The 55,751-nt window shown below is 71.6% G+C and carries 52 protein-coding genes (1 of these 52 running past the window's edge); 33 read left to right on the top strand and 19 right to left on the bottom strand.

The window, feature by feature from the left end:
* The 3 genes in view from EOINJALH_RS26150 to EOINJALH_RS26140 are tightly spaced (at most 25 nt apart) and all read left to right on the top strand, a layout consistent with a single transcriptional unit that may run on beyond the window.
* On the top strand, positions 1 to 352 hold the 3' end of the coding sequence (locus tag EOINJALH_RS26150) for a branched-chain amino acid ABC transporter ATP-binding protein/permease (protein WP_088285723.1). 2,162 nt of this gene lie to the left of the window's left edge; the window shows 352 of its 2,514 coding nt (coding positions 2,163-2,514); the start codon falls outside the window, past its left edge; it ends in the stop codon at positions 350 to 352.
* A 25-nt stretch (positions 353 to 377) separates the two neighbouring features.
* Complete coding sequence (locus tag EOINJALH_RS26145) at positions 378 to 1,331, top strand: 3-hydroxyacyl-CoA dehydrogenase (protein ID WP_088285721.1); 954 nt, start codon at positions 378 to 380, stop codon at positions 1,329 to 1,331.
* Positions 1,332 to 1,348: 17 nt separating this feature from the next.
* Entirely contained in the window at positions 1,349 to 2,296 is a 948-nt protein-coding gene (locus EOINJALH_RS26140; RefSeq protein WP_088285719.1) for a 3-keto-5-aminohexanoate cleavage protein, read from the top strand.
* Between the two features lie 169 nt (positions 2,297 to 2,465).
* Here EOINJALH_RS26140 and EOINJALH_RS26135 read toward each other — a convergent pair whose 3' ends face one another.
* From EOINJALH_RS26135 to EOINJALH_RS26120, 4 genes are all read right to left on the bottom strand, one after another.
* Positions 2,466 to 4,613 carry a methyl-accepting chemotaxis protein gene (locus tag EOINJALH_RS26135; protein ID WP_234414055.1) on the bottom strand — a complete coding sequence of 716 codons (2,148 nt, stop codon included), beginning with the start codon at positions 4,611 to 4,613 and terminating at the stop codon, positions 2,466 to 2,468.
* A gap of 79 nt (positions 4,614 to 4,692) precedes the next feature.
* Positions 4,693 to 6,267 carry a methyl-accepting chemotaxis protein gene (locus EOINJALH_RS33390; protein WP_310732343.1) on the bottom strand — a complete coding sequence of 525 codons (1,575 nt, stop codon included), beginning with the start codon at positions 6,265 to 6,267 and terminating at the stop codon, positions 4,693 to 4,695.
* Between the two features lie 222 nt (positions 6,268 to 6,489).
* Entirely contained in the window at positions 6,490 to 7,080 is a 591-nt protein-coding gene (locus EOINJALH_RS26125) for a c-type cytochrome (protein WP_234414054.1), read from the bottom strand.
* Positions 7,070 to 8,293, bottom strand: coding sequence for a sorbosone dehydrogenase family protein (locus EOINJALH_RS26120; RefSeq protein WP_088285717.1), 1,224 nt, complete (start codon positions 8,291 to 8,293; stop codon positions 7,070 to 7,072). The genes EOINJALH_RS26125 and EOINJALH_RS26120 overlap by 11 nt, the downstream gene beginning before the upstream one ends.
* 223 nt (positions 8,294 to 8,516) lie before the next feature.
* On the opposite strand from EOINJALH_RS26120, the gene EOINJALH_RS26115 reads away from it, so the two are divergent.
* Together EOINJALH_RS26115 and EOINJALH_RS26110 are read left to right on the top strand one after the other, a co-directional pair.
* Entirely contained in the window at positions 8,517 to 9,662 is a 1,146-nt protein-coding gene (locus tag EOINJALH_RS26115) for a zinc-binding dehydrogenase (protein ID WP_088285769.1), read from the top strand.
* 211 nt (positions 9,663 to 9,873) lie between these two features.
* Entirely contained in the window at positions 9,874 to 11,835 is a 1,962-nt protein-coding gene (locus tag EOINJALH_RS26110; RefSeq protein WP_234414053.1) for an AAA family ATPase, read from the top strand.
* Positions 11,836 to 11,859: 24 nt separating this feature from the next.
* Here the strand turns inward: EOINJALH_RS26110 and EOINJALH_RS26105 are convergent, their stop codons facing one another.
* Both EOINJALH_RS26105 and EOINJALH_RS26100 read right to left on the bottom strand, forming a co-directional pair.
* The gene (locus EOINJALH_RS26105) at positions 11,860 to 13,215 is read right to left on the bottom strand and encodes an FAD-dependent oxidoreductase (protein WP_088285715.1); all 1,356 of its coding nucleotides are present in this window, start codon (positions 13,213 to 13,215) and stop codon (positions 11,860 to 11,862) included.
* 32 nt (positions 13,216 to 13,247) lie between these two features.
* The gene (locus EOINJALH_RS26100) at positions 13,248 to 13,400 is read right to left on the bottom strand and encodes a DUF3096 domain-containing protein (RefSeq protein ID WP_088285713.1); all 153 of its coding nucleotides are present in this window, start codon (positions 13,398 to 13,400) and stop codon (positions 13,248 to 13,250) included.
* 354 nt (positions 13,401 to 13,754) lie between these two features.
* On the opposite strand from EOINJALH_RS26100, the gene EOINJALH_RS33040 reads away from it, so the two are divergent.
* Positions 13,755 to 14,600, top strand: coding sequence for a PEP-CTERM sorting domain-containing protein (locus EOINJALH_RS33040; protein ID WP_088285765.1), 846 nt, complete (start codon positions 13,755 to 13,757; stop codon positions 14,598 to 14,600).
* 66 nt (positions 14,601 to 14,666) lie between these two features.
* Here EOINJALH_RS33040 and EOINJALH_RS32425 read toward each other — a convergent pair whose 3' ends face one another.
* On the bottom strand, positions 14,667 to 16,517 hold the full coding sequence (locus tag EOINJALH_RS32425; RefSeq protein WP_199873481.1) for a PKD domain-containing protein: 1,851 nt from the start codon (positions 16,515 to 16,517) through the stop codon (positions 14,667 to 14,669).
* Between the two features lie 199 nt (positions 16,518 to 16,716).
* Here EOINJALH_RS32425 and EOINJALH_RS26085 point away from each other — a divergent pair, with 199 nt between their 5' ends.
* On the top strand, positions 16,717 to 17,697 hold the full coding sequence (locus tag EOINJALH_RS26085) for an aldo/keto reductase (protein ID WP_088285711.1): 981 nt from the start codon (positions 16,717 to 16,719) through the stop codon (positions 17,695 to 17,697).
* An 11-nt stretch (positions 17,698 to 17,708) separates the two neighbouring features.
* Positions 17,709 to 18,512: an SDR family NAD(P)-dependent oxidoreductase gene (locus tag EOINJALH_RS26080; protein WP_088285709.1), complete on the top strand. Its 804-nt coding sequence runs from the start codon at positions 17,709 to 17,711 to the stop codon at positions 18,510 to 18,512.
* On the opposite strand, the gene EOINJALH_RS26075 is transcribed toward EOINJALH_RS26080, so the two are convergent.
* A complete protein-coding gene (locus EOINJALH_RS26075) occupies positions 18,506 to 19,981 on the bottom strand; it encodes a glycine betaine ABC transporter substrate-binding protein (RefSeq protein ID WP_234414052.1) in 1,476 nt (491 codons plus the stop codon). The genes EOINJALH_RS26080 and EOINJALH_RS26075 overlap by 7 nt on opposite strands.
* Positions 19,982 to 20,100: 119 nt before the next feature.
* Complete coding sequence (locus EOINJALH_RS26070) at positions 20,101 to 20,814, bottom strand: glutathione S-transferase N-terminal domain-containing protein (RefSeq protein WP_088285705.1); 714 nt, start codon at positions 20,812 to 20,814, stop codon at positions 20,101 to 20,103.
* Positions 20,815 to 21,190: 376 nt separating this feature from the next.
* Between EOINJALH_RS26070 and EOINJALH_RS26065 the strand changes: the two genes are divergently transcribed.
* From EOINJALH_RS26065 to EOINJALH_RS26030, 8 genes are all read left to right on the top strand, one after another.
* Positions 21,191 to 21,964, top strand: a complete 774-nt coding sequence (locus EOINJALH_RS26065) for a PEP-CTERM sorting domain-containing protein (RefSeq protein ID WP_088285703.1) — start codon at positions 21,191 to 21,193, stop codon at positions 21,962 to 21,964.
* 40 nt (positions 21,965 to 22,004) lie between these two features.
* Positions 22,005 to 22,517 carry a phage tail protein gene (locus tag EOINJALH_RS26060; protein ID WP_088285701.1) on the top strand — a complete coding sequence of 171 codons (513 nt, stop codon included), beginning with the start codon at positions 22,005 to 22,007 and terminating at the stop codon, positions 22,515 to 22,517.
* 12 nt (positions 22,518 to 22,529) lie between these two features.
* A complete protein-coding gene (locus EOINJALH_RS26055) occupies positions 22,530 to 23,033 on the top strand; it encodes a phage tail protein (RefSeq protein ID WP_088285699.1) in 504 nt (167 codons plus the stop codon).
* Positions 23,034 to 23,043: 10 nt separating this feature from the next.
* On the top strand, positions 23,044 to 23,562 hold the full coding sequence (locus tag EOINJALH_RS26050; protein ID WP_088285697.1) for a phage tail protein: 519 nt from the start codon (positions 23,044 to 23,046) through the stop codon (positions 23,560 to 23,562).
* Between the two features lie 20 nt (positions 23,563 to 23,582).
* Positions 23,583 to 24,089, top strand: coding sequence for a GNAT family N-acetyltransferase (locus tag EOINJALH_RS26045; protein WP_088285695.1), 507 nt, complete (start codon positions 23,583 to 23,585; stop codon positions 24,087 to 24,089).
* Positions 24,076 to 24,513 carry a DUF6916 family protein gene (locus tag EOINJALH_RS32035; RefSeq protein ID WP_088285693.1) on the top strand — a complete coding sequence of 146 codons (438 nt, stop codon included), beginning with the start codon at positions 24,076 to 24,078 and terminating at the stop codon, positions 24,511 to 24,513. Before EOINJALH_RS26045 ends, EOINJALH_RS32035 begins: the two co-directional genes overlap by 14 nt.
* Before the next feature lie 156 nt (positions 24,514 to 24,669).
* Positions 24,670 to 26,175, top strand: coding sequence for a tyrosinase family protein (locus EOINJALH_RS26035; RefSeq protein ID WP_158219903.1), 1,506 nt, complete (start codon positions 24,670 to 24,672; stop codon positions 26,173 to 26,175).
* A 113-nt stretch (positions 26,176 to 26,288) separates the two neighbouring features.
* Entirely contained in the window at positions 26,289 to 26,678 is a 390-nt protein-coding gene (locus EOINJALH_RS26030) for a hypothetical protein (RefSeq protein WP_144290175.1), read from the top strand.
* Between the two features lie 26 nt (positions 26,679 to 26,704).
* On the opposite strand, the gene EOINJALH_RS26025 is transcribed toward EOINJALH_RS26030, so the two are convergent.
* From EOINJALH_RS26025 to EOINJALH_RS26015, 3 genes are all read right to left on the bottom strand, one after another.
* On the bottom strand, positions 26,705 to 29,362 hold the full coding sequence (locus EOINJALH_RS26025) for a CHASE domain-containing protein (protein WP_144290174.1): 2,658 nt from the start codon (positions 29,360 to 29,362) through the stop codon (positions 26,705 to 26,707).
* 200 nt (positions 29,363 to 29,562) lie between these two features.
* Complete coding sequence (locus EOINJALH_RS26020) at positions 29,563 to 30,354, bottom strand: substrate-binding periplasmic protein (protein WP_404872800.1); 792 nt, start codon at positions 30,352 to 30,354, stop codon at positions 29,563 to 29,565.
* 157 nt (positions 30,355 to 30,511) lie between these two features.
* A complete protein-coding gene (locus tag EOINJALH_RS26015) occupies positions 30,512 to 31,417 on the bottom strand; it encodes a TIGR00730 family Rossman fold protein (RefSeq protein ID WP_088285685.1) in 906 nt (301 codons plus the stop codon).
* Between the two features lie 41 nt (positions 31,418 to 31,458).
* On the opposite strand from EOINJALH_RS26015, the gene EOINJALH_RS26010 reads away from it, so the two are divergent.
* From EOINJALH_RS26010 to EOINJALH_RS26000, 3 genes are all read left to right on the top strand, one after another.
* Complete coding sequence (locus EOINJALH_RS26010) at positions 31,459 to 32,157, top strand: HAD family hydrolase (RefSeq protein WP_088285683.1); 699 nt, start codon at positions 31,459 to 31,461, stop codon at positions 32,155 to 32,157.
* Between the two features lie 82 nt (positions 32,158 to 32,239).
* Positions 32,240 to 33,481, top strand: a complete 1,242-nt coding sequence (locus EOINJALH_RS26005) for an FAD-dependent oxidoreductase (protein ID WP_234414051.1) — start codon at positions 32,240 to 32,242, stop codon at positions 33,479 to 33,481.
* A 143-nt stretch (positions 33,482 to 33,624) separates the two neighbouring features.
* Positions 33,625 to 35,094, top strand: coding sequence for a hypothetical protein (locus EOINJALH_RS26000; RefSeq protein ID WP_088285679.1), 1,470 nt, complete (start codon positions 33,625 to 33,627; stop codon positions 35,092 to 35,094).
* An 85-nt stretch (positions 35,095 to 35,179) separates the two neighbouring features.
* Here the strand turns inward: EOINJALH_RS26000 and EOINJALH_RS25995 are convergent, their stop codons facing one another.
* Entirely contained in the window at positions 35,180 to 36,670 is a 1,491-nt protein-coding gene (locus tag EOINJALH_RS25995) for a hypothetical protein (protein ID WP_088285677.1), read from the bottom strand.
* A gap of 88 nt (positions 36,671 to 36,758) precedes the next feature.
* On the bottom strand, positions 36,759 to 37,538 hold the full coding sequence (locus EOINJALH_RS25990; RefSeq protein WP_088285675.1) for a GntR family transcriptional regulator: 780 nt from the start codon (positions 37,536 to 37,538) through the stop codon (positions 36,759 to 36,761).
* Between the two features lie 117 nt (positions 37,539 to 37,655).
* Here EOINJALH_RS25990 and EOINJALH_RS25985 point away from each other — a divergent pair, with 117 nt between their 5' ends.
* From EOINJALH_RS25985 to EOINJALH_RS25965, 5 genes are all read left to right on the top strand, one after another.
* Complete coding sequence (locus tag EOINJALH_RS25985; RefSeq protein WP_088285673.1) at positions 37,656 to 37,937, top strand: UxaA family hydrolase; 282 nt, start codon at positions 37,656 to 37,658, stop codon at positions 37,935 to 37,937.
* Between the two features lie 4 nt (positions 37,938 to 37,941).
* Positions 37,942 to 39,117, top strand: a complete 1,176-nt coding sequence (locus EOINJALH_RS25980) for a UxaA family hydrolase (RefSeq protein ID WP_088285671.1) — start codon at positions 37,942 to 37,944, stop codon at positions 39,115 to 39,117.
* A gap of 132 nt (positions 39,118 to 39,249) precedes the next feature.
* On the top strand, positions 39,250 to 40,176 hold the full coding sequence (locus tag EOINJALH_RS25975) for an NAD(P)-dependent oxidoreductase (RefSeq protein ID WP_088285669.1): 927 nt from the start codon (positions 39,250 to 39,252) through the stop codon (positions 40,174 to 40,176).
* Positions 40,173 to 41,180: an Ldh family oxidoreductase gene (locus EOINJALH_RS25970; protein ID WP_088285667.1), complete on the top strand. Its 1,008-nt coding sequence runs from the start codon at positions 40,173 to 40,175 to the stop codon at positions 41,178 to 41,180. The genes EOINJALH_RS25975 and EOINJALH_RS25970 overlap by 4 nt, the downstream gene beginning before the upstream one ends.
* 14 nt (positions 41,181 to 41,194) lie before the next feature.
* Complete coding sequence (locus EOINJALH_RS25965; RefSeq protein ID WP_088285665.1) at positions 41,195 to 41,941, top strand: ribonuclease activity regulator RraA; 747 nt, start codon at positions 41,195 to 41,197, stop codon at positions 41,939 to 41,941.
* A 124-nt stretch (positions 41,942 to 42,065) separates the two neighbouring features.
* Here EOINJALH_RS25965 and EOINJALH_RS25960 read toward each other — a convergent pair whose 3' ends face one another.
* From EOINJALH_RS25960 to EOINJALH_RS25935, 5 genes are all read right to left on the bottom strand, one after another.
* On the bottom strand, positions 42,066 to 42,971 hold the full coding sequence (locus EOINJALH_RS25960; protein WP_234414050.1) for an ADP-ribosylglycohydrolase family protein: 906 nt from the start codon (positions 42,969 to 42,971) through the stop codon (positions 42,066 to 42,068).
* A gap of 125 nt (positions 42,972 to 43,096) precedes the next feature.
* The gene (locus tag EOINJALH_RS25955) at positions 43,097 to 43,660 is read right to left on the bottom strand and encodes a phosphatase PAP2 family protein (protein WP_234414049.1); all 564 of its coding nucleotides are present in this window, start codon (positions 43,658 to 43,660) and stop codon (positions 43,097 to 43,099) included.
* A gap of 616 nt (positions 43,661 to 44,276) precedes the next feature.
* Positions 44,277 to 44,561, bottom strand: coding sequence for a hypothetical protein (locus EOINJALH_RS25945; RefSeq protein WP_088285657.1), 285 nt, complete (start codon positions 44,559 to 44,561; stop codon positions 44,277 to 44,279).
* Positions 44,562 to 44,705: 144 nt separating this feature from the next.
* Complete coding sequence (gshA, locus tag EOINJALH_RS25940) at positions 44,706 to 46,223, bottom strand: glutamate--cysteine ligase (protein ID WP_088285655.1); 1,518 nt, start codon at positions 46,221 to 46,223, stop codon at positions 44,706 to 44,708.
* Positions 46,224 to 46,320: 97 nt separating this feature from the next.
* Positions 46,321 to 47,361: a LacI family DNA-binding transcriptional regulator gene (locus EOINJALH_RS25935; protein ID WP_088285653.1), complete on the bottom strand. Its 1,041-nt coding sequence runs from the start codon at positions 47,359 to 47,361 to the stop codon at positions 46,321 to 46,323.
* A 160-nt stretch (positions 47,362 to 47,521) separates the two neighbouring features.
* Between EOINJALH_RS25935 and EOINJALH_RS25930 the strand changes: the two genes are divergently transcribed.
* The 9 genes from EOINJALH_RS25930 to EOINJALH_RS25890 all read left to right on the top strand — a co-directional run.
* Entirely contained in the window at positions 47,522 to 47,737 is a 216-nt protein-coding gene (locus EOINJALH_RS25930) for a hypothetical protein (protein ID WP_088285652.1), read from the top strand.
* A 66-nt stretch (positions 47,738 to 47,803) separates the two neighbouring features.
* Positions 47,804 to 48,958, top strand: coding sequence for a TRAP transporter substrate-binding protein (locus tag EOINJALH_RS25925; protein WP_088285650.1), 1,155 nt, complete (start codon positions 47,804 to 47,806; stop codon positions 48,956 to 48,958).
* Between the two features lie 50 nt (positions 48,959 to 49,008).
* Positions 49,009 to 49,527, top strand: coding sequence for a TRAP transporter small permease (locus tag EOINJALH_RS25920; protein WP_088285648.1), 519 nt, complete (start codon positions 49,009 to 49,011; stop codon positions 49,525 to 49,527).
* Positions 49,528 to 49,582: 55 nt separating this feature from the next.
* Positions 49,583 to 50,857, top strand: a complete 1,275-nt coding sequence (locus tag EOINJALH_RS25915) for a TRAP transporter large permease (protein ID WP_088285646.1) — start codon at positions 49,583 to 49,585, stop codon at positions 50,855 to 50,857.
* Between the two features lie 28 nt (positions 50,858 to 50,885).
* Positions 50,886 to 52,199 (top strand): histidinol dehydrogenase, encoded by a 1,314-nt coding sequence (gene hisD / locus EOINJALH_RS25910; protein WP_088285644.1) that lies wholly within the window; start codon positions 50,886 to 50,888, stop codon positions 52,197 to 52,199.
* A gap of 25 nt (positions 52,200 to 52,224) precedes the next feature.
* On the top strand, positions 52,225 to 52,995 hold the full coding sequence (locus EOINJALH_RS25905) for an SDR family NAD(P)-dependent oxidoreductase (RefSeq protein WP_088285642.1): 771 nt from the start codon (positions 52,225 to 52,227) through the stop codon (positions 52,993 to 52,995).
* 67 nt (positions 52,996 to 53,062) lie between these two features.
* On the top strand, positions 53,063 to 54,070 hold the full coding sequence (locus tag EOINJALH_RS25900) for a galactitol-1-phosphate 5-dehydrogenase (protein WP_088285640.1): 1,008 nt from the start codon (positions 53,063 to 53,065) through the stop codon (positions 54,068 to 54,070).
* Between the two features lie 7 nt (positions 54,071 to 54,077).
* Positions 54,078 to 55,055: an alcohol dehydrogenase catalytic domain-containing protein gene (locus tag EOINJALH_RS25895; RefSeq protein WP_088285638.1), complete on the top strand. Its 978-nt coding sequence runs from the start codon at positions 54,078 to 54,080 to the stop codon at positions 55,053 to 55,055.
* On the top strand, positions 55,052 to 55,751 hold a 700-nt coding region (locus tag EOINJALH_RS25890), incomplete at its 3' end, for a PfkB family carbohydrate kinase (protein ID WP_234414048.1). The genes EOINJALH_RS25895 and EOINJALH_RS25890, both read left to right, overlap by 4 nt.

Below are 55,751 nucleotides of genomic sequence, written 5' to 3'. Positions count from 1 at the left end.
CTTCAGCTTCTTCCCGCGCATCAAGGAGCGTTGGCGCTCGCCCGCCGACTACCTGTCGGGCGGCGAGCAGCAGATGGTGGCGGTGGCGCGCGCGCTGTCGGGCGACACCCGCGTGCTGCTGCTCGACGAGCCCTTCGAGGGGCTGGCACCGGCGATCGTTGAGGAACTGTTCGAGGCCTTCGACAAGCTTCGCCACGAGGTGGCGATCCTGATCGTCGACCACCACCTCGACCTGGCGCTGGCGCTGTCCGACCGCACCGTGGCGCTGGAGCGTGGCACCGTCACCCACATCGGCGACTCGGGGGCGCTGTCGCGCGACCTCGAACTGCGGCGCAAGGTGTTGTGGCTGTAGCCACATGGCATACAAAGGCATCGGCATGGATCAGCAAGCAGACATCGTCGGCATCGTCGGGGCCGGCCTCATCGGCCGCTCGTGGGCCAACGTCTTCGCCCGCGCCGGCTGGCGCGTGCAGGTGTGGGACCCGAGCGAGCCGCAGCGGGCGGCAGCGCACGCGCAGATCGCTCAGTCGCTGCACGACCTGCAGGCGCACGGCCTGGTCGACGACTCCGCCGCGGCGGCGCAGCGGGTGCAGGTGGTGGCCACGCTGGCCGACGCGGTGCGCGGCGCCCGCTACGTGCAGGAAAGCGGCCCCGAGACACTGGAGGTCAAGCTCGCCACCTTCGCGGCGCTGGACGCTGCGGCGCCGGCCGGCTGCGTGCTGGCGTCATCCACGTCGGCCATCGTGGCCTCGCAGTTCACGGCCGACCTGGCGGGCCGAGACCGCTGCATCGTCGCCCACCCGGTGAACCCGCCGCACCTGGTGCCGGTGGTCGAACTGTGCGGCGCGCCCTGGACCAGCGCCGACACCAAGGCCCGCGCCGATGCGGTGATGCGCGCGGTGGGACAGGTGCCCATCGACGTGAAGCGAGAGATCGACGGCTTCGTGCTCAACCGCCTGCAGGTGGCGTTGCTCACCGAAGCCTTCCGCCTGGTTCAGGAGGGCGTGGTCAGCCCGAAGGACCTGGACCACACCATCGCCGACGGCCTGGGCCTGCGCTGGGCCTTCATGGGCCCGTTCGAGACCATCGAGCTCAATGCGCCCGGCGGCATCGCCGACTACTGCCAGCGCTACACGCCCTGGTTCCGGCGCTACATGGCCGACCTGCCCACGGCCCGGGTGTGGGACGACGACCAGTGGCAGAAGGCCGCCGACGCCTGGGGCCCGGCGCCCGAGCCGGCCGACGTGGCCCGCAAGAGCCTGTGGCGCAACGACCGATTGGCGGCGCTGGCCGCTCACAAGCGAGGGCGCAAGCCCTGGCAGGATTCCTGACCGAAGGAGAGCACCGCATGTCCACCCCGTCCAAACCCAAGCGCCGCAAGGTGATGATCACCTGCGCGGTCACCGGCGCCATCCACACGCCGAGCATGTCGCCGCACCTGCCGATCACGGCCGACGAGATCGCCGAGGCCGCGCTCGGCGCGCACGCCGCCGGCGCCGCGCTGGTGCACCTGCACGCACGAGACCCGGTCAATGGCAAGCCCGACCAGCGGCCCGAGGCCTTCGCGCCCTTCCTGACGCGCATCCGCCAAGCCTGCGACGCGGTGATCAACATCACCACCGGCGGCGCGCCGACCATGGGCGTGGAAGAGCGGCTGCAGCCCTGTGCGCACTTCAAGCCCGAGGTGGCCTCGCTGAACATGGGCTCGATGAACTTCGGCCTGTACCCGATGCTGGGGCGCTTCGACGATTTCAAGTTCGACTGGGAGCGGCCCTACCTCGAAGGCTCGCACGACCGCATCTTCAAGAACACCTTCGCCGACATCGCCAACATCCTGACCACCTGCGCGGCCAACCACACCCGCTTCGAGATCGAGTGTTACGACATCGGCCACCTCTACACGCTGCGGCACTTCGCCGACCGCGGGCTGGTCAAGGCACCGTTCTTCATCCAGTCGGTGTTCGGCATCCTGGGCGGCATCGGCCCGCACCCCGAAGACGTGGCGCACATGAAGCGCACGGCCGACCGCCTGTTCGGCGACGACTACTTCTGGAGCGTGCTCGGCGCCGGCCGCAACCAGCTGCCCATCGCCACGCAGTCGCTGGCGCTGGGTGGCAACGTGCGCGTGGGCCTGGAAGATTCGCTGTGGATCGGCCCCGGCCAGCTGGCCGAGAGCAACGCGCAACAGGTGCGTGCCATCCGTCAGGTCATCGAGGGCCTGGGCCTGGAGGTGGCCAGCTCCGACGAAGCGCGCGAGATGCTGCAGCTCAAGGGCGGCGACAAGGTCAACTTCTAGAGCCCCAAGGACGCTCTCTCTTGGCGTCCGACCCGCTGCGGGAAGCAGGGACGCTGGCGACACCCCATCGACCTGGGAGCACCCCGAGGTCGGCCGCAGCGGACCGACCGCCTGGCGGGACAGGCGAGTGGCACCGCAGGGTCGGCACACGGGTGTGCGCCGTCCGGGATCAGGCGTGGGCGGGCAGCCTGAAGCGCGCCACTTCGGTGGCCAGGCCGATCGCCTGATCCTTCAGTGCGGAGGCCGCCGCCGCGGTCTGTTCCACCAGCGCAGCGTTCTGCTGCGTCATCCGGTCCAGTTCGCTGACCGATGCGCCCACCTGCGCCACGCCCTTGCTCTGTTCCGCGGACGCGGTCGAGATCTCGGACAGCAGATCGTGCATTCGGTTCGCGTTGCCGACCAGTTCCTGCATGGCATCACCGGCCCCGAGCACCACCTGGCTGGCAGACTCTGCCTGGGCCACGCTGCCGGTGATCAGCACCCGGATCTCGCGTGCGGCCTGCGCGCTGCGCTGGGCCAGGATTCGCACCTCGCTGGCGACCACGGCAAAGCCGCGTCCCTGCTCACCGGCGCGCGCCGCTTCGACGGCGGCATTCAGCGCCAGGATGTTGGTCTGGAACGCGATGCCGTCGATCGTGCCGATGATGTCGCCGATCTGCTTCGACGAGGCATTGATGCCTTGCATGGTGCTCACCACCTCGCCCACCGCTGTGCCGCCGCGCGCCGCCGACCGGGAGTTGGTCGTGGCCACTGCGGCCGCCTGGCCCACGCTGTCCGCGGTGTGCTTGACGGTCGAGGCAATCTCCTCCATCGACGCCGAGGTCTCCTGCAGGTTGGCCGCCGTCTGCTCCGTGCGCGAGGACAGGTCCATCGACGCGCTGGCGATTTCCGTGCTCGCGTGGACGATCGATTCCGACGAACCGCGCACCCGCGCGACGATGGTTCGCAGCGAGGCCTGCATGTCGCGCAGCGACAGCATCAGGCTCGCGGCCTCGTCCTTGCCCCAGGGGTTGGGGCTGGTGGTCAGGTCGCCGCTGGTCATTGCTTCGAGGTGGCGCCTGACCTCTCCGAGCCCACCCTGGGTGACCAGGAAGAAGGCATAGAAGAGGTAGCTGGCCAGCAGGATGCTGGAGGCCACCAGCACAATCGCGACCAATCCTGCCCGCCTGACCCTGCCGGCGCGAGCCGTCAGCAAGTCGTCGAGTGCGGTCAGCCCCTTGGCATACACCTTGAAGAGGCCCGTCGTGGCCGCCTTGCCGTCCGCGTAGAGCTTGCCCACCTCGCCCTTTCCGGACTCTGCCGAGGCGGTGGCAGCCTTCTGGAAGGCGATTGCTGCCTCGAGCGGCGCGAGGTCCAGGTGACGTGCCAACCCGGGATTGGCCTTGGCGGCGCGATTGAAGTGGGATCGTGCTTCGATCAATCGCGCCTCGGCGTTCGAGCTCCAGGCCGCCAGTCGCTTGGCCTGTTTGTCGTCCAGCCCCCCCTTGGCCAGCGCATAGGTGCCCCATCCCCAGACCTGCCCGAGGTCCTCGGCGGCCGCCGGCATGGCCAGCACCATGGCATTGACCATGTAGAAGCTGTCGAGGTCCGGGTCGAGGACGAGGTTCGAGTCGTCGCCGACCTTGGTCAGCAAGGCCACCAGCGAGGTGGTGACCGGGCCGAAGACCGTGCGGCCCTTGTCGTCTGCACCGTTCCTGGCGCTCGCCGTGGCCTGCCAGGCCGACTGCAGCGCCGTGACCAGGGGCAGCAGGGCCAGCGGATCGCCTGCGCCGCGGACGCTCGACGTCAACTCGGAGATCGCCCGGTCGGTCTTCTCGCGGGCGCTGCGGTAGTCGTCGGTGGCATCGAAACCGCCCAGGCCGGACCGCGTGGCATTGCGGACCTCGAGCACGCTTTCGAAGACCGGCATCAGCGCACGCAATGTGGCGACGCCGGTGCGTTCCTTCTCGGCGAAGTCGATCACCTCGCGAGAGTTCATGAACAGCGCCGCCGAGAGCGCCAGGATGGGCACCAGGAACACGGCCGAGACGATGGCGGCCTTGGTCTTGAATTGCAGTGCCCGGAACAGGCGCACGCCAGGAGCCCAGGGGCCGTGGTGGCTGAAGAATCCGTTGTCGGTGGGGTGACGGCCGTGCTGCGGTCGGGTGTCCGGCGGCATGGCCGGCGTGCTGACGGTGTTCATCATCTGATCATCTTCTTCAGTGTCCGGGGACCATGCGGCACGAACCCCTGCCGGAGATAGCCGCTCAAAGGGTTGTCGGCCATGGAGCGCCCGACATGAGTGCGTTGCGCACCAATATTGCGTCGTCCTTCGCACTTGCTCCGGTCTGCGGGGCCGCACGGGGTCCGTACCGCGCCGGGCGCGCGGCCTGGGCCAACGGGCCCCAGCGCATCGCCTACTCAGCCCCGGCCGGCGCCAGGTTGAAGACCGCCACCGCCTGCACCAGTCGCTCGGCCTGCAATCGCAGGCTTTCGGCGGCGGCGGCGCTTTCTTCCACCAGCGCGGCGTTCTGCTGCGTGGCGGTGTCCATCTGCGAGACGTTCTGGCCGACCTGGGTGACGCCCTGGCTCTGTTCGGCACTGGCCGAACTGATCTCCTGCATCAGGTCGGTGACGCGGCGGATGGATTGCACCACCGCCGCCATGGTGTCGCGGGCCTGGTCCACCTGCGCACTGCCGTGGTCGGCCTGCGCCACGCTTTCGCCGATCAATTGCTTGATCTCGCGCGCGGCCGTGGCCGAGCGGCCGGCCAGGCTGCGCACCTCGGAGGCCACCACCGCGAACCCTCGGCCTTGCTCGCCGGCGCGGGCGGCCTCGACCGCGGCGTTGAGTGCCAGGATGTTGGTTTGGAAGGCGATGGCGTCGACCACGCCGGTGATGTCGGCGATCTTCTTCGCGCTGTCGTGGATGCCCTTCATGGTCTGCACCACCTGGGCCACCTCTTCGCCGCCTCTCGAGGCCACTGAGGAGGCCCCCTGCGCCAGTTGGTTGGCCTGGCGGGCGTTGTCGGCGCTGTGGCAAACGGTGTGGCCCAGGCGCACCATCGAGGCCGAGGTTTCCTGCAAGGCCGTGGCCTGGCGTTCGGTGCGCTGGCTCAGGTCGAGGTTGCCCTGGGCGATCTCGCCGCTGGCGGTGGCCACCGATTCGGCGCCGTGTCGCACGCCCTTCACCAGGCCCGACAGGCCGTCGCGCATCGAGCGCAGCGCGAACATCAGGCTGCTCGTGTCGTGGGCGGCGATGCGGATGTCGACGCCCAGGTCGCCCGCGGCGATGCGGCTGGCGGCGGATGCGGCATCGGCCGGCTCGCCGCCCAGTTGGGTGATCAGGCTGTGCGACACCGCCCAGCCGAGCAGGCCCAGCAGACCGGCCAGCACCATTGCGGCCACCGCGAACAGCATCAGCCGTTCGGCAATGGCGGCGTCGATGGTGTCGATGTAGACGCCCGAGCCGATGACCCAGCCCCAGGGCGCGAAGCCCTTCACGTAGGTCAGCTTGTCCACAGGCTCGCTGTGGCCCGGCTTGGGCCACTTGTAAGACACGAAGCCGGCGCCGTGGGCCTTGACCGTTTCGACGAACTCGACGAACAGGCGCTTGCCGGCGGGGTCCTGGTGTTGTGACAGGTCCTTGCCGTCGAGTTCGGGCTTGATCGGGTGCATCACCATGCGCACCTGCATGTCGTTGACGAAGAAGTACTCGTCGCCACCGTAGCGCAGGCTGGCGAGCGCGGCCCTGGCGCGTTTCTGCGCCTCGGCGTCGTCGACGGCGCCGGTCTTGGCCAGCGCGTGCTGGTGCGCCACCAGGGCATGGGCCGTCTCGACCGTGTGGCGCACCGCGCGGCGGCGCTCTTCCAGCAGCAGACCGCGCTCGGTGACCAGGGCCGTGGCAGCCATCAGCAGGATGCCCACCAGCGCGCTGGCGACGATGAGGACCAGGCGGCGGGCCATGCCCATCCGTTGCAGTGCGAGCATCATGTTGTGAGGGCTGGTGTGCGGTCGGGTGGGGCAGTGTCGGGATGCGCCGAAGCGGCGTCCGTTCGACCGGGTATCGACCGAACGGGCCCGGGCTTGAAGCCGCTGATCCCTGGCGATGCCTCGAATTGACTTGGCGCAAGGCCGGCGGCGGACAGGCCACCGGCCGGTGCCGTCCCGCTTCGTGCACCCGGCAGCGGGCACCTGGCGTCCCTGCGGCCGCCGCTACTTCCCCACGTTGGCCAGGTAATGCGCCAGGCGCTCGAGGTCGGTGTCGTTCAGGCCGTGGAGCACGGCCGACATGGCGGTGTCGCGCCCGGGGTCGGGCTTGTCGCGGTACATGCGCATCGTGGCCGCCAGGTAGGCCTCGTGCTGGCCGGCCAGGCGTGGCACCTGGCTTTGGCCCACGTAGCCCGGCAGGTGGCAGGTGCCGCACAGCCCGCGGGCGGCCACGTCGGCACCGGCCTTGAACTTCTCGGCCTGCACCGCGCCCGGGCCGGGCAGGGCGGCCTGGGCCGAGAAGTGCGCGGCGAGTGCGACGATCTCGCGGTCGTTCAGGCCGCCCATCACCGCCTTCATCGACGGCACGTCGCGCAGGCCTTCGCGGATCAGCACCAACTGGTTCTCGAGAAAGACCTTGGGCTGGCCGGCGATCGACGGCACGGCCGGCGTGGGTGAATTGCCCGTCGGGCCGTGGCAGGCGATGCAGGCCTCGATGCCCGCCGGCTGCGGCTGGGCCCGAGCGGCGGTTCCGACCAGTGCCAAAGCCAGCGCGAAGGCCAGCCCGGCCAGCGCCGCCGGCCGCCTACTTCGCATAGGTGATGCGGTAGATCGCGCCCAGCTGCTCGTCGCTGATCAGCAGCGAGCCGTCGGGCAACTGCAGCAGGTAGGTCGGGCGTCCGCTGAAGCTGTCGTTGCTGGGGTCGAGGAAGCCGGTCATGAAGGGCTGGATGCGCGGGTTGGCGCCTGTGGCGTCGGTGCGCACCGTGACCACGTCGTAGCCGAACTTCTGCGTGCGGTTCCACGAGCCCTTGCGCGCCACGAACAGCGTGTTGCGGTACTCGGCCGGGAACATGCTGCCGGTGTAGAAGTGCACGCCCATGGCCGCCGCATGCGGGCCCATGGTCTGCACCGGCAGGGTCACGTCGGCGCAGGCCCCGGCCTTCGGGAAGTCGCGGTCGGGGATGCCATTGGCGTGGCAGTACGGGAAGCCGAAGTTCAGGCCCGTCTTGACCATGCGGTTCAGCTCGTCGGGCGGGCCGTCGTCGCCCATCCAGTCGCGGCCGTGGTCGGTGAACCACAGGTCCCGGCTCTCGGGGTGCCAGGCAAAGCCCTGCGTGTTGCGCACGCCGCGGGCGATGACCTCCATGCCCGAGCCGTCGGCGTTGTAACGTCTGATCTGCGCGTACTCTTCACCCGGCTCGCAGATGTTGCACGGCGCACCGAAGGGCACGTACAGCTTGCCGTCCGGCCCGAAGGCGATGTACTTCCAGTTGTGGTGCTGTTCCTTCGGCAGCTTGAATGCGGCCGTCATGTCCACCGGCGCCACGCCCGGGTTGGTGGCGATGCCGTCGAAGCGCAGCACCTTGTCGATGGCCATCACCACCAGCGACCCGTTGGCATAGGCCACGCCCGCGGGCTGCACCAGCTTGTCCACCACCACGCGGCTGGTGCGCGCGGCGCCGTTGTCGGTGACCTCGTAGACGCGCCCGATGCCGCGCGTGCCGATGTAGACCTTGCCGTTCTCGGCGCGGGCCATGGCGCGCGCACCGGGCATGCCGGCGGCCCACACCTCGGCCTTGAAGCCGGGCGGCAGCTTGAAGTTCTGCAGCGGGATGTCGCTGGCCGGCGTGGCGGTGAGCTTGCCGGCCACGGGCGCCAGCGTCGAGCCGGCCTGGTCGGGCAGCCGGCCCTGCTGCCAGGCCGGGGCCGCGGGCGCGGGCGCGGCCGCGGCGGCCGTGGGTGGGGAGCTTTGGCAGGCGGCCAGCAGCGACAGCGTGGCCAGGGCCAGCAGGGTGCGGTGGAACATGGGCTTGTCTCCTCTGTGGGGTCGCGTGGCATCGAGGCCACACGAATCGATGATAGGGGTCGGACGTCGATCGATCACCCCGGGGCCGACCCTGCCCCTGCTGGCAGCCCCAATTTGGGCGCTCGGGTCGGCGCCGGCTGATACGCTCGTCGCAAAGCCGTGCGTCCGCTGGCGCATGGATGGCACCGACAACTGCACCGCGCTCACGCTCAAGGACCCCACCATGACCGACGACACCCCCCGAAGCGGCCTGCAACTGCGCACCCTGATCACGCCCGACGGCGTGCTCGAACTCTCGCTGGCCCGCGTCGCGGCGCCGGTCCCGGCGGCCGACGAGGTGGTGCTGCGGGTCGAGGCCGCGCCGATCAACCCGTCCGACATCGGCCTGCTGTTCGGCGCCGCCGACCTGGCCACACTGGCGGTGACAGGCAGCGGCGCAGCTACCGTGGCCCGGGCCCGCGTGCCCGCCGGCGCGATGAAGGCCATGGCCGGCCGGCTGGGGCAGTCGCTGCCGGCTGGCAACGAGGGCGCCGGCGTGGTCGTCGAGGCGGGCAGTTCGCCGGCCGCGCAGGCGCTGCTGGGCCGCACCGTGGCGGCGCTGGGCGGCGGCATGTACGCGCAGTTCCGCACGCTGAAGGCCGAGCAGTGCCTGCTGCTGCCCGAGGGCACCGCGGCCGCCGACGGCGCCTCGTGCTTCGTCAACCCGCTCACCGCGCTGGGCATGGTCGAGACCATGCGGCGCGAAGGCCACCGCGCGCTGGTGCACACCGCGGCGGCGTCCAACCTGGGCCAGATGCTCAACCGCATCTGCCTGGAAGACGGCATCGGCCTGGTCAACATCGTGCGCAAACCCGAGCAGGCCGACCTGCTGCGCGCGGCCGGCGCGCGGCACGTGTGCGTCTCCAGCGCCCCCAGCTTCACGGAGGACCTGACGCAGGCGCTGGTCGACACCGGCGCCACCATCGGCTTCGATGCCACCGGCGGCGGCACGCTGGCCGGCCAGATCCTGGGCGGCATGGAGGCGGCGCTCAACCGCACGGCCACCGAGTACAGCCGTTATGGATCGACGACGCACAAGCAGGTGTATGTGTATGGCGGGCTCGACACCGGGCCGACCACGTTCCACCGCAACTTCGGCATGTCCTGGGGCATGGGCGGCTGGCTGCTGTTCCCGTTCCTGCAGCGCGTGGGCCCAGACGTGGCGCAGGCGCTGAAGCAGCGCGTGGCCGCGGGCCTGAAGACGACCTTCGCCAGCGGTTACGCGCGTCAGGTGTCGCTGGTCGAGGCGCTGCAGGCCGAGGTGATCGCGGCCTATGGCCAGCGGGCCACCGGGTCGAAGGTGCTGATCAACCCCGGCGCCGGGCTGTAGGTCATCCCGATGCCAGGGCCGGGCCACGCGCGGCCCAAGCCCGAGGCGGCCGCAACAGCGCGGCTGCCGGCGGGCCGGCAGGGCGTGGGCGCCGATCGGGCGACGCGCTCGCGTGGAATGGGGGCCAATCGCGCCGGTTCTCGCCGCATCGGCGCCGGGGCGCGCTTCCAGAATCGGCCGACGGGGGTGCCGCCCCTGCTGGAGGAATGCCGTGCCCCGCCCGACGAACCCGACCCGCCCGTGGCTGGAGCGCGCCCGGACCCACCCGCGCGAGGCCATCGCCCTGGCGGTGGCGGCCCTGCTGCTGCTGGGCCTGGCGGTGCTGTATGCCGTGGCCGGCCGCGAGGCCGATGCCCGCAAGAGCCTGGAGGCGCGGCAGTTCGAGTCGGCCACCCAGGACTGGCTGGCCCACGAGAAGAACATCTCCGAGTTCCGCACGGCGCTGCAGGCCGGCCAGGTGGCGGCCGTCGGCCTGCCGAAGGCCCAGCCCGGCCTGCTGCTGTACACCCTGAAGGACGGCCAGCGCGCCAGCGCGACGATGCCCGGCTGCAGCGCCACAGGCTGCGCCGGCAGCGCCATGGACAAGCTGCTCGACGACAGCGCCCGGGCGGGGTTTGCGCTGGTCAGTGTCGACATCGACCCGCGCAGCGGCCGCCGCCGCCTGCTCGACCTGGTCGACGGCCTGGTGCCGCCGGTGCTGCTGCTGGGGGCCGTGGTGGTGGCGCTGCTGATGGCCCAGCGACTGCAGTCGGGCATGGGCGGCGCCGCATCGAAGCTGGCGGTGCGCCCCGACACGCATTTCGGCGACGTCATCGGCAGCGACGAGGCCAAGGCCGCGCTGAACCGCGTCAAGGCCTTCCTGCACGACCCCACGCAGTACGCCCGGCTGGGCGCCACCGCGCCGCGCGGCGTGCTGCTGGTGGGCCCGCCCGGCACCGGCAAGACCCTGCTGGCCCGGGCCCTGGCGGGCGAGAGCCAGGCCAACTTCATCGCGGTGGACGGCTCGTACTTCACCGCCATGTTCTACGGCGCCGGCGTGGCCAAGGTGAAGGAGCTGTTCAAGCTCGCCCGCGCCAGCGCGCCCTGCGTGCTGTTCATCGACGAGGTCGACGGCATCGGCCGGCGCAGCCACGGCGGGCAGGGCGGCGCACCCGAGTCGGAGCTGAACCGCATCATCAACCGCGTGCTCGTCGAGATGGACGGCTTCGAGGCCATGGACAACGTGGTGGTGGTCGGCGCCACCAACCACGAGGACAACGTCGACGAGGCCATGCGCCGCCCCGGCCGCTTCGACATGCTGGTGCGCCTGACGCCGCCGACGCTGCCCGAGCGGCAGCGCCTGTTCGAGCGCTGCATCGGCAAGCTGGCCCACGACGGCAGCGCCGACACCGCCGCGCTGGCGCGCCTGAGCGCCGGCATGACGCCGGCCGAGATCGCCAACACGGTGAACAAGGCGGCGTCCAGCGCCGCCGAGGCCGGCGCGCTGAACGTGTCGGCCGAGCATTTCCAGCGCGCCCTCGAGACGCACCAGCTGGGCGGCGAGGTCTCGGCCATCAAGGCGCTGTTCACCGACGACACCCGCGAGCGCCTGGCCTTCCACGAGGCCGGCCACGCGCTGGTCGGCCACTGGCTGAAGCTCGGCGCGGTGGAGCGGGTGACGATCGAGCCGCGCGGCCGGGCCCTGGGCGTCACCTACATCACGCGCGACACCGAAGACCCGCTGTTCCAGCAGGCCGAGCTGACCAGCCGGCTGGCGATGATGCTGGGTGGCCGCGAGGCCGAACTGCTGGTGCTGGGCAGCGTGTCCAGCGGCGCCTCGGACGACCTGAAGCGGGCGTCGCAGCTGGCCATCGACATGGTCGGCACGCTGGGCTTTTCGCGCAGCTTCGGCCTGCTCAGCGTGGCCGGCGTGCCGAAGGAACTGCTGGGCCCGGACATCCAGGCCGCCGTGCTGCAGGAGGCCCGCGCGCTGCTCGAGCAGGCGCAGGCGCGCTGCCAGGCGCTGCTGCTGTCGCGGCGCGCCCAGCTCGACGCGCTGGCGCAGGCGCTGCTGCAGCGCGAGGTGCTGGCCGGGGCCGAGCTGAAGGCGCTGCTCGACGGGGCCGACCCCGGCGCCCAGGCGCCGTGCCGCGTGGCCGTCGAGGCTCGGGCCGAAGCCGACGCCGTCGCCTGATCGCGCCGGCCACGCGCCGGTGGTTCAGAGCGCGTTGGCGGCCTTGCCGGCGGCCAGCAGCACAGGGTCCCACACCGGCGAGAACGGCGGCGCGTAGGCCAGGTCCATCGCGGCCACCTCGGCCACGGTCATGCGGTTCCACAGCGCGGTGGCCAGCACGTCGATGCGCTTGCCGGCGCCCTCGCCGCCGACGATCTGCGCGCCGAGCAGCCGTCCGCTGCCGCGCTCGACCACCAACTTGACGGTCATCGGCTGCGCACCCGGGAAGTATTGCGCCCGGGTCGAGGCCTCTGTGCTCACGCCGATGGCGTCCAGCCCGGCGGCGGCGGCCTCGCGCTCGGTGAGGCCAGTGCGGGCGATCTCCACGCCCTGGAAGCGGGTGATCGCGGTGCCGAGCACGCCACCGAACGTGGCGGCGCCACCGGTGATGTTGGTGCCGGCCACGCGGCCCTGCTTGTTGGCGTGCGTGCCCAGGGCGATGACCACCGGCTGTCCGGTGAGCCGGTGCTGCGACTCGACGCAATCGCCGGCGGCCCAGACGTGCGGCGTGTCGGTCTGCATGCGATCGTTCACGGCGATGCCGCCGGACGGGCCGATGCCGATGGCCGCGGCACGCGCCAGATCGGTGTTGGGGCGCACCCCCAGGCCGATCACGACCAGGTCCGCCGGCACGGCGCCGGCGGCGGTGTCCACCGAGTTGACGCGCCGGTCCGTCGTGCCGAAGCCGGTGACGGCGGTGCCCAGCCGCAGGTCGATGCCCGCGGCGCGCATCGCGTCGGCGATGCCGCCGGCCATGTCGGCGTCCAGCACGGCGCCCATCGGCGCATCGGCCCGCTCGATCACCGTCACGGCCAGGCCGCGCGCGAGCAGGCCTTCGGCCACCTCGAGCCCGATGTAGCCGGCACCCACCACCACCGCCCGGCGCGCGCCGGCCGCCAGCAGTTGCTCCACCTGCACCGCGTCGTCGATGGTGCGCAGCTGCAGCACGCCCTCGGCGTCGATGCCCGGCCAGGGCGGCGTGAGGCCCGAGGCGCCAGTGCCGATCAGCAGTTCGTCGTAGGGCAGCGTGAACACATGGCCGGAGTCGAGCCTGCGCCCGGTCACGGTGCAGGCCTCGACGTCGATGAAGGTGGCCTCGTGGCGCAGGCGCACGTCGAGGCCATTGGCGCGGTGCTGGTCCGGGGTGCGGGCGATCAGGCTGTCCGGGTTCGTCACCAGGCCGCCGACCAGATAGGGCAGGCCGCAGGCGGCCCACGAGGTGCGCGACGTGCGCTCGAGCACCACGATCTCCAGCTCATCGGGCGAACTCGTCCGCCGCGCCTGCGCCGCCGCGGACATGCCGGCGGCGTCGCCACCAATCACCACCAGTCGCCGTGCCATCGCAGACCTCCTGTTGCGCCGCGGGCCTGCGGCTAGCCCAGCCGAAGGTTGTTGCCGAACAGGCCGATCAGCCCGATCACGATCAGGTAGATGGCCACGATGTAGTTCAGCAGCCGCGGCAGCGCGAGGATCAGGATGCCGGCGATCAGGGACACCAGCGGACCGATGCTCAGGTTCAGGTTCATGGGGCTTCGATCGTCGAGAGAATGGGGCGGCGCCGTGGCCTTCAGGCGAACAGCGGCAAGGCCCCGAGCATCCGCAGGGGCGCGGCCGGGGTCTGTGCGGCGGCGCACCGAACCGCGGGTGCCGCGGGGCCGGTCGGTGTGCGCGATCCGCCATGCATAACGGTAAATAGACGCAGCCTCTGAAGCAGCCGATGAACGCCGCCTGTCTGTGCGCTGGCTCGCATTGGGCAGGTTCGCACGCCTGGGCAGGGGGGGTGGGGTGGCCTGCCGCGCCACTGGCACGCACACTGCCGAGCGGCCGCATCAGCGAGAGGTACCGCGCTGGTGTGTGGCCTCGTCGACAGGGAGCGAACCATGAACGTGCGGTATCGGATTCGGGCAGTGGCCATGGCGGTGATCTCGGGGGTCTGCGCCGCCTCGTCGGTTTGCGCGGCGCCCATCCTGGGCACGGCGCAGGCCTTTTCGGCGCTGGGGGCCTCCACGGTCACCAACACCGGCTCGACCACGCTGTGGGGTGACCTGGGGCTGTCCCCCGGCCCGTCGATCACCGGGCTGGGCAGCATCTCGATCACCGGTGCCGTGCACCAGACGGACGCCGTCGCGGCACAGGCCCAGATCGATGCGCTCACCGCCTACAACATCCTCGCCGGCCAGTCGGTGACCACCGACCTGACAGGGGTGGACCTGGGCGGCCTCACCCTGACGCCCGGTGTCTACTTCTTCTCGTCGTCGGCGCAGTTGACGGGCACGCTCACGCTCGACACGCTGAACAACCCGAACGCGATCTTCGTCTTCCAGATCGGCACCACCCTCACCACGGCCAGCGACGCGGTGGTCGAGGTGATCGATCCACTGTCCGACACCGGCATCTTCTGGCAGGTGGGCAGTTCGGCGACGCTGGGCACGAGCACGGTGTTTGCCGGCAACATCCTGGCCGATCAGAGCATCACGATGAACACCTCGGCCAAGATCCTGTGCGGCCGTGCCATCGCGTTGAACGCCGCGGTGACCTTCGACACCAACACCATCTCCAGCGACTGCCTGGGCGGATCGGACGTGAGCGGCGGGCGCGTCGACGGCGGCAGCGGCGGCTTCGCTGGCGGCCCGGCCGGCCTGGGGGGCGGCACGGTGCCCGAACCCGGCTCGCTGGCGCTGGTGGGCCTGGGCATCCTGGGGCTGAGGCTGGCCCGGCGGAGTTAGCCCCAGGGGCCTGCGCCGCGCGCGGCCCCGCGGCAGCCTCTGGCCGCCGCGCCGCGCTGGCCCGGGCTATCGCGCCTTGACAGTCAGCAGCGCCGACGTGGTCACGCCGTTGGCCGTGGCCCGGACGGTGACGGCCGTGTCCTTGCGCACCCTGGCACTGGTGAGGGTGAAGCGGGCGCTGGTGGCCCCGGCCGGGATGGATACCTTGGCCGGCACCTTGACGACGGTGGTGTTGCTGCTGGACAGCGTGACGGTGACGCCGGCCGCGCTGGTGACGGTCACCGTGGCCGCGGTGCTGTTGCCGCCGACGAGCACGGGCTTGTCGAAGACCAGCGCCTTGGGCTGGGGCGGCAGCGCGGTGGCGTTGGCCGTGATCGCGATCGGCGCCGACGTGGCAGAGGCGCCCTGGTTGTCGGTCACGGTCAGGCGGGCCGCGTAGCTGCCGGCGGCATAGGTGTGCGACGCGCTGGGCCCGGTCGACGACTGCCCGTCGCCGAAGTTCCAGGTGTAGCTGGCGATGCTGCCGTCGGCGTCGGCTGAACCCGTGCTGCTGAAGTAGACGGCCAAAGGCGCCGGCCCAGCGCTGGTCGATGCGGAGGCTGCCGCCGTCGGCGCCACGTTGGGCTGCCCGCTCTGGGGGTAGCGCAGCACGGTCAGCGGCGAGAAGGCCAGCACCACGACGCCGCGGTCGCTGCCCAGCTTCAGGCCCAGGGCCGGTGACGCGGCCGGGGTGACGGCGGCCCAGGCCTGGGTGCCATCCGCCGTGTACTTGACGGTGGCCGCGCTGGCGGCGAAGTAGGTGCTGCCGCTGGCGTCGGTGGTGGCTGCGTTGCCCTGGCCGGTGAGGTAGACCGCGTCGTCGGCGCCCAGCGCCAGGCCGTAGGGCACGTCGTCGATGGGGCTGTCCTGGCCGTAGGTGCGCGACCACAGCAGCCCGCCGTTGGCGTCGAGCTTGAGCGTCAGCCAGTCGTAGCGCACGGCCAGCAGGCTGCCGGTGCTGGTGTTGCCGATGCCGCTGACGACGATGTGGCCGACCGAGTCGACCGCCACGCGCCGGGCGCCACCGCGCGCCGGGTAGACCGACTGCCACAGCGTGTTGAACTGCGCGTCGAGCTTGGCCACCAGGAAGCCCGAACTGCCGGCGCCGGCCACCACCACCTCGCCGCCACGCCCCAACGCGAGGCTCAGCCCGCCGGTGGCGTCGAAGCTCTTCGACACGAGCGGGTTGCCCGCGGCATCGAAGACCACCAGCACCGACTGCGCGGGCACCGCCCCGAAGCCGGTGACGACCACCTGGCCGCCGGGGGTGACGGCCAGCGCCTCGTCGGACACAGAGCTCGCACCGTAGCTGCGGGCCCACAGGCGCAGGCCTGCCGGGCTGAACTTGGTCAGCGTCATCTGCTGGGTGATGGCGCCGGTGCCGCTGGCCTGCGGCGTGCGGCCGAGCACGTAGACGTTGCCCGCAATGTCGGTCCGCACCTGCCAGGCCAGCTCGTTCGGCGTGGCCGTGGCCTGGCGCCAGAGCAGCGTGCCGGCGCCATCGAACTTGGCCACCACCGCGCCCTGCACGGCGCCGGCGGCGTCGACCAGCATGCCGGTGACGATGGCGTTGCCCGCTGCATCGACGGCGACGGCGGTGCTGCGGCTGGCCATGCCGGCGTTGTCGACGCTGCGCTGCCACACCGTGGCGCCGGTGGCGCTGAGCTTGGTCAGCGTCATCGCGGGCGTGGCAGAGGCGCCGCCCGTGCCGGCCACCAGCACCTGGTTGCCGGCATCGAGCGCGATCATCGCGCCGGTGGCGCCGGGCATGTTGACCGACCAGTCGGGCGCGGGCTGGGCCAGGGCGGCCAGGGGCAGCAGCGCCAGCAGGCTGGCCAGGGTGCGCAGGGCCGTGGCCTTGCCGGTGGAACTGTTCATCGGGGTCACCTGTCGAAAATCACCGCATCGGACCTGCCCGCGGCGGGCTTGCCGGGCCGTCGGTCCGGCCGACAGAGCGGCCTGCGGCCGGAAAAGTACGGCGCCGGCCGAACAATATCGCCCGCCGTGCGGCAACGCCCACCCCGGGCCGGCGCCGCACACTGCTACGCTGCAAGCCCTTGCCCCGCCAGGATCTGCCATGGACACCACCCGACTCGGCCACACCGGACTCAGCGTGTCCCGCCTCTGCCTGGGCTGCATGACCTACGGCGTGCCCGACCGCGGCGCTCACCCTTGGACGCTGGACGAGGCCGAGAGCCGCCCGCTGATCCGCCAGGCGGTGGAACTGGGCATCAACTTCTTCGACACCGCCAACGCCTACTCCGACGGCACCTCGGAAGAGATCGTCGGCCGTGCGCTGCGCGACTTTGCCCGGCGCGACGAGATCGTCGTCGCCACCAAGGTGCGCTATGCGTCGCGCCAGGCGCCCAACGTGGGCGGGCTGTCGCGCAAGGCCATCCTGCACGAGATCGACGCCAGCCTGCGCCGCCTGGGCATGGACCATGTCGACCTGTACCAGATCCACCGCTGGGACCCGCACACGCCGATCGAGGAGACGATGGAGGCGCTGCACGACGTGGTCAAGGCGGGCAAGGCGCGCTACCTGGGCGCCTCGTCGATGCACGCCTGGCAGTTTGCCAAGGCCCAGCAGGTGGCCGAGCGGCATGGCTGGACGCGCTTCGTCAGCATGCAGCCCGAGCTGAGCCTGCTGTACCGCGAGGAAGAGCGCGAGATGCTGCCGCTGTGCCGCGACCAGGGCGTGGGCGTCATCCCCTGGAGCCCGCTGGCGCGCGGTCGCCTGGCGCGCCCCTGGGGCCAGCACACGCCGCGCATCGCCACCGATGTGTTCGGCGCCGGGCTGTTCGCGCACACCGAGGACAACGACCGCCGCGTCGCCGAGACGCTGGCCACCGTGGCCGGCCACCGCGGCACGCCGCGGGCGCAGGTGGCGCTGGCCTGGGTGCTGCGCACGCCGGGCGTCACCGCGCCGATCATCGGGGCGTCGAAGCCGGCGCACCTGCTCGACGCGGTGGCGGCGCTGGCCGTTAGGCTGGACGAGGCCGAGGTGGCCGCGCTGGAAGCCCCCTACCTGCCGCACGCGGTGGTCGGATTCGAATAGGACACTGCACCATGGACCTCGAACTCGCGGGCAAGCGCGCCCTGGTCACCGGCGGCAGCCGCGGCATCGGCAAGGCCATCGCGCTGGCGCTGGCGCAGGAGGGCGTGGACGTGGCCCTGCTGGCGCGCGACGCGGCCACGCTGAAGGCGGCCGCGGCTGAACTGGCGGCGCTCACCGGCCGCACGGTGGTCGGCGTGGTCGGCGACACCACGCGCGACGACGCGGTGAAGCAGGCCGTGGCGCAGGCCGTCGGCCTGCTGGGCGGCGGCATCGACATCCTGGTCAACGCCGCGGCCGAGCCCGCCGGCTTCGCCGGCCCGCCGAAGCTCGGCGAGATCACCGGCCCGTTCTTCCACGGCGAACTCGACACCAAGGTGATGGGCTACATCCGCTGCTCGCGCGAGGTGGTGGGCGGCATGCAGGCGCGCGGCTGGGGGCGCATCGTCCACGTCAGCGGCCTGGCCGCGCGGCAGACCGGCAACACCGTCGGCAGCATCCGCAACGTGGCGGTGGCCGCGCTGGCCAAGAACATGGCCGACGAGTTCGGCCCGTCGGGCATCAACGTCACCGTGGTGCACCCGGGCCTGACCCGCACCGAGCGCACCGCGCCGCTGGTGGCGGCACGGGCGGCGGCGCAGGGCGTGTCGGCCGAGGTGGTGGAGGCGCAGATGGCCGCGGGCAACTCGATCCAGCACCTGGTGGATGCCACCGAGGTGGCGCACGTGGTGGTCTTCCTGTGCTCGCCCAAGTCGCGCGCGATCAACGGCGATGCCATCGCCGCGGGCGGCGGCGCGCCGCGCGCCATCCACTACTGACCGCGCCGCGACAGCCGCCGCTCGAGCCACTCGAACAGCGCCTGCGTGGCCAGCGCCATCGCCGCGGCCGGCACGGCGCCGGCCATCAGCGCGGCATGGTCGTTCAGCGCCAGGCCGGTGGCGATGCGCTCGCCGTAGCCGCCGGCGCCGATGAAGGCGGCGATGGTGGCCGTGCCCACGGTGATCACCGCCGCGGTCTTGACGCCGGCCACGATCACCGGCATGGCCAGCGGCAGGTCCACCAGGCGCCAGCGCTGCGCGCGCGTCAGGCCCAGCGACATGGCCGCATCGTGCATGCCCTGCGGGATCTGGCGCAGCCCGGTGGTCACGTTGCGCACGATGGGCAGCAGCGCGTACAGCGACAAGGCCACCAGCGCGGGCACCGTGCCGATGCGCCCGAGCAGCGGGATCAGCATCGCGAACAGCGCCAGCGACGGGATGGTCTGCAGCACGCCGACGACGGCCATCACCGGCTGCTCCAGCGCCGGCCGCTGCGCCGCCAGCATGCCCAGCGGCACGCCCAGCAGCAGGGCTGCGGCCACGGCCACGCCCACCAGCGTCAGGTGCTGCTGCGTCAGCCGCCCCAGGTCGTCGGCCCACAGGCGGCTCCAGAAGCCGCTGCGCTGCGCAGGAGCCGAGGACTGCGGGGTCACGAAGGCCTTGGCGATGGCCTGGAAGCTCAGGCCGCGAAGCTCGGCGTCGCCGTTCATCGCGATCATGCGGGCCGGCGGGATGCGGCCTGCCAGGGCCTCGATCGCGCGCCAGGCCAGCGGCGCCCGCTGCGCCGCGTCCAGCCGGTACAGCAGCACCGCGTCATAGCGTGGAAAGTAGCCGGCGTCGTCCTCCAGAACGGCCAGGCCCAGCGACGCGATCTTGGCGTCGGTGGAGTAGATGTCGGTCACCGCGATGCGGCCGCTGGCCAGCGCGTCGTAGGCGATGCCGTGGTCGATGCCGGTGGGCGACTGGGCCAGGCCGTAGCGCGCCGCCAGGCCCGGCCAGCCGTCGGCGCGGCCCAGGAATTCGTGCGACAGCCCCATCGCCAGGCCGGGGTGCGCCTTCAGGTCGCTGATGCGGCGCACGCCCAGCGCATTGGCCTGTGCCGCGGTCATCGCCAGCGCATAGGTGTTCTGGAAGCCCAGCGGGCCGCTGAGCCCCAGGCCCAGCGCCTGCAGCTGGCGCCGCATCGTCGCCAGGTCGGTGGGCTGCGGGTTCTTCAGGATCTCGGCGTCGACCGTGCCCAGGTACTCGGGGTAGACGTCGATGGCGCCGGCCTTCAGCGCCTCCAGCACCACGGCGGTGTTGCCCAGGCCCGGCTGGTGTCGCGCCTGCGTGTGCTGCGCCGCGGTCTGCGCGACGATCTCGCCCAGGATGTACGACTCGGTGAAGCGCTTGGAGCCGACGGTGAGCGGGCCGTCCGCGGCCTGCGCGGGGGTGGCACCCACCAGCGCACCCACCAGCGCGAAGGTCACCGCGCAGGTCAGCGCCCAGGCGCGCGCGAGGGTGCCAGTGTGCCGGCCGCGCAGGCCCTGGCGGACCTGCGCGCGAAGAGGCCTCCTCAGCGTCGCCATGCCGGACCCGCCCGGGTGGCTCACGCCGCCGGCGGCCGAGCCGGGATGGCCAGCCCGCGGGCCACCGCCGGCCGCGCGAGAAACGCCTGAAGTGCGCGTGCCACGTGCGGGAAATCGCCGAAGCCCACCAGCTCGCCGGCGCCATAGAAGCCGATCAGGTTGTTCACCCACGGGAAGATCGCGATGTCGGCGATGCTGTACTCCTCGCCCATCACCCAGGCGCGCGTGGCCAGGCGCTGGTCCAGCACGCCCAGCAGGCGCCGCGATTCGGCCGCGTAACGGTCGCGCGGGCGCTTGTCCTCGTAGTCCTTGCCGGCGAACTTGTGGAAGAAGCCCAGCTGGCCGAACATCGGCCCGATGCCGCCCATCTGGAACATCAGCCACTGCAGCGTCTCGCAGCGGCCGGCAGCGTCCGGCGGCAGGAAGCGATCGGTCTTCTCGGCCAGGTACCACAGGATCGCGCCCGACTCGAACAGCGCCAGCGGCTGGCCGCCCGGGCCGTCGGGGTCGAGGATGGCCGGGATCTTGTTGTTCGGGTTCAGGCTCAGGAACTCGGGCGAGAGCTGGTCCTGCCGGTCGAAGCTGACCGCGTGCGCCTCGTAGGGCAGGCCGGTCTCCTCCAGCAGGATCGACACCTTCACGCCATTGGGCGTGGGCAGCGAATAGAGCTGCAGGCGATCGGGGTGCGCCGGCGGCCACTTGCGGGTGATGGGGAAGGCGGACAGATCGGTCATGGCGGGCTCGCGACGGGAGAGGGCGGCGCTCCATTCTGCGGCCTGCGCAATCACCCGCCGAGGCAGGTGCATTCGCGGGCGGCGCGCGGTGCTGGCCTCGCCGTCCGCAACAGGCCGCTCGGGCTTGGCCGTGCCGATCTGCCGGGCCGTTGGTCGCCGTGGCCAAGGGTCGCGATGCGGTGCGCGGTATCGTCCGTGCGGTTTGCACGCTGGGTCCGACGACCCCCGCGGATGAGGGGTGACGCCCCCCCGGGTCACGTGTTCCCATCCGTTCGTCTTGGCCATCCGTCGAATCCAAGCGCAGATCCAGCCGTACCAGCAGTCCGCAGTAGCAGTAGTCGAAGCAGTCTTTGCCATCCCTTTCCGGGAGTACTGAATGAAGATGAACACGCTGTCGGGCTGCGCGATGAGGCGCTGCCTCTCGTCGTTGGCCTGTGTCCTGGGTCTGGCCGCGGCCGCATTGCCGGCGCAGGCGGGCCTGTTGCAGGGCTCCGTCACCGTCGGGCTCTTCTCGCCCGGCGGTGTCACCACCGATGGCGGGGCGAACATCATCCCGTTCACGGGTCCGTACACCGACACGGTGAGCGTTGCCGACGGTATCCATGCCAACGACGGGGCGGGCGGGTTTGTCGATACGTCCATCGGTAGCTACATGCTGCCAGGCGAGTTCATCAGCTTCAACGGCGCCAGCGACATCTCGCTGCGCGTGGCCGCCGGGTCGCAGGTCGACCAGGGCACGCTCGATCCGCTGGACGACGTGCTGTCCACGGGCTATCTCGACCTGCTCGCCGACATGGCGCGCTACGAGTTCTCGGGCCTCAGCATCGCCGGCAAGTTGATCACCGGGGTCACGGTCAGCGGCAGCGGCTTTGCGTCGCCGGCCAACCTGGGCAGCCTGGTCCACTTCAATGCCCTCACCCCGGGCAACCTGTCGATCGATCTCGCGTCGATGCTCTTCACGCCCGACATCCGCGGCGCGTTGTTCGCAGGCGGCAACCTGGACATCAACTTCACCACCTGCGACGTCGGCACGCCGGGCTGCGGCCGCGTGATCAACCCGATGCCCGAGCCCGCGTCGCTGGCGCTGGTGCTGATCGCCCTGGCGGGCGCCAGCGCCGTGCGTCGCCGCACCGCCAGACCGGCGCGCTGACCTTGCGCCGCGCGATGCGGCGTGCCCTCAGGAGACTTCGATGGCCGACCCTTTCCTCGGCGAGATCCGTCTCGCCAGCTTTGCCGCGGCCCCGCGCGGCTGGGCGTTGTGCAACGGACAACTGTTGTCGATCAATCAGAACCAGGCGCTGTTCTCGATCCTGGGCACCACCTACGGCGGCGACGGCCGCGTGAACTTCGCACTCCCGGATCTCCGGGCGCGCATGCCGCTGCATTTCGGTGCCAGCATGCCGATCGGCCAGCGCGGCGGCGAAGCGGCGCACACCTTGACCGCGAGCGAGATCCCAGCGCACACCCATGCCTTGATGGCCAGTTCCGACGTTGCCACCGGCGCCTTGCCGGCCAATGCCACGCCGGCGGTCAAGGGGCGCGGCGGCAAGGACATGTACGCCCCCGGCGGTTCGCCGCCCGTGGCCTTGCACCCGTCGGCAATTTCTTCGACCGCCGCGGCCGCGCCGCACGACAACATGCAGCCCTATCTGACGGTGAGCTTCATCATCGCGCTGCAGGGCATCTTTCCCTCCCGCGACTGACGGAGCCCAACCATGAGCGATCCCTACGTGGGCGAAATCCGCATGTTCGCCGGCAATTTTCCGCCCAATGGGTGGGCCTTCTGCGATGGCAGCCTGTTGCCGATCGCCGAGTTCGAGGTCTTGTTCACCCTGGTCGGCACCACCTACGGCGGCGATGGCCAGGCCACCTTCGCACTGCCCGACCTGCGGGGCCGCGTGCCCTTGCACCAGGGCGGTGGCCAGACCATCGGCCAGTCCGGCGGAAGCGAGACGGTGCGCCTGCTGCCGCAGCACAACGGCGCGCACGGCCATGCGCTGGTGGCCACGTCGGCCGCGGCATCGTCCGGTGCCGGCCCGAGCGGCATGCTGGCCTCGTCGGCCACGGCGCAGTACTACGGCAGCGGGCCCGCCACCACGCCGATGATCGCCGATGCGCTGACTGCCGCGGGTGGTGGACAGCCGCACGAGAACATGGCTCCCTTCCTGACGGTGAGCTTCATCATTTCGCTGTTCGGCATCTTCCCGTCCGCCACCTGAGGAGACCGGCATGGACCCCTTCGTCGGAGAGATCCGCATCTTCGCAGGCAACTTCGCGCCGCGGGGCTGGGCCCTGTGCAACGGGCAGTTGCTGCCTATCGTGCAGAACACCGCGCTGTTCTCGTTGCTGGGCACCCAGTACGGCGGCGACGGTCGAGCCACCTTCGCCTTGCCCGACCTGCAGGCGCGCGCACCCATTCACCACGGCCAGGGGCCGGGTCTGTCGCCACGCACCATCGGTGAGTCCGGCGGCGAGGCGGCGGTGGCGCTGACGACGCCGGAGATGCCGTCTCACACGCACGGGCTGTCGGCCGTCGCATCGCCCACCACGGGCGCGGCGTCGGCGGCGGTGGCGCTGTCGCCGATGTCCGGTGGCACGGCGGCCTACCGGCTCGCTGGCAAGCGGGTGGCCATGGACGTGGCCACGGTCGGGGTCAGCGGCGCCGGTGCGCCGCACGAGAACCGGCAGCCCCACCTGGTGGTGAATTTCATCATCGCGCTGCAGGGCGTCTTTCCGCCGCGCAGCTGATCGCTGGCGGGCCCATCGCGATGCGCACGACCCTGCGTCCGGCGGCCCCTGCCGACCGCAGCTTCCTGTTGGCGGCGTATGCACATTCGCGTGCCGATGTGCTGGCGATGGCCGACTGGGACGCAGCCACCTTCGCGTCCTTCATGCAATTGCAGTTCGACGCTCAGGAGCGCGGCTACCGCAGCCGCTTCCCGGCGTCGGTGTGCTCGGTCATCGAGTGCGGTGGCCAGCCCATCGGCCGGCTGTGGGTGGACCACGGCGCCGAGGCGATCCATCTGCTCGACATCACCGTGCTGGCCTCGCACCGTCGGCGCGGTCTGGGCACCGAGTGCCTACTCCGCCTGATGGATCAGGCGCGCGCTGCCGGTCTGCCACTGAGCCTGCAGGTGCTGCATGCGAACCCGGCGCGGCGGCTGTATGCGCGCCTGGGCTTCGTGGCCGAGGCGGAGCACGGTCTGTACACCGCCATGGCCTGGCGCGCCGGGCATCCCGTTCCCATGCAGGAGATCGTTCATGAACAAGCGTGATTTCGTCGTTGGTGGCTGCACCGCACTGGTCGGTGTGGCGGTGCCCGCCGCTGTCTCTGCAGAGGCCGGGCCCGGCGCAGTTGCCGCCCTGCGCGGCCGACGCCTGCCCGACCTGGCCACCGACCAGCGCGGCGCGGCCTGGCAGGCCTACGTGGGACATCGCTTCGAGGTGCGGCACGAAGGCCGACCCGTGGCACTGACGCTCGACGAGGTGCGCATCGACGCGTCCGCGCTCGACGGCCATGAACAGTTCACCCTGCGCTTCAGCAGCGGCGAGGCCTGCGCACTGGGCGCGCGCACCCATGTGCTGGCGCATCGCACCGGGCAGCGGGTGGCCGTCTACCTCGACGCGGGTGCCGCGCCGGGCGAGGTGTCGGGGTCTTATCGCGCGCACTTCAGCCTCATCGACGCGCGCGCGTCCTGAAGGCGCGCGCCCTCGGGCGCAGCCGTCCCCCCAGTTCGAAGCCGACGTCGTGGCCCGCCGTCGTCCGCCCTGCGGATGACCGGGCGCCGGGCCGCGCGCAACCTGCTCCTCACGCACCGCCCCCCGGTGCATCGCGACACCGCGAAAGGAGCTTCCATGACTGTCATCGACGAAGGCCGCAGGGCCGTGCTGGCCCTGCTGGCCAAGGGTGCCACCGCCACCGCGGCGGGTGCGGCCCTGGCCACGCTGGGCGGCTGCGAGAGCCTGCTCGAGCAGATCCGCAACCGGCCCATGCGGCGCGACTGGGCACGCCTGGGCGCCAGTGATCCGGTGAAGGACTGCTATCGCGCCGCGGTAGCTGCCATGAAGGCGCTGCCGGCGTCCGACCCGCGCCACTGGACGAAGCAGGCCACCATCCACCTCGACTGGTGCCCGCACGGCAACTGGTGGTTCCTGCCCTGGCACCGCGGCTACCTGCTGTACTTCGAGCAGATCTGCCGCGAGCTCACCGGCGACAACACCTTCGCGCTGCCCTACTGGAACTGGACCTGCCAGCGCAGCCTGCAGCCGGAGTTCCTGGTGGCCAGTGCGTCGAACACGCTGTTCGACGCCACGCGCAACAGCGGCGTCAACCCGCCGCCGCCGATGTCGGACTTCAACGTCGGCCCGGCCGTGATGTCGGCCATCCTGGCCGAGACCAACTTCCTGATCTTCGGCAGCGGCAAGGTGCTGGGCCAGCGCGACCGCACCACGCAGGGCCCGCTCGAGTCGAACCCGCACAACTCGGTGCACGGCACGGTGGGCGGCTCGGGCAACTTCGGCAGCTTCATGTCGCCGCTGGACCCGATCTTCTGGTTGCACCACGGCATGGTCGAGCGCGTGTGGTGGGAGTGGAACGTGGTGCGCGGCCATGCCAACACCAACGACCCGGCCTGGGCCAACATGCGCTTCGACAACCAGTTCGTCGACCGCAGCGGCGCGCCGGTGCAGACCAGCGTGGGCCTGCTCAACCTGGCGCCGCTGCTGAGCTACCGCTACGACACCTCGCCCTTCGACCGCTGCGGCATCCCGCTGGGGGACCGCCTGGAGGTCGACAAGGCGGTGCTGCGCCGGCTGCTCGAGGAGGGCGGCCGAGCCGAACTCGAGACGGTGCGCCGCGTGGGCGCGTCCAGACCCACCGAACTGGCCGTGGGCGACCGGGCCACCGAGGTGCTGCGGGTGCGCGACCCGGCGGTGTCGGCCAACGCCACGCTGGGCCCGGACGACCGCGTGCTGCTGCGCCTGACCGAGCTGGAGCAGCCGGCCACCGGCGACTTCTTCGTGCGCGTGTTCGTGAACCTGCCCGGCGCCAGTGCGGCCACCGGCGTCGACGACCCGCACTACGCCGGCAGCTTCGCGTTCTTCAACGACCCCAACGCGCACCATGGCGGGCATGTGCATGGCAACGCGGCGGTGATGGTGGACGCGACCGAGGCCGTCCGCCGGCTGCGCCGCCTGGGCGAGATCGGTGCCGATGGCGAGCTGAGCGTGCAGCTCATCGCCACGCCCTTCGGTGGCCGCCCGCCGCGTCAGGCCCGGCTGGCCATCGGGCAGGTCGAGCTGCAACTGGCGCGCAGCCGGGCGCCGGCGCCGCTGTTCATGCCCAAGGGGCCCGCGCAGTGACAGGGCGGGCGGGCACCGCGCTGCGGGCGTGGGCCCCCGGGGCCCTGGCGCTCGCGCTGGCAGCCTGCGCGGCGGGCGCAGCCGGCGACGCGCCGCGCCCGGCGGCGGATGGGGTGCCAGGTGCCGTGCCGGGTGCGCTGCCGGCCCTGGCCGCGCCAGGGCTGGCGCAGGCGGTGCTCGGGCCGGGGCCACCGGGGTCGACGGCCCTGCAACTGTCCATCGGCGCGGTGGTGAACCCGACGCGTGCACCGGTCAGCCTGGTGGTGTCGATCGTCGAGGCCGGCCGAGCGCCGCGGGCGCACGCGGTCGGCGTGGTGAGCCTGTTCCCCAGCGACCAGCCGGCCCGCTTCGTGCTGCGCCTGCCGCCGTCGTGGCAGCCGCCGCGCGGCGACGGCGGCGCCGTGCGGCCACCGGCGACGGTGGTGCTGTCGGTCGCGGGCCCGGCACCAACGCAACTGGTGCTGGGCGAGGTCGAGGCGCGGCTGGTCGCCGAGCCGCGGTGACGGCCCCGCCGCCGTGAGGGTGGCGATCAGCCCGGGGCGGGCGCGTCGCCGTGGGCCGCGTCCACGGTCGCGGCCAGCACCTGCTGCACGACGCCGCCCAACTGCTCGAGCGTGTACTCCTTCTGCATCACCAGGCGCACGCCGGCCTGGGTGGCCGATGACAGCAGGTCGTCCGACACGTAGCCCGAGGTGATGACCACCGGCAGGTCGGGGCGCAGGGCGGCCACCTCGCGGGCGATGTCCAGGCCCGACAGGCCGGGCATGTTGTAGTCGGTGACCACCAGGTCGAACGCCCCGGGCTGCGCGCGCAGGGCCTCCATCGCGGTGCGTGGGTCCTCGAGGCCGGTGACGCAGTGGCCGGCGCTTTGCAGCAATCCCTGCACCGTCACGACCATCACCGGGTCGTCGTCGATGTACAGCACCCGCGCGGCGCGGGCGATGCCGGCATCGCCCGGGCTCGCCGGCAGTGCGGCGCGGTCGGTCGGCAGGGCGCGTGGCGGCAGGGCCGGCCCGGGTGGCAGCGCCGGCAGCAGCGGCAGGAGGATGCTGAAGCGGCTGCCCTGGCCCGGCGTGCTCTGGGCGGTGATGGTGCCGTGGTGCGTCGCCACGATCCCGTGCACCACCGCCAGCCCGAGGCCCGTGCCCTGGCCGGTGGCCTTGGTGGTGAAGAAGGGCTCGAACACCCGCGCCCGCGTGGTGTCGTCCATGCCGCAGCCGGTGTCGCTGACCCACAGGTGCGCATGCTCGCCCGGCCTGAGGCCCAGGCGCTGGGCCTCTGCCGCGTCGAGCGTGGCCAGCTCGAGCCCCACGACGATGCGGCCGGCCTGGCCCTCCAGCGCATGCCAGGCGTTGGTGCACAGGTTGATCAGCACCTGCTGGATCTGCGTGGCGTCCATGCCCACGTTCATCGGCCTGTCGGTGAGCGACAGCTCCAGTGCCGCCAGCGCCGGCAGGAGCGGTCGCAACAGCCCCACCGACTCTTCCACCAGCGGCCGCAGTGGCTGGCTCAGCAGGCGCTGCGGCTGGCGGCGGCTGAAGGCCAGGATCTGCTGCACCAGGCTGCGTGCGCGCACGGCGGCCTTGCTGATCTGCTCGAGGCTCGTTTGCGCCTCCGAGGCCGCGCCGGCCTGCTGCCGCGCCAGTGCCACGTTGCCCAGGATGGCGGCAAGGATGTTGTTGAAATCGTGCGCGATGCCGCCGGCCAGCGTGCCCACCGCTTCCATCTTCTGCGATTCGCGCAACTGCAGCTCGAGCCGGGCGCGCGTGGCGTCGGCCTGCTTGCGCTCGGTGATGTCGGTGACCATGGCCAGCGAGCCGATCGGCTGACCGGCGCTGTCGGTGATCGGGCTGGACGCCACCGAGGCCCACAGCAGTGCACCGTCGCGCCGGCGCAGGGCGATCTCGCGGCGCGGGGTGCCCGTGCCCGTCGGCTCGGGCTCGGTGGGCGTGGCCTGCCCGCGCCAGGGCGGTTCGATGAAGTCATCGCGGGGGCGCCCGATCAACTCGTCGGCCGGGCAGCCCAGCAGCCGCGCCATCGTCGGGTTGACGAAGGACGTGCGGCCCTGCGCGTCGGTCAGCCAGATGCCCTCGTCGGCCGTCTCGACGATGCGGCGATAGCGCTCCTCGCTGGCCTGCAGCTCGCGGGTCATGGCCCCGGCAATGGCATGGGCGCGCGCGCGGCCGCTCACCAGCTGGCGCGTCAGCAGTGCCAGCAGCACGCTGAAGCCGATGCCGGCGAGGGCGATGGCCCGCGCCGTGTCGCCGCCATGGTGCTGTGCGAACGACGGCTTCGCCGACACCTTCACGGTCCAGGTGTGGCCGGCCAGGCCGACGTACTCCAGCGCTTCGAGGGCGTCCCCGGGCGGCGCCAGCCGCGCCACCGTGCGGGCGGACGAGCCCGCACGGGATCCGCCGTTCGTCGGTTCGGCCGGCGCTGCCGACACGTCGTCGGTCTCGGTGCCGGTCTGGTACATCAGCGACTGCTCGCCCAGGGCCACGCCATCGTGCACCTGCACGTCGAGGCCGGGCATGCCCTCGCCGTGCAGGCTGGCCATCAGGTCGGCCATGCGGATGTTGGCGTACACCCAGCCGGTCAGCGCGGCGCGGCGGGCGGCCGCGCTGTCCAGCGGCCGTCCGGCGGCGTACACCGGCAGGAACATCACGAAGCCGAATTGCGGGCCGCGGCCGGGGTCGGAGCGCGACACCTGGCGACGCGTGATGCCCAAGCCGCCGGAATCCCGCGCCAGCTCCATGGCCAGGCGGCGGTCGAGGTCGGCCGACAGGTTCGTGCCGATCTCCTGCAGGTGGCGCGCGGTGGACGGGGCGACCAGCACCACCGGCGCCGAGCCCTGGCCATCGCCCGGCGCCCACCGGGCGTGGCCGAGCATCTGGATGCCGGCGAATTCGGCACCCGCCGACAGCGCATCGACATAGGCACCGAAGCGACCTTGGTCGACCTGGCCGGCGGCCGCGAACAGACCTTGCGCGCCGCGCAGGATCTGTTCGTAGCTGGCCAGGCGCTGCCCGATGCGGCCGGCGGTGTGGCGCACGCCGAAGTCGAAGTCGGTGACCAGCGCGCGCTGCGTGCCCTGCCGGTCGTGCGCCCACAGCCAGCCCGTGATCGACAGCGACAACGCGCAGACGGCCCAGGGCAACGCGGACAGCAGCGGGGGCTTCAGGGGCATCGCGGGGCGCAGGGCCTGTTCACATGCGGCGGGACGGCCAGTGCAGTGTTCGATGCCATGCAGCAACTGAGAAAACCGATGGATTTGTCGTCCTGGCTAGGCGCAAACCACAGCGATGCCCAGTGGCATCGCGAGGATTTGCAACAACGCCAGGGCGGCAAAGACGCGGTTTGATGTGCTGCATGGTGTCGAACACTGCACTAGAACCGGGTCATCGACCGCGCCAGGTCTGCGCTGAAGTGCTTTTCGAAGATGCGCTGCACCGTGCCGTCGGCCCGCATGCCGTCCACCAGCGCCCGCCAGGCGGCCTGCTGCGCAGGCGCCAGGGCCTTCTTCGACATGATCAGCCCGTGCGGCACCGGCGGGTCGTCGAACTCGAGGATCGTCGTCAGCTCGCGCAGGGTGCCGCTTTCCACCGCCGGGTAATCGAAGGGCTCGATGATCATGGCCTGCACGCGGTTGTCGATCAGGATCTGGTAGAGCGAATCCAGGTGCGTGGCATAGCTGACCCGACGCTCGGCGTCGAGCCGGTCGACCAGGCGGTTGCCCGTGGCGCTGTAGCGAAAGCCGCGGATCGCGCCGAGCCTGAGCGCCGCGTTGCCCTCGAAATCGGCCAGCCGGCGGATGTGGGCGTCGTTGCGCACCAGCAGGTGGTACTTGTTGGAAAAGTACCACGCAAACGACGCGAACTCGTCACGGGCCCGGTTGCCGATGCCCGACAGGCTGAAGTCCAGCGCGCCGGACTCGATCAACTGCCAGATGCGCGCCCGCGGCATCACTGTGACACCCACCTTGCAACCGCTGCGCCGGATCAGTTCGTCGGCGACATCCTTGTCGATGCCCTCGCCGGTCTGGCTGGAATACAGCAGGCCGTGGTCGTGCAGGGCCAGGCTCAGCGGGCGGCTGCAATCGGGCTTGTCGGCGGCCCATGCGGGGTGCGCCATGGCAAGGGCCAGGGCCAGGCCCATGAACAGCCGAACCAGCGTGGACATGACCGAGGTCTCCAGGGTTGAGCCGCGATCAGCTTACTGCATCGCCCGCCGGTGCTGGCGCCGTGGGGGGCGGGTGGCGGGCCCGAAGGGGGCAAACCCGGGACATCCGCCACGCGCGGCAGGGCGGCGTGCGGCGGCGCCGGACCGACCGGCCGGATCAGATGTCGTCGGCGAACGCGCCGGTCAGGGTGGGTGCCAGGTCGAAGCCGTAGTGCTCGGCCAGGCGCGACCAGGCGTCTTCGGCGGTCTCGACGAAGTGGAACAGGCCCAGGTCGGGGGCGCTGATCATGCCGGTGTCCACCAGGTGCTGGAAGTCGATGAGCCTTTCCCAGAAGTCGCGCCCGAACAGCAGGATCGGCCGGCGGCGGCTCTTGCCGGTCTGGATCAGCGTCATGGTCTCGAACAGCTCGTCCAGCGTGCCAAAGCCGCCCGGGAAGCACACCAGTGCGATGCTGCGCATCAGGAAATGCATCTTGCGCAGCGCGAAGTAATGGAACTGGAAGCACAGCTCCGGCGTGATGTAGGGGTTGGGCGCCTGCTCGTGCGGCAGGACGATGTTCAGCCCGATGCTCTTGCCGCCCACCTCGTGTGCGCCGCGGTTGCCGGCCTCCATGATGCCGGGGCCACCGCCGGTGACCACGTAGATGGGCGTGTCCAGCGTGCGCGAGCGTTCGGTCACCAGTGCGGCGAAGCGCCGAGCCTCGTCGTAGTAGCCGCTCATGGCCAGCTGCATCTCGGCGCGGCGCACCGCCGCGGGGTCGCCGCCGGCCTGCGCGTCGGCCAGGCGCTCGCGGGCCACGTCCGGCGGCTGGATGCGGGCCGAGCCGAAGATGACGATCGTCGACTCGATGCCCTGCTCGGCCTGCACCAGCTCGGGCTTGAGCAGCTCCAGCTGCATGCGCACCGGCCGCAGTTCCTCGCGCAGCAGGAAGTCGGTGTCGGTGAAGGCCAGGCGGTAGGCGCTCTCCGGGCCACCGTACAGCGACAGTGGCGCGGCGGTCTGCGCGTCCTCTTCGGCGCTGGGAAAGTTGCGGGCGGTGAGGTCGTCGTGCTTGGCGTTCATGGGCGCAGCTTATCTCGAACGCCGCAGGCTACGATCGCGCGATGAGCATGGCCATCCCGTTGCAGGCGCTGACACTGGACCTCGACGACACGCTGTGGCCGGTGATGCCCACCATCCGCCGCGCCGAAGTCGTGCTGCTGGATTGGCTGCGCCAGCACGCCCCGGCCACCGCCGCCGCGCACGAGCCCCGAGCCATGCGGGCGCTGCGCGAGGCGGTGGGGCGCGAGTGGCCGCACCTGGCGCACGACCTGAACGCGCTGCGCCAGGAAACCATCCGCCGCGCCCTGGTGGCCGCCGGCGACGACCCTGCGCTGGCCGCGCCGGCCTTCGAGGCGTTCTTCGCCGAGCGCCAGCGGGTGGACCTGTACGAGGACGTGCGCCCCGCGCTCGACCGCCTGGCCGCGCGCTGGCCGCTGGTGGCGCTGAGCAACGGCAATGCCGACGTCGGGCGCATCGGCCTGGGCCGCTACTTCGTGGCCAGCGTCAGCGCGCGCGAGTTCGGCATCGGCAAGCCCGCCGAGCCCATCTTCCATGCCGCCTGCAAGCGGGCCGGCGCCGAGCCGGCCGCGGTGCTGCACATCGGCGACGACGCCACCACCGACGTCGACGGCGCGCTCGACGCCGGGCTGTGCGCGGCCTGGGTGCAGCGGCCGGACGCGCCGAACCCGTCGGTGCCGCGCGGGCAACCGCACCACCGGGTGGCGGACCTGGTGGCCCTGGCGGTGCTGTTGGGGGCGTGAGGACACGGCGCAGGCGGGCCTGGCCGCCGGCTGGCACGCGGCTCGCATGGGGCAAGATGCCGCCACTTCCCCAGGTCCGCCGATGTCCACCGCCACCCCCAAGCTCGTCCGCGTCGAACGTCCGCCAGCCATGCCCGAGGTCGCCATCGTCGGTGGCGGCGTGTGCGGACTGGCGCTGGCGCACAGCCTGCAGGCCCGCCAGGTCGACTGGGCCTTGTTCGAGGCCCGCGACCGGCTGGGCGGCCGCGTGCTCACGCAGGCCAGCCAGCGGGGCCTGGCGCTCGACCTGGGCCCCAGCTGGTTCTGGCCCGACACCCAGCCGTCGATGGCCCGGCTGGTCGAGGACCTGGACCTGGCCTGGGTGGATCAACCCGACGACGGGCGCGTGCTGTGGCTCGACGACCCCCACGGCGCGCCGCGCGTGATGGCCGTCGATGGCATGGGCCGGGCCGTCGAAGGCGGGCCCGCGCGCCCCGGCGCCTTGCACGGTGGGGCGCGGCGCCTGAGCGGCGGCATGCGCGGCCTGGTCGACGCACTGGCCTCGCCACTGCCCGCGGCTAGGCTGCATCGGGGCTGGGCGCTGCAGCGCGTGCTGGACGGTGGCGACCATGTCGCGCTGCACCTGCAAGGGGCTGGCGGCAGCGGGGACACCCGGCTCGTCCAGGCCCGGCGCGTGGTGCTGGCACTGCCGCCGCGCGTGGCCGACGCCACCGTCGATTTCCAGCCGGGCCTGCCCCGGCCGGTGGTCGACGCCCTGCGCGCCACGCCCACCTGGATGGCGACGGCCGCCAAGGCCGCGGTCGCCTACGGGCGACCGTTCTGGCGCGACATCGGCCACACCGGCAATGCCTGCGTCGTCCACCCCCAGGCCGTGCTGGCCGAGGTGTTCGATGTCGGGCCGGTGCTTGGGCCCAGCCCGGCGCAGGGGGTCGCGGGTGCCGCGCTGGGTGGGTTTCTCGCGCTCGGCGTGGCGTCGCGCCGGGCCATGAAGGCCAGCCTGCCGATGCTGATCGACAGCCAGCTGGGCATGCTGTTCGGCCCCGACGCGTCCGATGGCGAGCTGCACCTGCAGGACTGGGCCGACGAGCGCTGGACCTGCAGCCCGATGGACCTGGCCGACGCGGCCCGGGCCGGCGCGCATCCCGTGTACGGCCACGCCGGCCTCACCGAGCCGCTGTGGGGCGGGCGCCTGTTGTTCGGTGGCAGCGAGACGGCGGCGCGCGGTGGGGGTTATCTCGAGGGCGCCTTGAACGCCGCGGCGCGCCTGCGGCGGCAACTGACGGCGCCTTTGCCGGCACCCGGCCTGGGCACGTCCGCGCACTGACACGGGCACGCTGGGCGTCGCACCGCGCCCCCCGCGGGCACGGGGGCTGGCGCGGTCGCCGTGGACGCCGATCGACCCGAACCCCTAGCATCCGCCCACAGCCGCCCAGGTCGGTCGGCCTGACCGCCCTGGAGCCTTCCGCCATGCCCCTGCGCCGCACCGCGCCCCATGCCCTGGCAGCCTGTGCCGTCGTCACCCTTGCCGCTTGCGGCGGTGGTGATCCCGCGCCGTCGGCGCAGCCCACGCGCACCGCGCGGGCCCTGGCCGATGCCATCGCGCCGCAGGCCACCTCGGCCGTGGACGCGACGGCGCTGTTCGACTGGGCGGAGTACACCTACCCCGCGCTGTTTGCCAAGGGGCCACAGAACCAGCCACTGCGCTTCGAGGGCGTGGACTACACCATCCGCGGCTACGCCAATGGCAATTACCTGGGCCTGACGGCGGGCGGCGAGGTCTACGGCCTCGGGCCGTTCACCAACCAGGTGCTCACCTCGTTCGGAATGGCCAGCGACTATGCGGCCCAGGTGGCGGCCGATGCCTGCAAGGTCGATCCTGCGTCGTGCTCGTCGGCGCTGCCGCTGGCCGCGGGCTACGACATCACGCTGGCACGCCGCGCCGACGGCAGCGTGGTGTCGGGCGCCAGTGGGCTGCCCTGGGACCGCACGCCGACCACCGAGCTCGCGGGCAGCCACTTCCGCGTGGTGGCCGGCCTGCAGGCGAGTTCGATCGACCTGGGGCGCCTGTATGCGCTGGCCGTGGGCACCGACGGCCAGCTCCACGGCTGGGGCGTCAACTCGGGCGGGCTGCTCGGCGGCAGCGAAGGCAACGGCAACGTGCCGGCGCCGCGCGCCATGGCGGGTTTGTCCGGCGTGCAGCAGGCGCTGGCCACCCAGACCTACGCGCTGGCGCTGCGCGACGACGGCAGCGTGTGGCACTGGCCCGGCGTGCTCACCACGTCCACCCGCGGCGCGGTGAGCACGCCGCGCGTGGTGGATGGCCTGGCCGGCGTGGTGTCGCTCACCGCGCTGGAGACGAGCGTGGATGGCGCGCGGCAGCGGCCGGCCGCCATCCTGTCCGACGGCTCGGTGCGCGAACTGGCCTGGACGGCCCGCGTCAGCTTCACCACCGACACCACGCTGCAGACGCACACGGGCACGGCCGCGGTCGTGCCCGGCCTGTCCGACATCCGGCGCATCGCCTGCAAGCTGTCGCACTGCCTGGCGATCACCCGCGCCGGCGCGGTGCTCGAATGGAACGGCCAGATCGGCCGGTCGGGCCTGGCCGTGCCCACCGCGGTGCCCGGCCTCACCGGCGTCGTCGGCATCGCGGCGCTGGCCGACGCGTCGGTGGCGCTCACGCGCGACGGCCGCGTCTTCAGCTGGGGCGGCAGCCAGTGGAACGGCCATGGCGGCGGTGCCGATCTGCCGGTGCCCACCGCATTGAGCCTGCCCGCCGCCGCCACGGCCGTGGCAGCCGGCTGGCAGCACGTGTCCATCCGCCTGGCCGACGGCAGCCTGTGGGGGTGGGGCGCCAACCAGGGCGGTCAACTGGGCGACGGCACGACGCAGGACCGGCGCACGCCGGTGAAGGCCACGGGCGTCGTGCTGAACTGAGCGCGCCCAGGCGTGCCGGCGCCAGCGGCGTGCGGCGGCTCGAGCCCATCACCAGGGCACGGTGGCGACTGGCGGCCGCGCCGTGTCACTTCGGGCCGCACAGCCGCACCACCATGGACCCGAGCCACGCCGCGCCCTCGCCGAGCCCCGGGCTCAGGTCCACCGCGCCGTACACCAGCGAGTGCGATCCGGCCCCCAGCAGCACCCGGTTGCCGGCGTTCCAGGCCAGCGAGGGGGTGCTCACGGCATAGCCGCTCACCAGCGTGCCCGTCGGCAGGTCCACCGGCGCCTTGTGGAACACCGGCTGCACGCCGTAGGACGAGTGCATCCAGTGCAGCTTGCCCTCCACCGCGACCAGATCGAGCGTCAAGGTGTAGAAGTTGTCGACCCAGCTTTCCCAGGGGGCCAGCGACGGGCTGAGCGCGACATAGAAGTTGCTGACGCTGCTGTGGCCGTGGTTGCCCCAGCTGGCCTTGAACAGGATCGGCCCGTTGGCGCTGCCGTCCAGGCACCGCCGGTCCTCGAACGAGTACGGGTCGATGACCAGGAAGGGCCCGAAGTACAGCTGGTAGTCGGTCTGGCCGCACAACCCCGACCGGTTGCACAGGCGCAACTGCACCGGCCACGTGCCGTTGAAGGCGATGTTGAAGAAGTTGTGGTCGCCGGTGAGCTGGCTCGGGTCCAGTTGCAGTTCGTAGGACTCGGTGTTGGGCTGGTCGTCCGGCACGCCGTGCTTGAGGCGGCCGCGGGACGCCAGGTGATTGATCAACTGCAGCACATGGCCGGTCTTGTCGACGCCGGCCACGAACAGCCGGAACGTGGACCAGTCGAGCTCGTCGCGCCCACCCTGGTTGGTCGCGACGATCACGAGCTTGCCGGCGGCCAGGCGCCGCTGGAATCCCGCCTGGTGCGGCATGCCGAACTCGCCTTCGATGGCGATGGTCGGCGCGTAGATGTTGCTGCTGCCACTGCAACGGGCCTCGACGAGTTCGATCGCGCGGACCACGCGCTTTTCCAGTTCGTCGAGGCCCTGCTGCAGCGTCTCGGTGGCCGTGGCACTGTGCAGCACGACGCTGATGAGGGTGTGCCGGTGCAGCCGTATCGCCTGGATCTCCTGGGCGCCGGGCGTCTTGTCGTACCAGGCGATCAAGCCCAGCGGCTCGGCGTGCAGCACGTCGTAGCCCCAGCGGGCGTCGTTGAGCGGGAAGAACGAGGTGTACTCCCGCCTGAACATGGCCTTGGCGTCGGCCTCGCTGGCGAACGAGAACAGGCTCACGCCCACCGAGTTCCAGAAGCGCCGGTCGACGGTCAGGGTGGGCCCGGCCGTCATCACGAAGTAGGTGGTGCGCAGTGTTCGCTCCTGCTCGCCCAGCAGCGTGAAGTAGTTGGGACCTGGCGTGTTGCTGCGCTCGGCGCGGGTCACCCGCTGCACCGGGAAGAAGGCCGTGTCCTGGGTGCTCCAGCTGGTGATCTGCGGGCATTCCGCCGCCCGGGCCGATGGCGCGCAGGCCACCAGCAGAGCCAGGCACCAGCCGGCCACCCGGCCCAGATCGACGAGCCACCCGATCCGCGACATGTCCGTCTCCGTCAACCCGACATGCCACCACCTTAGGCCTGCGCCCGGGGCGTGCGTTGACAGTGCGCAATCGGTGTGGCGCGGCCGCTCAGACCGCGCGGGTGGGCCGCGTCAGCTGGTGCACGTAGTCGTGCCGCGCGGTGTCGATCACCGACACGCGGTACTCCACCGGCCGCTCGCCGAAGGTGAGCGCGGTGCGGCGCACCTGCATCACCGGCGCGCCGGTGGCCACGCCCAGCACACGGGCGGCGGTGCGGTCGGCGGCGATGGCGCGGGCGCGTTCCACCGCGCGCACCACGGTGATGCCGTACTCGGCCTGGTACAGCTGGTAGATGGTGCCGGTGCGCTCGGCCAGGCGCTTCTCGGTGAGGCCCTTGAACAGCTGCGCCGGCAGCGTCAGCCGGTCGTAGACGACGGCCTGGCCCTGCAGGCGCAGGCGGTTCTCGATCTGCAGCACCGGCGCGCCGGGCTTCAGGCCCAGCGCCTGGGCCGGCTCGTCGTCGGCACGCAGGCGCTCGAAGGACACCAGGTCCACCGTCGGCACCTCGCGCCGGCCGTCGGCGCGCTCGACGTGGAAGAACTGGAACAGGAAGCGGTCGGCGTCGTGCATCGCCACGAAGGTGCCCAGGCCCTGCCGCCGCACCAGCAGGTGCTCGGCCACCAGCTCGTCCACCGCGCGGCGCAGCGTGCCGATCGACACGGCCATCGCGCCGGCCAGCTCGGCCTCGCTGGGCAGGGTTTGCCCGGGTGGGCAGTCGCCGGATTCGATGGCGCGCAGCAGCTCGCGCTTGACCACGCGGTACAGCGGCAGCCCCGCGGCGGCCGACGGGATGGCGGCGAACGCGGGCGAACGGTGAGGGGCCGGCATGGGGACGCAGTATAGGCAGGCCGGCCCCGTCAACCAAGTCATCTACATGACTTGGTTGACGGGCCGCGCGATGCCGTTAGCATGCGGTTCCGCTGCACAGCCACCAGGAGACCGCAGATGAATCATTTCGTGTTGCACGACAAGGGCGACACCGTTGCCGTCGTCGTCGTCGAGGGCGTGAAGGCCGGCATGACGCTCAACGGCTGGATCATGGACGAGGACCGCACGACCACCGTGCAGGCCTTGCAAGACATCCCCATCGGCCACAAGGTGGCGCTGAAGGACATGGCCACCGGCGACACCGTCATCAAGTACGGCATCGACATGGGCAAGGTCGTCGCGCCGATCAAGGCGGGCGAGCACGCCCACGTCCACAACATCAAAACCAAGAGGTGGTAAGACCATGAGCATCATCAGCAAGGACACCACCTTCCTCGGCTACCGCCGCGAGAACGGCCGCGTCGGCGTGCGCAACCACGTCATCGTGCTGCCGCTGGACGACCTGTCCAATGCCGCGGCCGAGGCCGTGGCGCACAACATCAAGGGCGTGATGGCGATCCCGCACCCCTACGGCCGCCTGCAGTTCGGCGCCGACCTCGACCTGCACTTCCGCACCCTCATCGGCGCGGGCTGCAACCCCAACGTCGCGGCGGTGGTGGTCATCGGCATCGAGGACGGCTGGACGCAGAAGGTCGTCGACGGCATCAAGGCCACCGGCAAGCCCGTGGTCGGCTTCGGCATCGAACTGCACGGCGACCACGACACCATCATGCGCGCCAGCAAGGCCGCGCGCGAGTACGTGCAGTGGGCCAGCGAGAAGCAGCGCGAGGTCTGCCCGATCCACGAGCTGTGGGTGAGCACCAAGTGCGGCGAGAGCGACACCACCAGCGGCTGCGGCGCCAACCCCTCGGTGGGCGACGCCTTCGACAAGCTGCATGCGCTGGGCAGCTACCTGTGCTTCGGCGAGACCACCGAGCTGACCGGCGGCGAGCACATCGTGGCCGCGCGCTGCGCCAACGACAAGGTGCGCGAACAGTTCATGTTCATGTTCGACCGCTACCAGGGCGTGATCAACCGCCACAAGACGAGCGACCTGTCCGACAGCCAGCCCACCAAGGGCAACATCGCCGGCGGGCTGACCACGATCGAGGAGAAGGCCCTGGGCAACATCCAGAAGATCGGCAAGAAGTGCACGGTGGACGGCGTCATCGACAAGGCCGAGATCCCCACCCACCCGGGCCTGTGGTTCATGGATTCGTCCAGCGCCGCGGCCGAGATGGTGACGCTGTGCGCGGCCTCGGGCTACGCGGTGCACTTCTTCCCCACGGGGCAGGGCAACGTGATCGGCAACCCGATCGTGCCGGTCATCAAGATCTGCGCCAACCCGCGCACGGTGCGCACGATGAGCGAGCACGTCGATGTGGACGTGACCGGGCTGCTGCAGCGCGAGATCACGCTCGACCAGGCCGGCGACAAGCTGCTCGACTGCATGCTGCGCACCGCCAACGGCCGGCTCACCGCCGCCGAGGCGCTGGGCCACCGCGAGTTCGTGCTGACGCGCCTGTACGAAAGCGCCTGACCGCGGCGCGCCACCGGGCTGGCCGCCATCGCGTGCGGCCAGCGCGGCGGGCGCTGGGTCGGCCACCCCGCGGGTGCCACCACGCCCGCGCTGCCGTGGCAGACTGCCCCACTTTGAAGGAGACCGTCGACCATGGCCAGGATCGTCATCACCGAATTCATGGACGAGCGCGCCGTCGCTCAACTGCGCGCCCGCCACGACGTGCTGTACGACCCGTTGCTGGTGGACGACGCACCGCGGCTGATGGCCGAGGCCGCCGCTGCTGACGCCGTGGTCGTGCGCAACCGCACCCAGGTGCGCGGCGAACTGCTCGCCGCGCTGGGCCGCTGCAAGGTGGTGGGCCGCCTGGGCGTGGGCCTGGACAACATCGACGTGCCGGGCTGCGAATCGCGCGGCATGGCCGTCATCCCGGCCACCGGCGCCAACGCGCTGTCGGTGGCCGAGTACGTGGTGGCCTCGGCCATGCTGCTGCTGCGCGGCGCCTATGCGTCCACCGCCGCGGTGGCCGCCGGCCAGTGGCCGCGCAATGCCTTGTCCAGCGGGCGCGAGGTGGGCGGCAAGACGCTGGGGCTGATCGGTTTCGGGTCCATCGGTCAGCTCACCGCGCGGCTGGCGCGCGGCGTGGGCATGGAGGTGTGCGCCTTCGACGCCATGCTGGACCAGGACCATCCCGCATTCACCCAGTCCGGCGTGCGCTGCGCGGGCCTGGACGAAGTGATCACCATGTCCGACGTGGTGAGCCTGCACGTGCCGCTGGTCGATTCCACCCGCGGCCTGCTCGACGGCGCGCGCATCGCGTCGATGAAGCACGGCGCGGTGCTGGTCAACACCGCCCGCGGCGGCATCGTCGACGAGGCGGCGCTGGCGGCCGCGCTGCGCAGCGGCCACCTCGGCGGCGCGGCGATCGACGTCTTCGGCGCCGAGCCGCTGGTGGCGTCGCCGCATTTCACCAATTGCTCCAACCTGCTGCTCACGCCGCACATCGCCGGCGTGTCCGCCGAATCGAACGAGCGCGTGAGCTTCCTGATCGCCGACAAGGTGCTGGAGGCCCTGTCGTGAACCTGCCCGTCGATGAAGTGCGCGGCCTGGTGGCCGCCGCGCTGCGCCAGGCCGGCGCCAGCGCCGCGATGGCCGAGGCCACCGCCAGCGCGCTGGTGCTGGCCGAATCGCAGGGGCTGGGCTCGCACGGCCTGTCGCGCGTGGCGCAGTACGCCACGCACCTGCGCAATGGCCGTGTCGATGGCGCGGCAGCGCCCTGCGTGCTGCGCCGCAAGGGCGGTGCGCTGGTGGTCGATGCCGGCGAAGGCCTGGCCTTCCCGGCCTGCGAACTGGCGGTGCGCGAGGCCATCGCCGCCGCGCGCGAGCACGGCGTGGCCTTTGCGGGCGTGGTGCGCAGCCACCACTGCGGCGTGGTGGTGGACCACCTGCGCGCCGCCGCGGCAGCGGGCCTGGTGGGCCTGGGCTTTGCCAATTCGCCGGCGGCCATGCCGGCGGCCGGCGGGTGCCACCCGGTGTTCGGCACCAACCCGGTGGCGGCGGTGTTCCCGCGCCGCGGCGCCGACCCGCTGATGATCGACCTGAGCCTGTCGGAAGTGGCGCGCGGCAAGCTGATGGTGGCCGCCAAGGCCGGAAAGCCGATCCCTGAAGGCTGGGCGCTCGACGCCGAGGGCCGGCCCACCACCGATCCGCAGGCCGGTCTGGCCGGCTCGATGCTGCCGATCGGCGCGGCCACCTCGCCCAAGGGCGCGATGCTGGCGCTGGTGGTCGAACTGCTGGTCACCGCCGTCATCGGCGCACGCTTCGGCTTCGAGGCCTCGAGCTTCTTCGTCGACGAGGGCAACCGGCCCGGCATCGGCCAGGCCTTCGTGCTGGTCGACCCGGGCGCGCTGGCCGGCGCCGACCACTACCTCGACCGCGTCGAGCTGCTGATCGGCGAGCTGATGAAGGACGAGGGTGTGCGCCTGCCCGGCGCCCGCCGCGAGGCACTGCGCCGCCACGCCGAGGCCAATGGCCTGGACGTGCCCGACGCGCTGGTGGCCGCCTGGCGCGCGGCCGCGTCCTGACCAGGAGCACCGCCATGCGCACCGAACCGCTGCCCCTCGACCCCCGCCTGGTGGCCGTGCTGTCCACCATCACCACCGCCACGCTGACCACGGTGCTGCTGAAGAAAGGCCTGCGCAACGTCTGGATGCGCGGCGCTCGGCCGATGCAGGCGGGCCAACCGCGCCTGGTGGGTCGGGCCTTCACGCTGCGCTTCGTGCCGGCGCGCGAAGACCTGGCCACGCCGGCCTCGTGGGGCTCGCCCATCTCCACCCGCGCGGCCATCGAGGACATGCCGCCCGGCTGCATCGCGGTGGTCGGCGCGATGGGCGTCACCGACGCCGGCGTGTTCGGCGACATCCTGTGCGCCCGCATGGTCAAGCGTGGCGTGGCGGCGCTGGTCACCGACGGCGTGGTGCGCGACGGCGCCGGCGTGCGCGCCACCGGCCTGCCAGTGTGGAGCCAGGGCGTGGCCGCCCCAGCCTCGGTGGCGGGCCTGACCTTCGTCGGCTGGCAGGAGCCCATCGGCTGCGGCGGCGTGGCCGTGTTCCCCAACGACGTGGTCGTCGTCGACGACGATGGCGCGGTGCTCATCCCGGCCGCGCTGGTCGACGAGGTGACCTCCGCCGCCGCCGAGCAGGAGCGGCTCGAGGGCTGGATCATGGACCAGGTGTCCGCCGGACAAGCGCTGCCCGGGCTGTATCCGCCGAACGAGGCCAATGCGGCGCGTTATCGGGCGTGGGTGGACGCGCAGGCGGCGCCTGGCGGCGGCGGGCCAGGCTGAAGCCCGGCGCCGGGCGACCGGCCGTCGGCCCCCGGGCCGTTGACGATGCACCGGGTGCCAGCGGCCCGGGCAGGGTGGCCCGTCGGCGCCGCCGGGGTCGTGCGCTGGGCTCGGGATCGCTTGCCTAGAGGCGCCTCAGGCACAAGGCCAGCGTTTCGATGTCGTTCTTGCGGTGCAGCCGCTGCAGCCACCGATCCGGGATCCCGCTGGCCCCGTAGTGCGCTCCGGCCAGTTGGCCTGTCACGGCGCCAACCGTGTCGGCATCGTCCCCGAGGTTCGCCGCCAGGAGGACCGCGTCCTCGAAGCTCGCGGTTCGATTCAGACACCACAGCGCCGCCTCGAGCGTGTGCACCACAAAGCCGGAACTCTGGATGCGACTTCTCGGCTTCTTGAGGAACGCCCCATCGGCGATCCTGCGCAGTCGAGCCTGCGCGACGTGCTGGGCGGCGCCTTCCAGGCACCGGTCCTTGGGGCAGCCCTTCAGCAGATTCAACAGGGCCTGGGCCAGCAGCCGACAGCCTTCGACGGCCAGTGTGGCGCCGTGGGTGGTGCGCGAGCTTTCGGCCGCGCAGTGGAGGACCTCGTCTTCGTTCGGGAAGTAGCGAAGGACGACCGGGCCCAGCCTCATCACGGAGCCGTTTCCGGCCGTGATGGCGTGGGTCGGGCCGCACCACGGGTGGCGTGTCTTCTCGAACAGCCGGATGGCGTGTTCGGTCGTTTGACCGATGTCGAAGCAGTGCGCCTTGGCGCTCCAGTAGCCGCGCCGGTACCAGCTGAGGTAACGAATCATCTGATCCATGGGGTCGAACGACTCGGAGGCGACCAGGCTCTCGGCGAGGCACATGGCCATCGAGGTGTCGTCGGTCCACTCGCCCGGTTCGAGTTCGTAGACGCCGCCACCGATCATGTCGGTGACGGGTTCGAAGGTGCCTCGTTCCAGAAACTCGGTGGTGGCGCCCACGGCATCGCCACACGCCAGACCGAGCATCACGCCGGCAAATCGATCATCCAGGCGGGTTGGGTAGCGCACGGCGGAGCCTTTCTCTCACATGGATGAACGGCGTGCGAGGCCACGGCACCTGGCCGCAGTCACTGCGGTTCGACGCCCGGTCAGCCGCCTCGCGTCGATGGGTGGGTGGCGCAGCCACAGGGGGGTCACCAGTTCAAGGTGACATGGACGCCGACATACCCGCGATCCAGGACCGCCAGCATCGACACCGGCGCGTCGGGCGCGCGTCGCACCAGATAGGCCGCAGCGATCTCGGAGACGACGGCCGCGCCGGCGATGTCGGCCCAGCGGTGCCGCCGTGCGGAGACCCGGGTGTGCCCGACGTAGAGTGCCGCTAGATAGAGCGGGGCGGCGGCTTCTAGGCCATGCCGATGCCGCACGTACGCGGCCGACGAGAAGGCTCGCGCCGCGTGGCCCGAAGGAAACGACAGATTGTTCGATTCGTCGGGCCGTTGAACGTCGGTGACGCGCTTGAGCACCTCGGTGCTGGCGGTGGCGGCCATGAACGTCGCCGCAAACTGCCGGGCCCCGTCTCGGTCGCCTCGATACAGTTCGGTCGCGAGCGTCCCGAGGGGAATCGCCGTGGCGAGGAAGTTGCCTGCACTGCGCTGCGATTGAGCCTGCGCAGGCGCCGCGACCAGCAGCGCCGACGCCATGAGCATCGGCGCAGCCCGCGAGCGCGGTGGGGGGACGAGAGACATCGGCGTCATGGTGGCATCTCGGCTCGGGTTGTGCGGCAGACAAGGGTCCCGTCGAGCGTGGCACGGCCGCAAGGCGTCGACGCTCCCGCGCACACGAAGGGATCCCTCACCCTCCATCGACGGCGTCGATGGCCGCCAGATCGACGTGCGGGTTGACGATCTGACGTTCGAGCGGGGACGCCCAGGCCGGAGATTACAGGGGCGCCGATGGTCTTGGGGCGGCCGTGGACATGGCCAGGCAGGTGATCCAGGTTCAGGCGGTCGTCCCCGTCGCGTGGGACGCGGGCGCGCGACGGGCCCGAGACAGTGAGGCAGACGTTGTCGCCCAGGCGTTCCAGCGACTCCTTGCCCGTGCGTCGCTCGGCCACGCCGTCGATCGGCATGGTGCCCTGGTCGTGATGCAGAAGGCCCGCCTGAACCACTGCCCGCCCCGTCGGTCGTACAGCCCGGCGGCGGTCGGATCCGAGGGGCGAAGGCCGCGAAGATGCCACAGGGCTGCCCTGTGGGGCCCAGCGTTCGAGCGGAGCGGCCAGCGCCGGTGCGGCGCCGGGCCCGAGGGCGGCCCCTGAGTCAGCGCGCCTGGCCTGGCAAGGGCCTCGGCGGTTCGGGGCCGCTCGGCAGGCGATCAGGCGGCGGTGCTGGCCTTGAACACGAGTTCGAGACCCTCTCCGTGGCTGTAGTAGTAGTGGCCGTTGGGGCTGATGACAACGGCTCGGCGCCGAGGGGCATCGCTGAAGAACTGCCAGCCATGGCCGGGCTCACCGGCCTTGGCGCGGACCGTGATGGCCTGCAGGACGGATTTGCCGTCACGATCGACCCGTGACTCCTTGCGATGGTCACCCGCGTGGGACGAGAAACTGGTCAGGGCTGCGGCGAGGCACAGCACGACGCCAATGGGGCTGAAGGTCATGGTCTTTCCTTTCGACCGGGTCCAGTCGACGGTGACTGTGACGCGACTTTGGGCGGCGGACCTTAAGACATTCTGAGCGCCTGCTGTCCTGTCGCACCGGTCGGTGCACCCGCGGCGGGCCGGGCCCGACCGGCCTCGGGCCGATCAGATCGTCAAGCGCTCCGGCGACAGGTAGTGCCGGCGCCACAGCTCGAAGGGCTGCGTGTCGGCCGCCTCGATGCGGCGTTGCTCGTCGACCGAGGCCAGCGACATCGCCTCGAAGCGGGCCTGCACCTCGGCCGGGAAGGGCAGGGCCATCAGGTGCTCGCGCGTGGCGTCGGACTGTGCGCGGATGAAGCGCGTGTACGAGCGCTCGAAATCGCGCTGCATGGCGTCGAGCACGCGGGCCGAGGGCAGCGTGGCCGGTGCGTCCAGCGCGGCCACCGCATTGGCCAGCGCCGTGGTGTGGCGCGTGCCGCCGTCCAGCGCGTCCAGCGCCGCGGCGATGGGCCGGCATTCGTACAGGATCTCGGCCGCCCACTCCATCAGCGGCACCTCGGCGCCGCCGCGCTCCAGCCGCAGGCCGGGCTCGCGGCCGCGCGCCGCGGTGCGGTGCTGGTTGTGCGCCATGCGGGCGATCTCTTCGGGCGTGTCGGGCGGGCTGTCGCTGAGCAGGCAGTGCAGCAGGAAGACGTCGAGCATGCGCATGGTTTCGGCGCGGATGCCCACCGGCACGAAGGGGTCGAGGTCCATGCAGCGCACCTCGATGTACTCGACGCCGCGCTCGCGCAGCGCATGCAGCGGGCGCTCGCCCGGGCGGATCACGCGCTTGGGCCGGATGGTGCCGTAGAACTCGTTCTCGATCTGGATCAGGCTGGTGGCCAGTTGCTGGTATTCGCCGCCCAGGTTGCGCAGGCCCACGGCCTCGTACGGCGGGTGCGGCCGGGTGAGCGCGCCGTGCAGCGATCCGGCAAAGCTCTCGAGGCTGTTGTAGCTGACGGCCAGGGCCGCCTGCGCGTCGCTCTGGTAGCCCAGGCGGCCCATGCGCAGCGAGGTGGCGTGGGGCAGGTAGAGCGAATGCTCGGACAGGCGCTGCAACTCATGGTCGCGGCCCTCGACGAAGCTGGGGCACACCGCCGGCGACGCGCCGAACAGTTGCAGCAGCACGAAGGCCTGGCGGCGGAAGTTGCGGATGAGCGCGAAGTGCTCGTCGTTGCTCAGGCCCGGCAGCGACCAGTTGTAGTGGATGCCCGAGATGGTCTGCATGCGCCGGCCGTAGCGCAGCCCCAGGCCCATGCGGTAGATGCTCTTGGCGCGGCCCAGGTTGGACGAGCCGTAGCGGCCGATCGGGATGCTCTCGTCGCCCGGCAGGCCGCAGGGCATGCTGCCCACCCACAGGCGCTCGTCGCCGAGCGCTCGGTAGACGAACTGGTGGATCTGCGTCAGCTCGGTCTCGCAGGCCTCGACGCTGTCGTGCACGCCGGTGATCAGCTCGAGCTGCGATTCGCAGTAGTCGGTGGTGATGCGCGGGTGCGTGAGCGCAGAGCCCAGCGCGGCCGGGTGGGGCGTCAAGGCCAGGCTGCCGCTGGGCTGGGCGCGCAGGCTTTCCTTCTCGATGCCTCGGCGCATGCCGCGCAGGCGGTCGGGCGACAGGGCCTTCAGGGCGGTGGTCAGTCGGGTCATGGCAGCAACTCTCTGGTCTCGAAACGTGACCGTAGCAGGTTTGCGTGGCCGCCGCACGACAACGGGTCAAGCCGATCTGGTGTAGCGCAAGGGCGTTTCAGCCGCGGCGGCGGGCTGTCCTGGGCGGCGGCGCGGTGGATCCGCGCACCAGCAGTTCCACCTCGATCTCCTGCTGCTGCGGCTCGGCGAGGCGGCCGTCCAGCCGGGCCAGCAGGTAGTCGGCGGCCAGCGTCCACATGCGCTCGGTGGGCACGCGCACGGTGGTCAGCGCGGGCTGCCAGTGGCGCGACAGCTCGAGGTCGTCGAAGCCGACGATCGACAGCGCCTGCGGCACCGCCACGCCGCGGGCCTGGCACTCGAGCAGCGCCCCCCAGGCCAGCACGTCGTTGCCGCACAGCAGCGCGGTGGGGGCGGGGTCGGCCGACAGCAGCGTGCGCGTGCCCTCGCGCGCGGCCTGCAGCGTGTAGGCCGCCTCCACCAGGGCCTTGGGCGACAGGCGCAGACCGGCGGCGGCCAGGGCGTGGCGCACGCCGGCCACGCGCTCGGCGGCGCGGTCGTTGTCGGCGGTGATGCCGGCCAGCATCGCGATGCGGCGGTGGCCCAGGTCCAGCAGGTAGCGCACCGCGCGCTCGATGGCCTCGCGGTTGCGAAACCCCACGCAGGCGGTGCCCGCCGGCGCGGGAAAGCTGCCGGTATGCACCCAGGGCAGGCCGCGCTGGGCCAGCCGCGCGGTCAGGGCAGGGCGCTGGCTGATGCCGGTGAGCGCCAGCGCATCCACCCCGCGCGCCAGCAGCGCCTGGGCCTGGGCTTCTTCCTGCGCGGCGTCGTAGTCGCTGAAGGCCAGCAGCACCAGGTGGCCGGCCTGGGCCATGCGCTGCTGGAAGGCCTGCAGGCCGCGCGCGAAGATGGCGTTGTCGATGGTCGGCACGACCACGCCCACCGTGCCGCTGCGCCGCAGCGACATCGCCCGCGCGCCGGCATGGGCCACGTAGCCCAGTTGCGCCACGGCCGCCAGCACGCGGTCGCGCAGGGCCGGGCGCACGGCGTCGGGGCGGTTCAGCGCCCGCGACACGGTGGCGGTGGACACGCCCGCGGCGCGGGCCACGTCCTCGACGGTGGGGGCGGTGCTTCGGTCCATTTCAGAAATCGCTTACATCGATTCTAGGTGGCCGGTGCACGGGCCGGGTGGGCCAACACCCATAGGGAAAGCACCGACCGGTTGCCTCGCTTCGTGGCTTGACACCACGGCGGCAGTCGGGAACCATCTGTAAGCGCTTACAGAACTCTGCCGATCCCCGATGCCCATCACCCTCGTCCGCCGCTGGGCCTACCGCGTGGCCGCCGCTCTGGCGGTGGTGTATGCCGTCTACGTGATCGCGCTCAAGCTGGCCGCGCGGGTCACCGGCGGGCCGCTGGGCGACATCGGCGAGTTCCTGCTGGTGCTGGCCTGCGTCACCGCGTTCGCGGTGGGCCTGTTCGCCGACGAGGCCGTGCGCGTGCGGCCGCCCGCCTGACCCACCGCACACCTGCCCCAACCGCCGGCGCCAGGCACGGTGCCAAGACCTACACAAGGAGACCGCATGAACCCGCTCGACACCCCCACCGACCTGTCCGCGCAACGCCGCCAGTTCCTGCTGGCGGTTCGCCGGCATGGCTTCACCGCGGCCGTCTTGGGCCTGGCCGGCGGCTACCTGTTCGACGGTCAGGCGATGGCCCAGACCGCGGCCGACGAAGAGAAGAAGCAGAAGGCCGCCAAGGTGACCATGCTCTTCGCCACCGAATACAAGATCGAGGACTACGTGAAGTACCCGATCATGCAGGCCAAGTACAAGGACAACGTCGAGGCGCAGTCCAAGGGCCAGATCTACTGCAAGCTGCACCCCGCGGGCCAGCTGGGCATCGGCGCCGCGCTGGCGCAGAAGATCCAGGCCGGCACGGTGCAGGGCGGCGCGGTGTCGCTGTCCAACTTCTCGCCGTACACGCCGGTGGTCGACCTGATCAACATCCCCTACTGGTGCGGCGACAACCAGCGCTTTGCCAACCTCGTCACCAGCAAGGCCTGGAACGACGAGATCACGCCCAAGGTCATGGCCAAGGGCTACAAGCCGCTGTTCTACTTCACGGTCGACCCGCGCACCATCGCCACCCGCAAGGGCTTCAAGCTGGTGAAGACGCCGTCCGACATGCAGGGCATGAAGATGCGCGTGCCGCCGTCCAAGCTGCTGCAGACCTTCTACCGCCTGGCCGGCGCCAACCCCACCGTGGTGCCCTGGGGCGAGACGGCCACGGCCATCAAGCAGGGTGTGGCCGACGGGCTCGATCCCGCCATCAGCGCGCTGGCCACCTTCGGCTTCCACGACCTGCTGGGCCACATCTCGTACATCCGGTCGGTGCCCGATGCGCAGATGTTCGCGGCCAATGCCGCGTGGTACCAGCAATTGCCCGACGACCTGCGCAAGGCCTTCGACGCCGCCAACGAGCAGACGCAGATCGAGACCTTCGCGCAGATCGAGAAGGCCCGCACCGAGAGCATGCGCATCCTGCGCGAGGGCGGCTGCCAGTTCTACAACCCCACCGACGGCGAGATGAAGCAGTGGATGGACACCTGCGGCGAGCAGCGCAAGGAGTACGACGAGTTCAAGCTGCAGTTCGCCGGCTCGATGGCGGCGTTCGACAACTTCAAGAAGGCCGCCAACACCAAGGGCCCGATCACCGTGCCTGACTTCAAGCTCTGAACGATGCCAAGTCCTTCGGCCCTGCCCGCACCACGCCCACCCTGCCACTGATGCGCCGCGTCCTCTCCGCCCTTGACGAGAACGCCGAACGCTGGGCGATGCTGGTGTTCTACACCTTCTGCTGCATCGTCATCGTGCAGGAGGTGGTGCGGCGCTTCGTCTTCAACTTCTCGTCGGCCTGGGGCGAGGAGGCCGCACGCTACGCCTTCATCTACCTCGGCTGGATCGGCGCGGCCTACGCGGTGCGCGAGCGCGCGCACATCCGCTTCGACATCCTGCTGCAGCGCATGGGCCCGCGCGGCAAGGCGGTGGTGTTCATCGTCGCCGAGCTGGCCACCATCGTGTTCGCCTGCATCGCGCTGTACTGGAGCCTGCACACCATCCGCCAGTTGCTGCAGTTCGAGGGCCAGACACCGGTGCTGCGCGTCAACAAGGCCTGGTTCGAGGCGGCGGTGCCCATCGCCTTCGCGCTGATCATCTTCCGCAGCAGCCAGCGCATCGTCGGCGACTGGCGAGACCTGCGCGCCGGCCGCGCGCCCTACGCCGGCAAGGCGATGTTCGAGGAATGAGCATGCCGTCCTGTGTCGATTCAGGTTCGATGCGCCTGCAGGGCGGAGGCACACGATGAACGTCGTCGCCTTGTCCGTCGTCGGGCTGATCGCCCTGCTGATGATCGGCGTGCCCTTCTGGGTGTCGATGGGTCTGGGCACGGTGGCCATGCTCGTCGGCACGCAGGCGCTGCCGCTCACGCTGGTGGGCGAGGCGCTTTTCGAGGGCGTCGACTCCTTCGCCCTGATCGCCATCCCGCTGTTCGTGCTCACCGGTGACGCCATGGTGCGCACCGGCCTGGGCGAAAAGCTGCTCAACTTCGCCGAGGCCAGTTTCGGGTCGCTGCGTTCGGGCTTCGGCACCTCCACCGTGATGGGCTGCGGCCTGTTCGCCTGCATCTCGGGCAGCGACGCCGCCGACGCCGCCGCCGTGGGCCGGCTGACGATGGCCCGGCTGGTCGAGCGGGGCTATCCCAAGGAGTACGCGTGCGCCCTGGTGGCCTCGGGCGCCTGCACCGGCATCCTGATCCCCCCGTCGATCGCCTACATCATCATCGGGCTGGTGCTGGGCGTGTCGAGTTCCACGCTCTTCCTCGCCGCCTTCGTGCCCGGCGTCATCGTGCTGGTGTCGGTGATGGTCACCAATGCCGTCATCAACCGCATCAAGGGTTATGAGCATGCGAATGGCCGGTTCGACCTGCAGGTGTGGCTGCGCGCGCTGTGGGAGGCCCGCTTCGCGCTGTCGATCCCGCTGATCATCCTGGGCGGCATCTACTCGGGTGTCTTCACGCCCACCGAATCGGCCGCGGTGGCGGTGACGGTGGCGGTGGGCACCGGCCTGGCCCAGCGGCGGCTCACGCTGGCCGACTTCCCGGCGATGCTGGGCACCTCGGCGCGCGTGTGCGGCGTGGTGCTGCCGATCATCGCGGTGGCGCTGCTGTTCTCGCAGGCGCTCACCGTGCTCAACGTGCCGCAGCAGTTCGTCGAATGGGTGATGGGCTTCGGTACCGGCCGCACCGCCATCGTGCTGCTGTTCCTGGCCATCTGGGTGGTGGCCGGCATGTTCATGGAAACCGGCCCCAACATCGTCGTCTTCGGCCCGCTGCTGTGGCCGCTGGCCAAGGCGGTGGGCATGGACCAGGTGCACTTCTGCGTCTTCATGATCACCACGCTGGGCCTGGGCTTCATCACCCCGCCCTTCGGCCTGAACCTGTTCGTCATGTCGGGCCTCACCCGCACGCCGGTGTCGGCCATCGCCGCGCGCGCCGCGCCGTTCGCGCTGGTGATGGTCGGCGTGTCGGCGCTGATCGGTTTCGTGCCATCGATTTCCACCTTCGCGCTGGGCCGTTGAGGCCCAGGCATTCCAGGACGCATCCGCCATGGGCATCACCTACCTGAAGAAGGCCAGCAAGACCCCCGAGACCGAAACCGCCGCCGCGCAGAAGGTGGTGGTCGACATGCTCGCCGGCATCGAGGCCGGCCGCGAGCAGGCCGTGCGCGACTACGCCCGCTCGCTCGACCAGTGGACGGGCGACATCGTGATGAGCCCGGCGCAGATCGAGGCCACCATCGCCACCGTGCCGGCGCAGGTGCGCGCCGACATCGATTTCGCGGTCAAGCAGATCAGCGACTTCGCCCACGCGCAGCGCCGCTCGCTGGCCGAGTTCTCGGTGCCGCTGCACGCCGGCGTCACCGCGGGGCAGCGGGTGCTGCCGGTCAACGTGGTGGGGTGCTACGCGCCGGCCGGGCGCTATGCGCACATCGCCTCGGCCTACATGACCGTGGCCACCGCCAAGGCCGCGGGGGTGAAGACCATCATCGCCTGCTCGTCGCCCTTCCGCGGCGGCGGCATGCACCCGCATGTGCTGTATGCCTTCAAGGCTGCCGGGGCCGACGTGGTGATGACGCTGGGCGGCGTGCAGGCCATCGCCACGCTGGCCTACGGCCTGTTCACCGGCCAGCCGGCCGACGTGGTGGTGGGGCCGGGCAACAAGTTCGTCGCCGAGGCCAAGCGCACGCTGTTCGGCAAGGTGGGCATCGACGTGTTCGCCGGCCCTTCGGAGGTGGCGGTGATCGCCGACGACTCGGCCGACCCGGCCATGGTGGCCAGCGACCTGGTCGGCCAGGCCGAGCACGGCCACGAATCGCCTGCCTGGCTGTTCACCACCTCGCACGCGCTGGCCGAGGCCGTGATGCGCCTGGTGCCGCCGCTGATCGAGGCCTTGCCGCCCACCGCCCGCGACGCCGCCGGCGCCGCCTGGCGCGACTACGGCGAGGTCATCGTCTGCGACACGCGTGAGGAGGTGGCCGCGGTGTCCGACCGCTATGCCAGCGAGCACCTCGAAGTGCATGCGCGCGACCTCGACTGGTGGCTGGCCACGCTCACCTGCTACGGATCGCTATTCCTCGGCGAGGAAACCACCGTGGCCTATGGCGACAAGGCCAGCGGCCCCAACCACGTGCTGCCCACCAAGGGCGCCTCGCGCTACTCGGGCGGCCTGTCGGTGCACAAGTTCATGAAGACGCTCACCTGGCAGCGCATGACCCGCGAGGCCGCGCGCGACATCGGCGAGGTCACCGCCCGCATCTCGCGGCTCGAGGGCATGGAGGGCCATGCGCGCACCGCCGACGATCGGCTGGCCAAGTACTTCCCGGGCCAGTCCTTCGACCTGGGCGACCCGGTGAAGGTGTGAGGCGCGTCGCCGACACGGTGCCGGCATGTCTGCCCTGACCGACTGGTTCTCGCTCGCCGGCCGCCGCGCGGTGGTCACCGGCGGCAACGCCGGCATCGGCGAGGCCATGGCCACCGCGCTGGGCCGCGCCGGCGCGGCCGTGCTGCTGGTGGCCCGTCGCGAGGCCCAGCTCGGGGCCGCCGCGCAACGCCTGCGCGCCGAGGGCATCGCCTGCGACACGCTGGCGCTCGACCTGTCACGCACCGAGGCGCTGCCCGCCGCCGGGCAGGCCATCGCGGCGCAGGCCGGGCCGGTGGACATCCTCGTCAACGCCGCCGGCGTCAACCTGCGCCAGCCCTTCGACGAGGTGACGCCCGAGGGCTGGAACCTGCAACTCGCGCTGCACCTGGGCGCGCCCTTCTTCCTGACCCAGGCCCTGGCGCCGGGCATGGCCGAGCGTGGCTGGGGGCGCATCATCAACATCGCGTCGCTGCAGTCCACCCGCGCGTTCGCCAACGGCGCGCCCTATGGCGCCGGCAAGGGCGGGGTGGTGCAGCTCACACGCGCCATCGCGCAGGCCTGGTCGGGCCGCGGCATCACCTGCAACGCCATCGGCCCGGGCTTCTTTCCCACCGACCTGACCGCGCCGGTGTTCGCCGACACGGCGCTGGCCGAGCTGCACGCCCGGCGCACCGCCATCGGTCGTAACGGCCGGCTGGACGACCTGCACGGCGCCACCGTCTTCCTGGCCAGCCCGGCCAGTGCCTACATCACCGGGCAGACGCTGATGGTCGACGGCGGGTACACGGCGCAGTGAGCGGCGCCATGAGCCGCGCCATGAACCGCGAAACCTACATGACGCCTGAAAAGCGCGTCCACCCGACATGAAAGCCCTCGTCTACACCCAACCCAACGAAGTGCAGTTGCTCGACCGGCCCGAGCCCACGATGGTGCCCGGCGACGTGGTGCTGCGCATCGACGCCGTGGGCATCTGCGGCTCGGACATGCACGCCTACCATGGCCACGACCCGCGCCGCAAGCCCGGCCTGGTGCTGGGCCACGAGTTCTCCGGCACCGTGGTTTCCAGCATGCACCCGCTGTGGCAGGAAGGCATGCGTGCCACCGGCAACCCGCTGATCGTCTGCGGCCACTGCGAGTACTGCGTGCAGGGCCGCGACAACCTGTGCGCCCACCGCACCATGGTTGGCATGACGCGGCCCGGCGCCTTCGCGCAGCAGATGGGCATTCCCGCCGGCTGCCTGATCCCGCTGCCCGACAGCCTGGGCTCGGTGGAGGCGGCGCTCACCGAACCCGGCGCCACCGCGCTGCACGCGATCAACCTGTCGATGAAGAGTCTGGTGCGCCCGCTGCCCGAATGCCGCGTGCTGGTGCTGGGTGGTGGCGCCATCGGCATGCTGGCCGCGCTGCTGTTGCGTCACTACGGCGTCGACCGGCTGGCGGTGGCCGAGGTCAACCCGCTGCGCCGCACGTCGATCGAGCAGCACGCGCGCTGCGCCACCTTCGACCCGATCGCACAGGGCCCGGAGGAGAACGCCTTCGACTACGTGATCGACGCCGTGGGCAGCGCCAGGACGCGCCAGTCGGCGCTGGCGGCGGTCAAGCCCGGCGGCGTGGTCATGCACATCGGGCTGCAGGACTGGGCCAGCGAGATCGACATGCGCAAGCTCACGCTGGCCGAGATCACGCTGCTGGGCACCTACACCTACAGCACCGCCGACCTGCGCGCCACCGTGGCCGCGCTGGCCCGCGGCGTGTTCGGCGACCTGTCGTGGGTCGAGCGCCGGCCGCTGGCCGATGGCGCCCGCGCCTTCGACGACTTGCACCACGGCCGCGTCGCCGCGGCCAAGCTGGTGCTCGAGCCGCAGCACTGAGCCGCTGATGCGCGCCATCCGCTTTGCCGGTGCCCGGCAGGTCGAACTGATCGACCGCCCCTGGCCCGAGGTGCCGGCCGGCGAGGTGCTGCTGCGCGTGCGCCGCACCGCGCTGTGCGGCAGCGACGGCAAGCTGTGGCACAAGGGCGCGGCGCACACGCCGGGCCACGAGATCTTCGGCACCGTCGACCAGCCCGGCCATGACCTGCACGGCCAGCGCAGCGTGGTCTACATCCCCGTGCACTGCGGCGTCTGCGCGCAATGCCTGGCGGGGCAGACGCACACCTGCGAGCGCGAATCCACGCTGGTCGGCTGGAACCGCGACGGCGGCTACGGCCAGGCGCTGTCGGTGCCCGAACAGTGCCTGCTGCCGGTGCCCGACGACATCCCCGACGACCTGGCGCCGCTGCTGCTGGACACCATCGGCACCGCCACCCATGCGCTGCGCCTGGTGCGGCCGCTGCTGCGCGATCTGGCGTCGATGCGGGTGCTGGTCACCGGCGCCGGCCCGGTGGGCCTGGGAGGGCTGATCGCGCTGCAGGACATGGGGGCCACGGATGTGCACGTGGCCGACCCGCGGCCGCACCGGGGCGCCCTGGCCGAATCGATGGGCGCGCGCCTGCACCCGGTGGGTGACCGCAGCCGGCGCTTCGACCTGGTGCTGGAATCCAGCGGCAACCTGGCCGCGCGCGACCAGGGGCTGGAGGTGGTGGCTGCGCAGGGCGTGATGCTGTGGGTGGGCGAGAACGACGAGCCGTGGACGGTGCACGAGAGCAAGCCCGTGCGCCGCAAGGACTTCTTCCTGGTGCGCTCGTTCTACTTTCCCAAGGGCGACCACGCGGCCAACATCGCGCTGCTGCGCCGCCACCGCGAGCGCTATGCCCGGCTGGTCGACCACGTGTTCGACATGGCCGAGATGCCGCAGGAGTTCGCCCGCTTCATGGCCGGCGAGCGCATCAAGCCGCTGATGCGGGGCGGCGAGTGACCGAGGCTGTCGCCACGCTGCTGTTTGTCGGCCAGGTGGTGCTGGACCAGGTGTTCCAGGTCGAGCGCTTCAGCGCCGACGGCGGCAAGGGGGTCGCTGGCGGACACGTGATGCGCATTGGCGGGCTGGCCACCAACGCGGCGCGGGCGGCCCATCGCCTGCGCGACCCGGCGTCGGGGCCACGGGTGCGGCTGGTCAGCGCCGTGGGTGTCGACGTGGCCGGCGACGTGCTGCGGCAGGCACTGGCCGACGATGGCCTGGACTGTCGTGGCGTGGCCCGCGTCGGCGCCGCGCGCACCGGCGTGTCGGCGGTGCTGGTGGATGCGGCCGGCGAGCGGCAGGTGCACAGCTTCCGCGGCGATGCGCTGGCGCGCGCTGCGGTGCCGGCCGACCTGCTGCCGCCTGGCTGTGCCGGCGTGCTGGTCGATCCGCGCTGGCCCGAGGCGGCCGCGCAGGCGCTGCGGCAGGCCCGGGCGGCGGGCGTGGTGTCGGTGCTGGACGGCGAGGTGGCGCCGCGCGAGGTGCTGCAGGCGTTGCTGCCGCTGGCTGCCTGGTGCGTGTTCTCGCGCCAGGGCCTGGCCGCGTGGCTGGGGGAGGGCGCCGATCCGACGGCCGCCCGGCCGCAGCCCGGCGACGCCGGCGGACCGCCGGTGCCGCAGCGCGCGCTGGCGCGCGCCCACGGCATCGCGCCCGAGG

This window comes from Ideonella sp. A 288 (assembly GCF_002198735.1).
Classification (GTDB): Bacteria; Pseudomonadota; Gammaproteobacteria; order Burkholderiales; family Burkholderiaceae_C; genus Pseudaquabacterium.
The sequence above is the reverse complement of the archived record's forward strand: the minus strand, read 5'-3'. Positions and strand labels throughout refer to the sequence as shown.

Coding starts and splice junctions, on each gene's coding strand:
- EOINJALH_RS33040 (WP_088285765.1), top strand. CDS start 13,755: ATGAACGTGCGGTATCGGATTCGGGCAGTGGCCATGGCGGTGATCTCG.
- EOINJALH_RS26050 (WP_088285697.1), top strand. CDS start 23,044: ATGGACCCCTTCGTCGGAGAGATCCGCATCTTCGCAGGCAACTTCGCG.
- EOINJALH_RS25980 (WP_088285671.1), top strand. CDS start 37,942: ATGAGCATCATCAGCAAGGACACCACCTTCCTCGGCTACCGCCGCGAG.
- hisD (WP_088285644.1), top strand. CDS start 50,886: ATGGGCATCACCTACCTGAAGAAGGCCAGCAAGACCCCCGAGACCGAA.
- EOINJALH_RS26105 (WP_088285715.1), bottom strand. CDS start 13,215: ATGGCACGGCGACTGGTGGTGATTGGTGGCGACGCCGCCGGCATGTCC.
- EOINJALH_RS26070 (WP_088285705.1), bottom strand. CDS start 20,814: ATGACCGATCTGTCCGCCTTCCCCATCACCCGCAAGTGGCCGCCGGCG.
- EOINJALH_RS26145 (WP_088285721.1), top strand. CDS start 378: ATGGATCAGCAAGCAGACATCGTCGGCATCGTCGGGGCCGGCCTCATC.
- EOINJALH_RS25925 (WP_088285650.1), top strand. CDS start 47,804: ATGAACCCGCTCGACACCCCCACCGACCTGTCCGCGCAACGCCGCCAG.
- EOINJALH_RS26055 (WP_088285699.1), top strand. CDS start 22,530: ATGAGCGATCCCTACGTGGGCGAAATCCGCATGTTCGCCGGCAATTTT.
- EOINJALH_RS25955 (WP_234414049.1), bottom strand. CDS start 43,660: ATGACGCCGATGTCTCTCGTCCCCCCACCGCGCTCGCGGGCTGCGCCG.
- EOINJALH_RS26140 (WP_088285719.1), top strand. CDS start 1,349: ATGTCCACCCCGTCCAAACCCAAGCGCCGCAAGGTGATGATCACCTGC.
- EOINJALH_RS26045 (WP_088285695.1), top strand. CDS start 23,583: ATGCGCACGACCCTGCGTCCGGCGGCCCCTGCCGACCGCAGCTTCCTG.
- EOINJALH_RS26000 (WP_088285679.1), top strand. CDS start 33,625: ATGCCCCTGCGCCGCACCGCGCCCCATGCCCTGGCAGCCTGTGCCGTC.
- EOINJALH_RS25995 (WP_088285677.1), bottom strand. CDS start 36,670: ATGTCGCGGATCGGGTGGCTCGTCGATCTGGGCCGGGTGGCCGGCTGG.
- EOINJALH_RS26060 (WP_088285701.1), top strand. CDS start 22,005: ATGGCCGACCCTTTCCTCGGCGAGATCCGTCTCGCCAGCTTTGCCGCG.
- EOINJALH_RS26115 (WP_088285769.1), top strand. CDS start 8,517: ATGACCGACGACACCCCCCGAAGCGGCCTGCAACTGCGCACCCTGATC.
- EOINJALH_RS26080 (WP_088285709.1), top strand. CDS start 17,709: ATGGACCTCGAACTCGCGGGCAAGCGCGCCCTGGTCACCGGCGGCAGC.
- EOINJALH_RS32035 (WP_088285693.1), top strand. CDS start 24,076: ATGAACAAGCGTGATTTCGTCGTTGGTGGCTGCACCGCACTGGTCGGT.
- EOINJALH_RS26085 (WP_088285711.1), top strand. CDS start 16,717: ATGGACACCACCCGACTCGGCCACACCGGACTCAGCGTGTCCCGCCTC.
- EOINJALH_RS33390 (WP_310732343.1), bottom strand. CDS start 6,267: ATGATGCTCGCACTGCAACGGATGGGCATGGCCCGCCGCCTGGTCCTC.
- EOINJALH_RS26100 (WP_088285713.1), bottom strand. CDS start 13,400: ATGAACCTGAACCTGAGCATCGGTCCGCTGGTGTCCCTGATCGCCGGC.
- EOINJALH_RS26065 (WP_088285703.1), top strand. CDS start 21,191: ATGAAGATGAACACGCTGTCGGGCTGCGCGATGAGGCGCTGCCTCTCG.
- EOINJALH_RS25965 (WP_088285665.1), top strand. CDS start 41,195: ATGCGCACCGAACCGCTGCCCCTCGACCCCCGCCTGGTGGCCGTGCTG.
- EOINJALH_RS26010 (WP_088285683.1), top strand. CDS start 31,459: ATGAGCATGGCCATCCCGTTGCAGGCGCTGACACTGGACCTCGACGAC.
- EOINJALH_RS25920 (WP_088285648.1), top strand. CDS start 49,009: ATGCGCCGCGTCCTCTCCGCCCTTGACGAGAACGCCGAACGCTGGGCG.
- EOINJALH_RS26120 (WP_088285717.1), bottom strand. CDS start 8,293: ATGTTCCACCGCACCCTGCTGGCCCTGGCCACGCTGTCGCTGCTGGCC.
- EOINJALH_RS26015 (WP_088285685.1), bottom strand. CDS start 31,417: ATGAACGCCAAGCACGACGACCTCACCGCCCGCAACTTTCCCAGCGCC.
- EOINJALH_RS26005 (WP_234414051.1), top strand. CDS start 32,240: ATGTCCACCGCCACCCCCAAGCTCGTCCGCGTCGAACGTCCGCCAGCC.
- gshA (WP_088285655.1), bottom strand. CDS start 46,223: ATGACCCGACTGACCACCGCCCTGAAGGCCCTGTCGCCCGACCGCCTG.
- EOINJALH_RS25930 (WP_088285652.1), top strand. CDS start 47,522: ATGCCCATCACCCTCGTCCGCCGCTGGGCCTACCGCGTGGCCGCCGCT.
- EOINJALH_RS26125 (WP_234414054.1), bottom strand. CDS start 7,080: ATGCGAAGTAGGCGGCCGGCGGCGCTGGCCGGGCTGGCCTTCGCGCTG.
- EOINJALH_RS25990 (WP_088285675.1), bottom strand. CDS start 37,538: ATGCCGGCCCCTCACCGTTCGCCCGCGTTCGCCGCCATCCCGTCGGCC.
- EOINJALH_RS25945 (WP_088285657.1), bottom strand. CDS start 44,561: ATGACCTTCAGCCCCATTGGCGTCGTGCTGTGCCTCGCCGCAGCCCTG.
- EOINJALH_RS25905 (WP_088285642.1), top strand. CDS start 52,225: ATGTCTGCCCTGACCGACTGGTTCTCGCTCGCCGGCCGCCGCGCGGTG.
- EOINJALH_RS25915 (WP_088285646.1), top strand. CDS start 49,583: ATGAACGTCGTCGCCTTGTCCGTCGTCGGGCTGATCGCCCTGCTGATG.
- EOINJALH_RS26035 (WP_158219903.1), top strand. CDS start 24,670: ATGACTGTCATCGACGAAGGCCGCAGGGCCGTGCTGGCCCTGCTGGCC.
- EOINJALH_RS26020 (WP_404872800.1), bottom strand. CDS start 30,354: ATGTCCACGCTGGTTCGGCTGTTCATGGGCCTGGCCCTGGCCCTTGCC.
- EOINJALH_RS26025 (WP_144290174.1), bottom strand. CDS start 29,362: ATGCCCCTGAAGCCCCCGCTGCTGTCCGCGTTGCCCTGGGCCGTCTGC.
- EOINJALH_RS25895 (WP_088285638.1), top strand. CDS start 54,078: ATGCGCGCCATCCGCTTTGCCGGTGCCCGGCAGGTCGAACTGATCGAC.
- EOINJALH_RS25975 (WP_088285669.1), top strand. CDS start 39,250: ATGGCCAGGATCGTCATCACCGAATTCATGGACGAGCGCGCCGTCGCT.
- EOINJALH_RS32425 (WP_199873481.1), bottom strand. CDS start 16,517: ATGAACAGTTCCACCGGCAAGGCCACGGCCCTGCGCACCCTGGCCAGC.
- EOINJALH_RS25900 (WP_088285640.1), top strand. CDS start 53,063: ATGAAAGCCCTCGTCTACACCCAACCCAACGAAGTGCAGTTGCTCGAC.
- EOINJALH_RS25935 (WP_088285653.1), bottom strand. CDS start 47,361: ATGGACCGAAGCACCGCCCCCACCGTCGAGGACGTGGCCCGCGCCGCG.
- EOINJALH_RS25985 (WP_088285673.1), top strand. CDS start 37,656: ATGAATCATTTCGTGTTGCACGACAAGGGCGACACCGTTGCCGTCGTC.